General features: G+C 71.0%; 55 protein-coding genes and 1 tRNA gene (1 of these 56 only partly in view). 22 read left to right on the top strand and 34 right to left on the bottom strand.

Annotation, left to right across the window (positions count from 1 at the left end; all coding sequences use genetic code 11):
• The 6 genes from N865_RS10960 to metG form a co-directional block, all read right to left on the bottom strand.
• Positions 1-76, bottom strand: the 5' portion of a protein-coding gene (locus N865_RS10960; protein ID WP_034805461.1) for an ABC-F family ATP-binding cassette domain-containing protein. 1751 nt of this gene lie to the left of the window's left edge; only the first 76 of its 1827 coding nucleotides appear in the window; the start codon lies at positions 74-76; the stop codon falls past the left edge of the window.
• 58 nt (positions 77-134) lie between these two features.
• Positions 135-1082: a 4-(cytidine 5'-diphospho)-2-C-methyl-D-erythritol kinase gene (locus tag N865_RS10955; protein ID WP_034805458.1), complete on the bottom strand. Its 948-nt coding sequence runs from the start codon at positions 1080-1082 to the stop codon at positions 135-137.
• Complete coding sequence (gene rsmA, locus N865_RS10950; protein ID WP_084328145.1) at positions 1079-2026, bottom strand: 16S rRNA (adenine(1518)-N(6)/adenine(1519)-N(6))-dimethyltransferase RsmA; 948 nt, start codon at positions 2024-2026, stop codon at positions 1079-1081. Before rsmA ends, N865_RS10955 begins: the two co-directional genes overlap by 4 nt.
• A 174-nt stretch (positions 2027-2200) precedes the next feature.
• Positions 2201-3304, bottom strand: coding sequence for a resuscitation-promoting factor (locus tag N865_RS10945; RefSeq protein WP_051510462.1), 1104 nt, complete (start codon positions 3302-3304; stop codon positions 2201-2203).
• A 293-nt stretch (positions 3305-3597) separates the two neighbouring features.
• Entirely contained in the window at positions 3598-4452 is an 855-nt protein-coding gene (locus N865_RS10940) for a TatD family hydrolase (protein ID WP_034805452.1), read from the bottom strand.
• A complete protein-coding gene (metG, locus tag N865_RS10935; protein ID WP_245603728.1) occupies positions 4449-6419 on the bottom strand; it encodes a methionine--tRNA ligase in 1971 nt (656 codons plus the stop codon). The genes N865_RS10940 and metG overlap by 4 nt, the downstream gene beginning before the upstream one ends.
• A 91-nt stretch (positions 6420-6510) precedes the next feature.
• Here metG and N865_RS10930 point away from each other — a divergent pair, with 91 nt between their 5' ends.
• On the top strand, positions 6511-6942 hold the full coding sequence (locus N865_RS10930) for an SRPBCC family protein (protein WP_034805449.1): 432 nt from the start codon (positions 6511-6513) through the stop codon (positions 6940-6942).
• 108 nt (positions 6943-7050) lie between these two features.
• Here N865_RS10930 and N865_RS10925 read toward each other — a convergent pair whose 3' ends face one another.
• The 3 genes from N865_RS10925 to N865_RS10915 all read right to left on the bottom strand — a co-directional run bounded on the left by N865_RS10925 (position 7051) and on the right by N865_RS10915 (position 9441).
• Entirely contained in the window at positions 7051-7482 is a 432-nt protein-coding gene (locus tag N865_RS10925; RefSeq protein WP_034805447.1) for an OsmC family protein, read from the bottom strand.
• A gap of 118 nt (positions 7483-7600) precedes the next feature.
• Positions 7601-8431: a 16S rRNA (cytidine(1402)-2'-O)-methyltransferase gene (gene rsmI, locus N865_RS10920; RefSeq protein ID WP_034805444.1), complete on the bottom strand. Its 831-nt coding sequence runs from the start codon at positions 8429-8431 to the stop codon at positions 7601-7603.
• Complete coding sequence (locus tag N865_RS10915; protein ID WP_051510461.1) at positions 8428-9441, bottom strand: helix-turn-helix transcriptional regulator; 1014 nt, start codon at positions 9439-9441, stop codon at positions 8428-8430. The genes rsmI and N865_RS10915 overlap by 4 nt, the downstream gene beginning before the upstream one ends.
• A 61-nt stretch (positions 9442-9502) precedes the next feature.
• Here N865_RS10915 and N865_RS10910 point away from each other — a divergent pair, with 61 nt between their 5' ends.
• Both N865_RS10910 and N865_RS10905 read left to right on the top strand, forming a co-directional pair.
• The gene (locus tag N865_RS10910; protein WP_034805441.1) at positions 9503-10075 is read left to right on the top strand and encodes a DinB family protein; all 573 of its coding nucleotides are present in this window, start codon (positions 9503-9505) and stop codon (positions 10073-10075) included.
• 151 nt (positions 10076-10226) lie between these two features.
• Positions 10227-10859: a DinB family protein gene (locus tag N865_RS10905; protein WP_034805439.1), complete on the top strand. Its 633-nt coding sequence runs from the start codon at positions 10227-10229 to the stop codon at positions 10857-10859.
• Positions 10860-10946: 87 nt separating this feature from the next.
• Here the strand turns inward: N865_RS10905 and N865_RS10900 are convergent, their stop codons facing one another.
• The gene (locus N865_RS10900) at positions 10947-13253 is read right to left on the bottom strand and encodes an immune inhibitor A domain-containing protein (protein WP_051510460.1); all 2307 of its coding nucleotides are present in this window, start codon (positions 13251-13253) and stop codon (positions 10947-10949) included.
• A 92-nt stretch (positions 13254-13345) separates the two neighbouring features.
• Positions 13346-14092, bottom strand: coding sequence for a dienelactone hydrolase family protein (locus tag N865_RS10895; RefSeq protein ID WP_034805433.1), 747 nt, complete (start codon positions 14090-14092; stop codon positions 13346-13348).
• 97 nt (positions 14093-14189) lie between these two features.
• On the opposite strand from N865_RS10895, the gene N865_RS10890 reads away from it, so the two are divergent.
• The 3 genes from N865_RS10890 to N865_RS10880 all read left to right on the top strand — a co-directional run bounded on the left by N865_RS10890 (position 14190) and on the right by N865_RS10880 (position 16903).
• Positions 14190-15041, top strand: a complete 852-nt coding sequence (locus N865_RS10890) for a CPBP family intramembrane glutamic endopeptidase (RefSeq protein WP_084328143.1) — start codon at positions 14190-14192, stop codon at positions 15039-15041.
• Between the two features lie 95 nt (positions 15042-15136).
• Entirely contained in the window at positions 15137-16720 is a 1584-nt protein-coding gene (locus tag N865_RS10885; protein WP_034805430.1) for a dolichyl-phosphate-mannose--protein mannosyltransferase, read from the top strand.
• A 107-nt stretch (positions 16721-16827) separates the two neighbouring features.
• Positions 16828-16903: transfer RNA gene (locus N865_RS10880), tRNA-Ala, on the top strand.
• 264 nt (positions 16904-17167) lie between these two features.
• Here the strand turns inward: N865_RS10880 and N865_RS10875 are convergent.
• The 5 genes from N865_RS10875 to N865_RS10855 form a co-directional block, all read right to left on the bottom strand.
• Positions 17168-17533 (bottom strand): hypothetical protein, encoded by a 366-nt coding sequence (locus N865_RS10875; protein ID WP_034805428.1) that lies wholly within the window; start codon positions 17531-17533, stop codon positions 17168-17170.
• Positions 17530-18036 carry a DUF6232 family protein gene (locus tag N865_RS21775; RefSeq protein WP_157557658.1) on the bottom strand — a complete coding sequence of 169 codons (507 nt, stop codon included), beginning with the start codon at positions 18034-18036 and terminating at the stop codon, positions 17530-17532. The genes N865_RS10875 and N865_RS21775 overlap by 4 nt, the downstream gene beginning before the upstream one ends.
• Positions 18037-18327: 291 nt before the next feature.
• On the bottom strand, positions 18328-18957 hold the full coding sequence (locus N865_RS10865; protein ID WP_051510471.1) for a hypothetical protein: 630 nt from the start codon (positions 18955-18957) through the stop codon (positions 18328-18330).
• A 166-nt stretch (positions 18958-19123) separates the two neighbouring features.
• The gene (locus tag N865_RS10860) at positions 19124-21403 is read right to left on the bottom strand and encodes a lysylphosphatidylglycerol synthase transmembrane domain-containing protein (RefSeq protein WP_157557657.1); all 2280 of its coding nucleotides are present in this window, start codon (positions 21401-21403) and stop codon (positions 19124-19126) included.
• A gap of 308 nt (positions 21404-21711) precedes the next feature.
• Complete coding sequence (locus N865_RS10855) at positions 21712-22056, bottom strand: ArsR/SmtB family transcription factor (protein ID WP_034805542.1); 345 nt, start codon at positions 22054-22056, stop codon at positions 21712-21714.
• Between the two features lie 106 nt (positions 22057-22162).
• Here N865_RS10855 and N865_RS10850 point away from each other — a divergent pair, with 106 nt between their 5' ends.
• The 3 genes from N865_RS10850 (at position 22163) to N865_RS10840 (ending at position 23516) form a co-directional block, all read left to right on the top strand.
• Positions 22163-22603 carry an ArsI/CadI family heavy metal resistance metalloenzyme gene (locus N865_RS10850; protein WP_034805423.1) on the top strand — a complete coding sequence of 147 codons (441 nt, stop codon included), beginning with the start codon at positions 22163-22165 and terminating at the stop codon, positions 22601-22603.
• A 104-nt stretch (positions 22604-22707) separates the two neighbouring features.
• Positions 22708-23049, top strand: coding sequence for a DUF2200 domain-containing protein (locus tag N865_RS10845; protein ID WP_034805421.1), 342 nt, complete (start codon positions 22708-22710; stop codon positions 23047-23049).
• A gap of 62 nt (positions 23050-23111) precedes the next feature.
• On the top strand, positions 23112-23516 hold the full coding sequence (locus N865_RS10840; protein ID WP_169735736.1) for a nuclear transport factor 2 family protein: 405 nt from the start codon (positions 23112-23114) through the stop codon (positions 23514-23516).
• Positions 23517-23583: 67 nt separating this feature from the next.
• On the opposite strand, the gene N865_RS10835 is transcribed toward N865_RS10840, so the two are convergent.
• The 7 genes from N865_RS10835 to N865_RS10805 are packed head-to-tail and all read right to left on the bottom strand — an operon-like array spanning position 23584 to position 31281.
• Complete coding sequence (locus tag N865_RS10835) at positions 23584-24435, bottom strand: PaaX family transcriptional regulator (protein WP_051510458.1); 852 nt, start codon at positions 24433-24435, stop codon at positions 23584-23586.
• On the bottom strand, positions 24432-24962 hold the full coding sequence (locus N865_RS10830) for an acyl-CoA thioesterase (protein ID WP_211244892.1): 531 nt from the start codon (positions 24960-24962) through the stop codon (positions 24432-24434). Before N865_RS10830 ends, N865_RS10835 begins: the two co-directional genes overlap by 4 nt.
• The gene (locus N865_RS10825; RefSeq protein ID WP_034805410.1) at positions 24959-27334 is read right to left on the bottom strand and encodes a bifunctional salicylyl-CoA 5-hydroxylase/oxidoreductase; all 2376 of its coding nucleotides are present in this window, start codon (positions 27332-27334) and stop codon (positions 24959-24961) included. Before N865_RS10825 ends, N865_RS10830 begins: the two co-directional genes overlap by 4 nt.
• Positions 27331-28995, bottom strand: coding sequence for an AMP-binding protein (locus N865_RS10820; protein ID WP_034805408.1), 1665 nt, complete (start codon positions 28993-28995; stop codon positions 27331-27333). Before N865_RS10820 ends, N865_RS10825 begins: the two co-directional genes overlap by 4 nt.
• The gene (locus tag N865_RS10815) at positions 28992-29912 is read right to left on the bottom strand and encodes an acyl-CoA thioesterase (RefSeq protein WP_084328141.1); all 921 of its coding nucleotides are present in this window, start codon (positions 29910-29912) and stop codon (positions 28992-28994) included. The genes N865_RS10820 and N865_RS10815 overlap by 4 nt, the downstream gene beginning before the upstream one ends.
• The gene (locus N865_RS10810) at positions 29909-30394 is read right to left on the bottom strand and encodes a cupin domain-containing protein (protein WP_034805405.1); all 486 of its coding nucleotides are present in this window, start codon (positions 30392-30394) and stop codon (positions 29909-29911) included. The genes N865_RS10815 and N865_RS10810 overlap by 4 nt, the downstream gene beginning before the upstream one ends.
• Before the next feature lie 50 nt (positions 30395-30444).
• On the bottom strand, positions 30445-31281 hold the full coding sequence (locus tag N865_RS10805; RefSeq protein WP_034805403.1) for a fumarylacetoacetate hydrolase family protein: 837 nt from the start codon (positions 31279-31281) through the stop codon (positions 30445-30447).
• 174 nt (positions 31282-31455) lie between these two features.
• On the opposite strand from N865_RS10805, the gene N865_RS10800 reads away from it, so the two are divergent.
• The 4 genes from N865_RS10800 to N865_RS10785 are packed head-to-tail and all read left to right on the top strand — an operon-like array spanning position 31456 to position 34147.
• A complete protein-coding gene (locus N865_RS10800; protein ID WP_034805400.1) occupies positions 31456-31887 on the top strand; it encodes a RidA family protein in 432 nt (143 codons plus the stop codon).
• Between the two features lie 47 nt (positions 31888-31934).
• Positions 31935-32540, top strand: a complete 606-nt coding sequence (locus N865_RS10795; protein WP_034805534.1) for a helix-turn-helix domain-containing protein — start codon at positions 31935-31937, stop codon at positions 32538-32540.
• Entirely contained in the window at positions 32533-33273 is a 741-nt protein-coding gene (locus tag N865_RS10790) for a B3/B4 domain-containing protein (RefSeq protein ID WP_051510457.1), read from the top strand. Before N865_RS10795 ends, N865_RS10790 begins: the two co-directional genes overlap by 8 nt.
• A gap of 31 nt (positions 33274-33304) precedes the next feature.
• Positions 33305-34147, top strand: a complete 843-nt coding sequence (locus N865_RS10785; protein ID WP_051510469.1) for an EamA family transporter — start codon at positions 33305-33307, stop codon at positions 34145-34147.
• A gap of 8 nt (positions 34148-34155) precedes the next feature.
• Here the strand turns inward: N865_RS10785 and N865_RS10780 are convergent, their stop codons facing one another.
• A complete protein-coding gene (locus N865_RS10780) occupies positions 34156-34719 on the bottom strand; it encodes a hypothetical protein (protein WP_034805395.1) in 564 nt (187 codons plus the stop codon).
• Positions 34720-34795: 76 nt separating this feature from the next.
• On the opposite strand from N865_RS10780, the gene N865_RS10775 reads away from it, so the two are divergent.
• The gene (locus N865_RS10775) at positions 34796-35527 is read left to right on the top strand and encodes a class I SAM-dependent DNA methyltransferase (RefSeq protein ID WP_034805528.1); all 732 of its coding nucleotides are present in this window, start codon (positions 34796-34798) and stop codon (positions 35525-35527) included.
• Between the two features lie 14 nt (positions 35528-35541).
• Here N865_RS10775 and N865_RS10770 read toward each other — a convergent pair whose 3' ends face one another.
• Positions 35542-36027 carry a MarR family winged helix-turn-helix transcriptional regulator gene (locus N865_RS10770; RefSeq protein WP_169735735.1) on the bottom strand — a complete coding sequence of 162 codons (486 nt, stop codon included), beginning with the start codon at positions 36025-36027 and terminating at the stop codon, positions 35542-35544.
• Between the two features lie 6 nt (positions 36028-36033).
• Here N865_RS10770 and N865_RS10765 point away from each other — a divergent pair, with 6 nt between their 5' ends.
• Positions 36034-37140, top strand: coding sequence for a serine hydrolase domain-containing protein (locus N865_RS10765; protein ID WP_084328140.1), 1107 nt, complete (start codon positions 36034-36036; stop codon positions 37138-37140).
• Positions 37141-37149: 9 nt separating this feature from the next.
• Here the strand turns inward: N865_RS10765 and N865_RS10760 are convergent, their stop codons facing one another.
• On the bottom strand, positions 37150-37638 hold the full coding sequence (locus N865_RS10760; RefSeq protein ID WP_034805393.1) for a DUF1269 domain-containing protein: 489 nt from the start codon (positions 37636-37638) through the stop codon (positions 37150-37152).
• Positions 37639-37854: 216 nt separating this feature from the next.
• On the opposite strand from N865_RS10760, the gene pta reads away from it, so the two are divergent.
• Together pta and N865_RS10750 are read left to right on the top strand one after the other, a co-directional pair.
• Complete coding sequence (gene pta, locus N865_RS10755) at positions 37855-39981, top strand: phosphate acetyltransferase (protein ID WP_051510455.1); 2127 nt, start codon at positions 37855-37857, stop codon at positions 39979-39981.
• Positions 39978-41162: an acetate kinase gene (locus tag N865_RS10750; protein ID WP_034805391.1), complete on the top strand. Its 1185-nt coding sequence runs from the start codon at positions 39978-39980 to the stop codon at positions 41160-41162. The genes pta and N865_RS10750 overlap by 4 nt, the downstream gene beginning before the upstream one ends.
• Positions 41163-41189: 27 nt before the next feature.
• On the opposite strand, the gene N865_RS10745 is transcribed toward N865_RS10750, so the two are convergent.
• Positions 41190-42044: an SDR family oxidoreductase gene (locus tag N865_RS10745; protein ID WP_034805388.1), complete on the bottom strand. Its 855-nt coding sequence runs from the start codon at positions 42042-42044 to the stop codon at positions 41190-41192.
• A gap of 153 nt (positions 42045-42197) precedes the next feature.
• Here N865_RS10745 and N865_RS10740 point away from each other — a divergent pair, with 153 nt between their 5' ends.
• Positions 42198-43328, top strand: coding sequence for an AI-2E family transporter (locus N865_RS10740; protein WP_034805515.1), 1131 nt, complete (start codon positions 42198-42200; stop codon positions 43326-43328).
• A 73-nt stretch (positions 43329-43401) separates the two neighbouring features.
• Here N865_RS10740 and N865_RS10735 read toward each other — a convergent pair whose 3' ends face one another.
• The 6 genes from N865_RS10735 to N865_RS10710 all read right to left on the bottom strand — a co-directional run bounded on the left by N865_RS10735 (position 43402) and on the right by N865_RS10710 (position 48887).
• Positions 43402-44394 (bottom strand): hypothetical protein, encoded by a 993-nt coding sequence (locus N865_RS10735; RefSeq protein ID WP_034805384.1) that lies wholly within the window; start codon positions 44392-44394, stop codon positions 43402-43404.
• Positions 44395-44464: 70 nt separating this feature from the next.
• A complete protein-coding gene (locus N865_RS10730) occupies positions 44465-45103 on the bottom strand; it encodes a GNAT family N-acetyltransferase (protein WP_051510454.1) in 639 nt (212 codons plus the stop codon).
• Positions 45104-45175: 72 nt separating this feature from the next.
• Positions 45176-45688 carry a MogA/MoaB family molybdenum cofactor biosynthesis protein gene (locus N865_RS10725; protein WP_034805382.1) on the bottom strand — a complete coding sequence of 171 codons (513 nt, stop codon included), beginning with the start codon at positions 45686-45688 and terminating at the stop codon, positions 45176-45178.
• On the bottom strand, positions 45681-46106 hold the full coding sequence (moaC, locus tag N865_RS10720) for a cyclic pyranopterin monophosphate synthase MoaC (protein ID WP_051510468.1): 426 nt from the start codon (positions 46104-46106) through the stop codon (positions 45681-45683). The genes N865_RS10725 and moaC overlap by 8 nt, the downstream gene beginning before the upstream one ends.
• 164 nt (positions 46107-46270) lie before the next feature.
• Positions 46271-47494 (bottom strand): molybdopterin molybdotransferase MoeA, encoded by a 1224-nt coding sequence (locus tag N865_RS10715; RefSeq protein ID WP_034805511.1) that lies wholly within the window; start codon positions 47492-47494, stop codon positions 46271-46273.
• A gap of 1 nt (position 47495) precedes the next feature.
• Complete coding sequence (locus tag N865_RS10710; RefSeq protein WP_034805509.1) at positions 47496-48887, bottom strand: UTP--glucose-1-phosphate uridylyltransferase; 1392 nt, start codon at positions 48885-48887, stop codon at positions 47496-47498.
• 59 nt (positions 48888-48946) lie between these two features.
• On the opposite strand from N865_RS10710, the gene N865_RS10705 reads away from it, so the two are divergent.
• Positions 48947-49588, top strand: coding sequence for a 5-formyltetrahydrofolate cyclo-ligase (locus N865_RS10705; protein WP_051510453.1), 642 nt, complete (start codon positions 48947-48949; stop codon positions 49586-49588).
• Here the strand turns inward: N865_RS10705 and N865_RS10700 are convergent.
• A complete protein-coding gene (locus N865_RS10700; protein WP_034805379.1) occupies positions 49563-52178 on the bottom strand; it encodes a penicillin acylase family protein in 2616 nt (871 codons plus the stop codon). The genes N865_RS10705 and N865_RS10700 overlap by 26 nt on opposite strands.
• Positions 52179-52385: 207 nt before the next feature.
• Here N865_RS10700 and N865_RS10695 point away from each other — a divergent pair, with 207 nt between their 5' ends.
• The 3 genes from N865_RS10695 to N865_RS10685 all read left to right on the top strand — a co-directional run bounded on the left by N865_RS10695 (position 52386) and on the right by N865_RS10685 (position 55236).
• Positions 52386-53906 (top strand): potassium/proton antiporter, encoded by a 1521-nt coding sequence (locus tag N865_RS10695; protein ID WP_211244891.1) that lies wholly within the window; start codon positions 52386-52388, stop codon positions 53904-53906.
• A 43-nt stretch (positions 53907-53949) separates the two neighbouring features.
• A complete protein-coding gene (locus N865_RS22275) occupies positions 53950-54303 on the top strand; it encodes an FmdB family zinc ribbon protein (protein ID WP_034805378.1) in 354 nt (117 codons plus the stop codon).
• A gap of 72 nt (positions 54304-54375) precedes the next feature.
• Entirely contained in the window at positions 54376-55236 is an 861-nt protein-coding gene (locus tag N865_RS10685; RefSeq protein ID WP_034805377.1) for an S-methyl-5'-thioadenosine phosphorylase, read from the top strand.
• Positions 55237-55374 lie beyond the last annotated feature (138 nt).

Raw genomic sequence — 55374 nt, 5'->3', positions numbered from 1 at the left:
CGACGGAGACGTCGTCGAGGACGTGGGTCGTGCCGAACACGAGCGAGACGAGCTCGAGGGAGATGAGGTTGGCCATGCGTGCTTTCTTGCAGGAGTCGTACGGGTTCGGCCGGTCAGGCCCGGTCGGAGGTGGTTCAGTCGCCCCGCGGGCTCGTGATGACATGGGCGCCGTGGACGGGGCCCTTCGCGCGCCGGAGGTCGCGGCAGAGGTCCGCGGCCGCGAGCGACACGGACAGGTCGAGCGAGGCCTCGTGGCTCTCGGTGAGGAAGGCGACCGTGGGGCCGGACCCCGACACGACCCCGCCGAGAGCCCCGAACTCGACGCCCGCGTCGCGCAGCTCACGCAGGTCCGGGCGCAGCGAGAAGGCTGCCGGCTCGAGGTCGTTGTGGAGGGCCCGCCCGAGCTCGCGGGCATCGCCCCGGCGCAGCGCCCCCATCATCTCGGCGCTGACGCGGGGCTCGGGCACGGACGCGTCGCCGCCCTCGGCCTCCCGCAGGCGGTCGCACTCGGCGTACACGGCCGGCGTCGACAGGCCCTGGTCGCTGACCGCGAAGACCCAGTGGAACGTGCCGCGGGCGAGGACCGGCGCGAGCTGCTCACCGCGGCCGGAGCCCATCGCGTTGCCCCCGGCGAGCGGGAACGGCACGTCGCTGCCCAGCTGGGCCGCGAGGTCGGAGAGCTCGTCGCGGTCGAGGCCGAGCCCCCAGAGCTCGTCACACGCGAGGAGGGCGGCGGCCGCGTCGGCGGAGCCACCGGCCATGCCACCGGCCACTGGGATGTCCTTGTCGATCCGGATCGAGAGCGTCTCGTCGATGCCGTAGCGCTGGGCGAGGAGCTGGGCCGCGCGGACGACGAGGTTGTCGGGTCCGGTCGGGATGAGGTCGGCATACGTCCCCGCGGCCACGACCTGCCAGTCGTCCCAGCGGGCGACCGAGACCTCGTCGTGGAGGGACACGGCCTGGAAGACGGTGGCGAGGTCGTGGTAGCCGTCGGCCCGCCGCGGACCCACCCGCAGCTCGAGGTTGACCTTGGCGGGAGCGCGCACGGTCACGGTCCCGGGCAGGGTCGGGGCGACAGTCATGGACTCACCCTATTGAGTGCCTCGGCGATGCGCGCGAACGCCGTGATGTCCAGCTGCTCGCCCCGGGTCTTCGGGTCGACCCCGGCCGCGCGGAGGGCGGCCTCGGACCGGTCCACCGAGCCGGCCCACGATGCGAGCGCGCCGCGCAGGGCCTTGCGCCGCTGGAGGAAGGCAGCGTCGATGCAGCGGAACACCTCCTCGCGGGTCGCCGTCGTCTCCGGCGGGTCCCGGCGCACGAGGGAGACCAGGCCCGAGTCGACGTTGGGGGCGGGCCAGAAGACGTTGCGACCGACCCTTCCGGCGAGCTCGACGTCGGCGTACCAGGCCGCCTTGAGGCTCGGCACGCCGTAGATCTTGCTCCCGGGCCTCGCCGCGAGCCGCTCGGCGACCTCGAGCTGGACCATGACCAGGACGCGCCGGATCGACGGAAAGTGCTGCAGGAAGCTCAGCACGACGGGGACGGAGATGTTGTAGGGCAGGTTGGCGACGAGGGCCGTCGGTTTCGGTCCGGGCAGGCTCGTCACCGTCAGCGCGTCGGCTGCGACGAGGCGCAGCTTGTCCGCGTTGCCGGGCTGCAGCGCGCGCACCGTGTCCTCGAGGGCGCCGGCGAGCCGCGGGTCGACCTCGACCGCCGTCACGCGCCGGACCACGGGCAGCAGGGCGAGCGTCAGGGACCCGAGGCCCGGGCCGACCTCGACGACCGTGTCGTCGGGCCCGACCCCGGCGACGCGGACGATCTTGCGGACCGTGTTGGCATCGACGACGAAGTTCTGGCCCCACTGCTTCGTCGGACGCACCTCGAGCCGCTCGGCGAGCGCACGGATCTGCGCCGGTCCGAGGAGGGCCGCGTCGTCGACGATCGCCCCGGCGGCAGCGTCCGCCCCGGCACCCTTGTCGGGACCCCCGTCGGGCGTCGCGGTGGACCCGGGCTCTGCGGAACTCATGGATTCACCCTAGGGCCAGCCCAGCGGCATACGTGACCGTTGCGAGGTTCGTGGCGCGGGTGGCGGACCCTGGGGTCGCCGCCGAGCCCCGGCCTTCGACGCACCGGAGCCCCCGACCTCGTGGGTCGGGGGCCCCGGCAGGGAGCCGTGTGCGTGCACACGTCGAGGGGGGCGTCAGCCCTTGCAGCCCCACTGGGCGAGGCCGTTGTCCGCGTAGACGCGGTTGGCCACGGTGATCTGCTGCTCGCGGCTCGCGAGGTCAGCGCGCGAGGCGAACTGGCCACCGCCGTACGCGAGCCACGTGGACGCCGAGAACTGCAGGCCACCGTAGTAGCCGTTGCCGGTGTTGATGTGCCAGTTGCCGCCCGACTCGCACGAGGCGACGCGGTCCCACATCGCCGCGTTGGCGAGGTTGAGGGAGCCACCCGAGGCGGTCGAGGTGCTCGACGTGGTGGACGTCGTCGCCGGGCGGGCCTTCGTCCCCACGAGGACGACCTGGGTCACCGGCGCCTTCGTCACCGTCGAGGCGACATCTGTCGTCGAGACGACCTTGCCGTCCACGACGGTGGTGCGGACCGTGACGGCGCGGACGCCGGCGACGCCTGCCGTCTTGATCTTGGTCTGGCCCTTGTAGAGCGTGGAGGTCTCGGTGCGCACCGTCGGGAACGGGATGGCGCGCGTGACCTTTGCGTCCTTCGTCGCGACGCGCTGGACGACGATCCGGGTGCCGGCCGTGAGGGGCGCCGTCGCGGCGGGCGAGACCTTGTCGCTCGCCCCGACCTGGACACGCAGCTGCGTCAGGGCCTCGCCCACGGTCGCGGCGGTGAGGGTCTTGGTGGTCGTCTTGCCGTCGGCGACGACCGTGACGCTCTTGGGGGTCACGATCGAGAGCGACAGGCCCTGACGGCCGATCGTCTGGGAGCGGGAGACGGAGATGCGGTCGCCGTCGCCTCGCAGGCCGAGGGCGAGCAGGGCGCCGTCGACCGTGGTCTCGGTGGTGCGGATCTGGCGGACCTTGCCATCGATGGTGACGGTCAGGGTGCGGGCGTACTTGACGGTGACCGTCTCGCCGTCGCTCAGTGCGTCGTCGACGGCCGGGATGACGACGTCGCCGCTGTGCACCGAGATCCCCTGGCTGTCGAGGAGGTCCCCGACCGTGCTCCCGAAGACGTGGGCGTCGGACGCCTTTCCGTCGACGGACAGGTGAACGGACTTGTCGAGCTGGGCTGCCGTGACGCCACCCGCGGTGAGGACGAGGGCCGCGCCGGCCACGGACATGACCTTGAGGTTGCGAGTAATCAAAACTCTCCGAACGTCGAACCATCCGGGTGCAACGCGCTCTCGGTCCGCTCCGTCCGGGCCCTGGAAGGGTCCCGTCAGGGGCGGCGATGCGGGGCAGCAACCGGCCAACGGTCAACCACAGTGACCGATCGGCCTCGGATAGGTCAAATTTCGGTAACGGCGACCGTCTCAGCGCGCGGACTCGCGCTGGGCCTGCTATGCGCTCTTTGTCCCGTTCGCCCGGAGGGGGCCGCTCGGCGTCCCCGGGACCACCCGACCACGAGTTCGCCTCACTCCCAAGGGCCGTAGACCCGCTCGGAGTTGTCGGAGACAGCGCGGCACAGGGACGGAACGTCGACGTTGAGGACCCCCGCCATGGCGCGGATCGTCAACGGGACGAGGAAGGAGGCGTTCGTCGCCCCGCGGTGCGGACTCGGTGTCAGGTAGGGAGCGTCGGTCTCGACGAGAAGGCGGTCGAGCGGCGTCGCCGTGAGGGCGTCGCGCAGCCCGCGAGCGTTCTTGAACGTCACCGTCCCCGCGAAGCTGAGGTAGTACCCGCGCTCGGCGCACTCCCGCGCCATCGCGAGGTCAGCGGAGAAGCAGTGCAGGACGGTGTGCTCGGGCGCCCCCTCCTCCTCGAGAATGCGCAGGACGTCCTCGTGCGCGTCGCGGTCGTGGATCTGCAGGGCCTTGCCGAGGCGCTTGGCCAGGTCGATGTGCCAGCGGAACCCGTCCTGCTGCACGGCGACACCCTCGGGACCCGTCCGGAAGTAGTCGAGCCCCGTCTCGCCGATGGCACGGATCCGCTCGTGTGCGGCCGACCGCTCGACCTCGGCATACGCCTCGTCCAGCCGACCGGCGGCTGCGAGCCGAGGAACCTCGTTGGGGTGCAGGGCGATCGCGCCCACGACTTCGGTATGCCGCTCGATGGCGTCCATCGTGAAGCGCACCCCGGCGAGGTCGCACCCGACCTGGACGAGACGCGTCACCCCGACCGAGCGGGCGCGGGCGATCGCCTCGGCGACGTCGAGCGGCGCGTCCCCCTCACGGGTGATGTCGAGGTGGACATGGTTGTCGACGACGTCGATGGGCAGCGGGTCGGGAGCGACCTCGGGCAGCCCGCGGTGCCCCGACCCGGAGCTCATGCCGTCGTGCCCGCGTCGTCGCCCGCGTCACCCGTCGCCTGCGCCGTCCCCTCGTCGACCCCGTTGCCCTCGCCGCTCTGAGTGACCTCCGGGCGACCCTCGTGCTTCGGCTTGCCCATCTTCGGTGCCGCGAGCGGGTCCGTGTGGTGGCGGGTTCTGCCGGGGGCGGCGTCACCGAGGCGCGCGCGCTCGTCGGCGATGACCTGCTCGGGGTCGAGCTTGGTGAAGACCCCGGTCGGCTTGGCGATCGGCGTGCCGACGAGGACCGGACGCGACTCCCACCGCGGTGTCATGGAGTAGTCGCCGGTGATCACCGGGTAGGACCGCGACCCGTCGTCGAGGTCGGCGACGACATCGAGGCGCGGCATCGGCATGAAGACGCCCTCGCCGCCGAGGACGGCGTGGACCCGGTTGGCGGCGTGCGGCAGGAACGGCGCGATCAGCGTGTTGATGTCGGACACGGCCTGGACGAGCGTGTGGAGCACCGTCGCGAGGCGCTCCCGCTCGTCGTCGCCCTTGAGCTTGAACGGCTCGGTCTTCGAGACGTAGGCGTTGGCCTCGCCGACGATTCGCATGACCTCGGCGAGCGCCGCCTTCTGACGATGCCGTTCGAGGAAGCCGCCCACGGCCTCGAACCCGGCCGAGACGGTAGCGAGGAGCTCCTCGTCGACGGGCTCGACGGCATACGACGGGGGGATCTCGCCGAAGTTCTTGGCGATCATGGCCGCCGTCCGGTTGACGAGGTTGCCCCAGCCGGCGACGAGCTCGCTGTTGTTGCGCTGGACGAACTCGGCCCAGCTGAAGTCGGCGTCCTGGTTCTCGGGGCCGGCCGCGCAGATGAAGTAGCGGATGGGGTCGGGGCCGTAGCGGGCGACGATGTCCTTGACGTAGATGACGTGCTTGCGGCTCGTCGAGAACTGCTTGCCCTCGAGCGTCATGAACTCCGAGGCGACGACCTCGGTCGGCAGGTTGAGCACACCGTAGGGACCGGGCTCGCCGCCCTTGTCGCCGCGGCCGGCGTAGCCGAGCAGCTCGGCCGGCCAGATCTGGCTGTGGAAGGTGATGTTGTCCTTGCCCTGGAAGTAGTAGGACACGGCCTCGGGCTCGTTCCACCACTCCCGCCAGCGCTCGGGGTCACCCTGGCGACGCGCCCACTCGATCGAGGCGGAGAGGTAGCCGATGACGGCATCGAACCAGACGTAGAGGCGCTTGGTCGGGTTGTCCTCCCAGCCCTCGAGCGGGATCGGGATCCCCCAGTCGATGTCGCGGGTCATCGCGCGCGGCCGGACGTCCTTGAGGAGGTTCTTGCTGAACTTGATGACGTTGGGGCGCCACGTGCCCGACGCCTCGCGCTCGTCGAGCCACACGCCGAGCGCGTCGGCGAGGGCCGGCAGGTCGAGGAAGAAGTGCTGCGTCTCGATGAACTCGGGGGTCTCGCCGTTGATCTTGCTGCGGGGGTTGATGAGCTCGTCGGCGTCGAGCTGGTTGCCGCAGTTGTCGCACTGGTCGCCGCGGGCCTCGGGGAACCCGCAGATCGGGCAGGTGCCCTCGATGTAGCGGTCGGGCAGCGTGCGGCCGGTCGACGGGCTGATCGCGCCCTTGGTCGTCTGCTCGATCATGTAGCCGTTGGCGTGGACCTGGCGGAACATCTCCTGCACGACGGCGTAGTGGTTGCGCGTCGTCGTGCGCGTGAAGAGGTCGTAGGAGAGGCCGAGGTCGGTCAGGTCGCGCGCGATGACCTCGTTGTACTTGTCGACGAGCTCCTGCGGGGTGAGGCCCTCCTCCTCGGCGAGGACGAGGATCGGCGTGCCGTGCTCGTCGGTGCCGGAGACCATGAGCACGTCGTGTCCGGCCATCCGCATGTACCGACTGAAGACGTCGGAGGGCACACCGAACCCGGCCACATGGCCGATGTGGCGCGGGCCGTTGGTGTACGGCCAGGCGACAGCAGACAGGACTTTGCTCATGCGCTGAATCCTAGGGTCCGCCCGGAGCAGGCCGCGCCTGGGTTCTCGGCGCTGCGGCAGGCAGAGCGCCTCGGGTGGGTACGACTTCCTCATGACAGATCACGTGGCACGAGCAGAGGTCATGGTCGACGCGGCGCCGGACACGGTCTGGGGCGCGCTGACCGAGCCGGATCAGGTGAGGTCGTGGATGGTCGGCACCGAGCTGTCGACGGACTGGCGGGTGGGCAGCCCCATCACGTGGCGCGGCGAGATGAACGGCAGCCCCTACGAGGACAAGGGGGAGGTGCTCGAGAACGACGAGCCGAGACACCTCTCGTTCTCGCACTACAGCCCGCTCATGGGCCAGGAGGACCGGCCGGAGAACTACCACACGGTGACGTACGACCTGGCGCCTACGGCCGATGGCGAGCGCACGACCGTCACTCTCACCCAGGACGGCAACGAGTCGGCGGAGCAGGCAAGGCAGTTCAGCGAGAACTGGCAGTCCATGCTCGACGCCCTCAAGCGGACCGTCGAAGCCTGAGCGCTCAGGCCGCCCAACGGCGTCCACACTGAAGCCGAGCGCGGCGGGCGCCCGAGGGCACCCGCCGCGCTGGGCTCTGGACAGTCAGACGGTCACACGCTCACTGGATCATTCCGCGAGGTGCGCCTCGAGGGTGATCGGGACGGCCGCGAGCGCCTGGCTGACGGGGCAGCCGGCCTTGGCCCCCTCGGCGGCGGCCTGGAACTGCTCGGCGCTGAGGCCCGGGACGGCTCCGGTCACCTTGAGGGCGATCCCGGTGATGCCCGTGCCCGGCTTGAAGTCGACGGCTGCCGTCGTGTCGAGCGTCGTCGCCGGCGTCCCGGCCTGGGCGAGGGCGTGCGAGAGGGCCATCGAGAAGCACGTCGAGTGGGCCGCCGCGATGAGCTCCTCGGGGCTCGTGCGACCACCCGACTTCTCCTCGGAGCGTGAGGCCCACGTGACGTCGTAGGTGCCGATGCCGGACGAGTCGAAGGTGACCGTGCCGGCGCCCTCCATGAGGGAGCCTTCCCAGTGGGCGGTTGCGTTGCGAACGATTGCCATGTGCACTCCTGGTCTGCGTCGTGCCGTCCTCGTGGTCGCCGGACGGTCGGTCGCGTCCAGCCTTTCGCGACGAGGCCGTCGGGGCAAGGGCCGACCGGCGGGGCATCGGAGCCGCTGGTCAGGCCTCGGCGATCGCCGTGTCGTAGAGAGCCTTCTTGGACAGCCCGGTCTGTGCGGCGACCTCGGCGCAGACGTCCTTGAGCCGCTCCCCCGCAGCCACCCGCGCCCGTATGCCGCTGACCGCCTCCTCGAGGGACGCGACCTTGCGCTCGGCGCCCGCGACGACGATGGTGATCTCCCCCTTGACCCCGTCGGCGGCCCAGTCGGCGAGCTCGGCGAGGGTCCCGCGGCGGACCTCCTCGTACGTCTTGGTCAGCTCGCGGCACACGGCTGCCCTGCGGTCCGCGCCGAACGCGTCGCGCATGGCCGCGAGCGTCTCGGCGAGGCGGTGCGGGGCCTCGAAGAAGACGATGGTGCGGCGTTCGTCTGCGACCTCGGCGAGCACCCTGGCCCGCTCCCCCGCCTTGCGCGGGAGGAACCCGTCGAAACAGAACCGGTCGACGGGCAGCCCCGACACGGCGAGCGCCATGAGCACCGCGCTCGGTCCGGGGACGCACGTGACGCGGACCCCGGACTCGACCGCGGCGGCGACGAGGCGGTATCCGGGGTCGGAGACGGACGGCATACCGGCGTCGGTGACGACGACGACCCGGTCGCCGGCGACGAGCCGCTCGACGAGCTCGGGGGTGCGGCTCGCCTCGTTGTGCTCGTGGTAGCTGAGGATGCGGCCGGTCGGGGCGACGCCGAGGTCGGTCAGCAGGCGCTTGAGCCGGCGCGTGTCCTCGGCCGCGACGACGTCGGCGGTCGCGAGCTCCTCGCCGAGGCGCGGGGCGGCGTCGCGCGGGTCGCCGATCGGGGTCGCGGCGAGGACGAGGGTGCCGGTGGTCATGTCCCCATCCTTGCAGCGTGGGTGCGACGGTCCGTCGACGACAGGCCCGCGGCCGCGCGGGCGAGACGCTCGGCCTGCCGGAGCATCGCCTCGCGGAGCTCGGGCGGGTCGAGCAGCTCGAGCTCCCACGGGAGCGCGCCGATGTGCATCGCCATCGCATCGAGGTCGTTGCCGCCCGCCTCGAAGATGCAGTGGTCGGGACCGTCCGCGGTGACAGTCCCGACCGAGCTCGGGATCCGCTGGACGACAACGGACCTCGGCGCGGCGATGCGGACGCGGGCGACGTGGTCGTAGGCCGACTGGCTGATCGCGCGGCGCACGAACTCGGCGGCGTCGGGGGCCTCGCGCTGGCGGAACCGCCAGCCTCGCCCGCGTGCGCGCTCGATCCGGTCGAGCCGGAAGGTGCGCCAGTCGTCGCGGTCGCGGTCGAACGCGACGAGGTACCAGCGCCGACCGGTCGCGACGAGGCGGTACGGCTCGACCCGGCGTTCGCTGGGACCGCGCGGTCCGGCATACCCGAAGGCGACCTGCTCGGTCGCACGGCACGCACGGGCGAGCAGGAGCAGGGTGCGCGCGTCGACGATGGGACCGCTCGAGTCCAGGGTGACCGTCGCCTCGTGGATCGCCTCGACCTGGGCGCGAAGTCGTCCGGGGAGGACCTGGTCGAGCTTGGCGAGGGTCCGCACGGCCGCCTCGCCGAGCCCCTCGACCGTGCCGCCCGCGGCGAGGCGCAGGCACACGGCGACGGCAACGGCCTCGTCGTCGTCGAGCAGGAGCGGCGGTAGGCGCCTTCCCGCGCCGAGCTGGTATCCCCCGCCGGCGCCGTGCTCGGCGTTGAGGGGGTAGCCGAGGTCACGGAGCCGCTCGACGTCGCGCCGGACGCTGCGCGTCGTGACGCCGAGCCGCTCGGCGAGCTCGGTGCCGCTCCAGACGGGCCGTGACTGGAGCAGGTCGAGCAGGCGCAGCACCCGGGCCGTTGTCCCGCCGGCGCTCTCGGATGACTCGCTCATGGCTCGAGTCTCGCAGGCTCTGCGGACAAGATCTGTCCTATTTCCCCAGCAAGGTGGAGTCATGACGACGACAACGGCGATCGACCTCAACCACCTGCTGCTCGACCAGATCGAGTTCCACTGGACCAACCAGCTGCGGCCGCGCCTCGCCGGGCTCACCGACGACGAGTACCTCTGGGAGCCGGTCCCCGGCGCGTGGAGCCTGCACCCGCGCGGGCAGGGGCGGACCGAGATCCAGGGCGGGTCAGGCGCGCTCACCATCGACTTCGCCTACCCCGAGCCGGTCCCCGCGCCGGTGACGACCATCGCCTGGCGCCTGGCCCACATCATCGTCGGCGTCCTCGGCGCGCGGGTCCACGGCCACTTCGGCGGCCCGGAGGCCGACTACGTCACTTTCGACTACGCCGCGACCGCAGAGGGGGCGCTCGCCCAGCTCGACGAGGCGTATGCCGCGTGGCTGGCCGGCGTGCGCGGCTGGGGTGACGCCGAGCTGGCGCAGCCGTGCGGCCCGAGCGAGGGACCGTGGGCGTCGCACCCGCGGGCCGAGCTCGTGCTCCACATCAACCGCGAGCTGATCCACCACGGCGCCGAGATCGCGCTCCTGCGCGACCTGTGGGCGCACCGCGCCGACTGACCGGCCCTATCGACGCACCCTCCACGCGGTGTCCTCCCGAAGCCATCGCCTCGGGGCCCGCACAGCACAGCGTTCCCAGCACGGCACGACAACCCGCACGACACGACATCCCAGCACGGCATGACCCTCCGAACCGACCACAGGAGCAGAGATGGCAGCACACGTCCCACCCGTCCGCGACGAGCGTGAGAACCTCATCGCCTACATCGAACAGCAGCGCGACGCGTTCGCCACCGTGGCCTTCGGGCTGACCGAGGAGCAGATCCGGCTCGCGCCCACGGCCGGAACCCTGACGATCGGCGGCCTGATCAAGCACGTCACGACGTGCGAGCGCGGCTGGGTCGACCGCATCGCTGCGGCGCCAAACCCGCCACCCCCGCCGAAGGAGTCGTTCGAGGAGCGGGTCGCGGCCTACGGCCAGGATTTCGTCGTGACCGACGACGACACGCTCGAGTCGCTCCTCGCCGCGCTCGCTGCGGAGGGCGTGCGAACGCGTGAGGTGCTCGGAAGCGCCGACCTCGACGCCCCGGTGCCGGTCCCCCGCGACGCCCCGTGGTTCCCGAGGGACGTCGACGCGTGGTCCGTGCGCTGGGTCGCCGGGCACCTCGTCGAGGAGCTCGCCCGGCACGCGGGGCACGCCGACATCGTCCGCGAGTCCATCGACGGCGCCACGATGTACGCGCTCCTCGCGGCACGGGAGGGCTGGCCCGAGACGCCGTGGCTGAGGCCCTGGCGTCCGGCGGGTCACGCCGAGCCGGCCGGAACCGCCGCGAGCGGCGCCTGACGACGGGACGGTGTCCCACCCTCCGCGAGGAGGGGTGGGACACCGTCACCGACCGGCCGACCGCCAGGGGTCGGCCCACCTGCTCACCTACTGGTTGACGGTCACCTGCATGAAGTCCCCGAGCGTCGACGTGCTGACGACGCGGATCTTCGTGCCGGTGTTCGGGACCTGGACGCTGGCCCAGCCCAGGTGGCCGATCGACGGGTTCGGCGCGACCCAGTAGCTCTTCGAGTCGTCGAAGACCGGGTTGGCCGGCAGGTTGCCGTAGCACTGCTCGACGCTGTTGGCGTGCAGGCAGATCCGGTCCGTCTTCTCGAGACCGAAGGTCGAGTCGTAGGACTGGATCCGCGGGCGCCAGACCTTGCCGTTGTCAGGTCGGGTCAGCAGGGCCGGGTGGGCATCCACCGGGAGGTAGAGGCCACCACAACGACCGGCGGCACAGTAGTCGCCGACGTTGTTGTCCGCGAAGGACGTGTCGTAGTACCAGACGAGCAGGCCGTCCTGGTACGGGAACCGCTCCGCCCAGTTCTGCAGGTTGGGGTTGTCGAGGAACCCGAAGTTGTACGGGCTCGTCTTCAGCCCCGCGTCGTAGCCGCGGTAGTTTCGGAACTCGGCGAAGTAGGCGTTGAAGTACGACTTGCTGACGGTCCCCGTGGTCGAGGAGAAGCCGGTGAAGGTCCAGCCCGCGTCGGACTCGGCACCGTCCGTCGGCTGGCCGGTGACGGCGATCTCGTCGACCGAGAACCCGGCCTCGGCGACCGCGCCGTCGGTCCAGTACCGGAAGCCGAGCGTCACGGTCTGCCCGGCATACGCGGAGAGGTCGGCCGTGAGGTCGACCCAGGCGCCGCCACTGCTGCCCGTGATGCCGTTGCCGAAGTTCTGGCCGTTGGGGTTCGTCGCGGTCGAGAGGCTGGTCGGGACGGCGGTGCCGTTGACCGTGAGGTAGGCGTAGTCCCAGTCCTGCTCGATGGCGTAGCGGACCTTCGCCGAGAGGCTCACCGAACCGGCCGGCAGGGTCACCGACCTGGTCATGGCGTTTTCGAGGTCGTTGCCCGAGCCCGAGTAGTAGAACCGGTCACCGGCATACGGGGAGCCGATGACGGTGTCGACCTTCTTGTCGGGCAGGAGGGCGACGAGCTGCTGGGCCTGCTTCGTGTTGGCCGAGGCCGGGCCGAGCTTGACCGCGGCCTTCTGGCCGTAGCCGACGACCTGGTAGTTGGACCAGCCGAGGAAGATCTTCTCGTAGGCGGACATGGGGATCGGCTTCGTGCCAATGCCGTCCTCCGGCTTGCCGGAGTTGCCGTAGGAGCCCGACGAGTAGAGCGTCCAGAAGCCGGTGGAGTTCTCGGCGCCGCCGGTGTTGCCCGACGTGTCGTAGAGGTCGGGCAGGCCGAGGTCGTGGCCGTACTCGTGCGAGAAGACGCCGACGCCGCCGTTCTCGGGCTCGACGGTGTAGTCGCCGATCCAGAGGTTCGTGCCGCCGATCTTGATCCCGCCGAGCTTGTTGAACGCGGGGCCGGTGGCGCCGATGTTGTTGTAGAAGGCGTACCAGCGGTGCGACCAGATCGCGTCGGTGCCCTGGGCGCCGCCGCCGGTCTCCTCGCCCTCACCGGCGTGCACCGACTGGAAGTGGTCGATGTAGCCGTCGGGCTCGTTGAAGTTGCCGTCACCGTCGTAGTCGTAGCGGTCCCAGACGTCGAACTTCGCGACGTCCGCCTCGATCTCGGCCGCCGTCTTGCCCGCGGCGAGCTGGGCGTTGTACCAGGCATTGACCGAGTCACGGACGAAGAGCCACGTGCGGGCACAGACGATGCCGCCGCAGTAGTTCGAGCCGTAGTAGGCCTCGTTGAACGGCACGTTGACCCAGTCGGTCACCTCGCCGTTGACGGTGTAGCGGTTGGACGACTGCTCCTTGTAGAAGTTGCGCATCGAGACCGCGCCTGGCGCGTCGGAGAACAGCAGGTTCTCGAAGTACGGCTTCGAGAAGTCCGGCGCCCAGATCGTCGTGTTGTCGACCTTCCGGTCAGGTTGCGGGATCTGGTTGCGCTGCGGACCCGGGGTGCCGCCGTATGTCGTGCTGATCGAGTTGCCGAACTGGCCGAGGACGGTCCAGATGGAGTCCTCGCCCTCGCGGGCGAGCTCGACGTACTGGCCCTTGCCGACCTTGGCGACCTTGACGTCGGCCTTGATCTTGCCCTGCAGCTGCTGCTTCTTGCCCTCGGCGCGAAGCGCGGCCTGCTTCTTCCCGAGCGGGTGCTCGAGATCGTCCTTGCCTGTGGTGACCTGGTCCTTGCCTGCGGCTGCCGTGTCGGCCGTGGCCGTGGTCAGACCCGCGCTGAGCGGAAGGACGAGTGCCACCGAGCCGGCCACCAGGGCCAAACCCAACTTCCTCATGAATGCTCCCTCACACGATGAAGCCCCCGAGCCAACGGACGGTGTCCGCCGTCACACATTAAGGGCGCGCGGAGACTTCTTCCAGGGAAACCTCAGGAATCCATGCTACGAGCAGCGAGTCTTTCGGTGAGGAAGCCGACGACCCGCTCCACGGCGTCGGGGTGTCTGTGGTCGGTCAGGGTGGAGTGCCCATGCCCCTCGAGCTCGACGCGGATGAAGGCGTCGCCCAGTGCCTTGCTCAGCGTGTCGAACCGGGTCCCGGTCACCCAGTCGTGGCGGTAGCGGACGCCGAGCACGGGGCACCCCTCCCTCGCGCGCCTCGCGACCACCGCGAGGTCGTCCGGCGTGAGGTTGACGTCGGCGGCGCGCCGCGGGCCGAGCGGGATGGGTGCCGCGGGCTGGGCGACGACGGGTGCGATGACGACCGGGTCGAGCATCATCGCGAGGGCGAAGCCGCCCGTGACGCACATCCCGACCGCGCCTACCCCAGGTCCGCCGACGTGGGCGTGGAGCTCCCGCGCCAGGCTGCGCAGCCACTCGGCGAGCGGGGCCGTGCGACCGGTCCCGAGCATCGTGAACTCCCGCGTGACGCACAGCCGCGGGATGACGCGGGCGCCCTCCCACGTTCGCGGGGGCGCGTGCGAGCTCCCGAAGAGGTGCGGCATGACGACCGTGAAGCCGTGGCCGACGAGCTCATCACCGAAGGCGATGACCTCGGGCGTCAGGCCCGGGCTCTCGTGCATGACGACGACGCCGGGACCGGAGCCGCGACGATACGTCGGATAGGTCAACCCGTCCGCCGAGTGCGTTCCCGCCTCCCACTCTGCGAGGAGGCTCACGCGGACACGTCCCTGGTCATGAACCGACCCTAGGGGTCCGGGGGCCGTCGCGCCCGAGGCGCCGCGGAAAGTGGGGGCGCGAAAGTACAGTGGCGCCATGTCGCCCATCCCGGAGAGCCCACCACGCCGGTGGTATGCCGCTGGGCTCGCCCCGTCGGACCGTGACCCGATTGCGGTGGCGGGCGAGACGCACCGGCGCGGCCTGCGGACCGAGACGCTTCTCGTGCTCGGCGTCAGCCTCGGCGCATCCGCGGTGTGGGCGGTCCTCAGCATCATCGAGAAGCTGACCCGGCCCATTCCGCTCTCGAAGCAGACGACGGCGATGAACCAGTCGGCGACGCCCGACCGCCCGTGGCTCGACCTCGCTTACCAGCTCGCCGGCATCGCCCTGCCGCTCGTGGCGGTCCTCCTTGCCCTCTACCTGCTCAACCGGATCCACCGGCCGAGCGTCGAGCTGCGCGCGGCGCGGTTCATCGGGTTCGACCGGAGCGAGCCCGGCCGCGACGCGCTGCGCGGGCTCGGGCTCGCCGCCCTCATCGGCATCCCGGGCCTCGCCTTCTACTTCCTCGCCAAGGCGATCGGCATCAACACCCAGGTGTCGGCGGCCAACCTGACCGCCGTCTGGTGGTCCGGGCCCGTCCTCGTCCTGGCGGCGATCGAGAACGCCCTGCTCGAAGAGGTCATCATGGTCGGCTACCTCTTCACGCGCTGGCGCCAGATCGGGTGGTCCTGGCCGCTCGTCATGGGCGTGTCGGCGGTGATCCGCGGCAGCTACCACCTCTACCAGGGGTTCGGGGGGTTCGCAGGCAACATCGTCATGGGTCTCGTGCTCGGCCTCGTCTTCATCCGGACCCGCCGGGTGATGCCGCTCGTCGTCTGCCATGCGGTCCTCGACACCGTCGCCTTCGTCGGCTACTCGGTGCTGCGGGCCCGCGGCGTCAGCATCTGACCCGGCCCAGCGGCATACGGGCGGGTCGTGCATCTCGCAACTCAGGGGACGAACACGGACACGACCACCCAGTTCCGCTGCATACGATGTCGCCCATGAACTCGGCCCCGCAGGTGCGCGCTCGCCTGCTCGGGGACCCGAGGGAGGACTTCCGGGCGACCCGTCGCGGGGCCTGGCTGGGGTGGGTCGGCCCGCTCTTCTTCACTGCCGTCGGCGGCTTCATGCGCTTCTGGCACGTGGGGGCGCCGCACCAGCTCGTGTTCGACGAGACGTACTACGTCAAGCAGGGCTGGTCGATGGTCCTCTACTGGTTCGAGATGAAGGTCGACCCGGTCCTCGAGAACGCTAAGCAGGTCGACCAGCACTTCACGGCCAACGACCCGTTCGTGTGGGGCACCGAGGGCGACTTCGTCGTCCACCCGCCCGTCGGGAAGTGGCTCATCGGGTGGGGCGAGACTCCGTTCGGGATCCTCAACTCGTTCGGGTGGCGCTTCGCCGTCGCGCTCGCGGGGACGATCTCGATCTTCATGCTCGGACGGGTCGCGCGCCGGCTCTTCCGCTCCGACCTCATGGGGACCGTCGCCGCGGCCCTACTCGCCTTCGAGGGGCACCACTTCGTCCACTCGCGCACGGGCCTGCTCGACATCTTCGTCATGTTCTTCGGGCTCGCCGCGTTCGGCGCCCTGCTCATCGACCGCGACAAGGCCCGCGAGGTCATGGTCCGGGCGGTCGCCGGGCGCTCCCGCGCCGACCTCTCGTGGTTCGGTCCCTGGCTCGGCTGGCGGCCCTGGCGGTGGGTCGCCGGGATCATGCTCGGCCTCTCCGCCGGCGTGAAGTGGTCGGGCCTCTACTTCCTCGTCTTCTTCGGCCTGCTCACCGTCTTCTGGGACATCGGCGCGCGGCGGGCCGCGGGCGTGCGCGGCTGGGCGGCCGGCGGGCTCCTCAAGGACGGCCCGTATGCCGCCCTGCAGGTCATCGGGGCGGCCTTCGTCACCTATGTGGCGAGCTGGACGGGCTGGATCCTGACGAAGGGCGGGTCGTTCCGCACCTGGGCGGAGACGAACCCGTCGAAGGACTACGGGTGGCTCCCCGACTGGTGGCGCTCGCTGTGGGCCTACCACCAGCAGATGTACGCCTCGACCCAGTCGATCAACTCGCCGCACCCCTACCAGACGAGCCCGTGGTCGTGGCTCATCCAGGGGCGGCCCACCTCCTTCTTCTACGAGGGGCCGAAGAAGGGCGCCGACGGCTGCCTGGTCGACCAGTGCAGCAAGGCGATCACCTCGATCGGCACGGTGTCGATCTGGTGGGGCGCGACCCTCGCGATCTTCGTCCTGCTCTTCATGTGGGCGCTGCGGCGCGACTGGCGGGCCGGCGCGATCCTCTGCGGCCTGTTCGCCGGCTACCTGCCGTGGTTCTTCCTCGCGAACCGGACGATCTACTCGTTCTACGAGGTGGCTTTCGTGCCGTGGGTCGTGCTCGCCTGCGTCTACGCCCTCGGCATGATCCTCGGGGGGCGGGACGTCTCGCCGACCCGCCGCCGCGTGGGCCTTGCAGTGATCGGTGGCTTCGTTCTGCTGACGATGGCACTGTTCGCGTTCTTCCATCCGATCTACGTCGCCGACGTCATCCCGCTGCAGGAGTGGCAGCGCCGAATGTGGTTCCCCAGCTGGGTCTGACGGGCCTCGCTCACGGGGCTCCTCGAGGTGCCGTCGGTGGGTGCGCAGGTCCCCCTCGCCCCGGTTTTCACCTCGGGCTGGGGTGGTGTTAGAGTCCTGCTGCACAAGGGGCTGTGGCGCAGTTGGTAGCGCGTCTCGTTCGCAATGAGAAGGTCAGGGGTTCGAATCCCCTCAGCTCCACCAACGTGCAGAAGGACCGGACACGCTTTTCGTCCGGTCCTTCTGCACGTTCCGGATGTGTATGGGGGGATTCGGGAGGAGGAGCGAGGAACGAGCGACGACGGCTCCCCTCAGCTCCACCGACGCTAGTGAGGACCAGGCACGCTTTTCGTCCGGTCCTTCTTCACGTTGGTGGATGTGTACGGGGGGATTCGGGAGGCGGAGGGTCACCTTCGGCGCTATGTCCGAGTGCCCGGCCGCGGCAACCCGACGCAGCCGGCAGTCGTGTCACGAGCTGAGCGCCGACATGAGAGCCTTCACCGCCAGGACGACTGGGGCGCCGACACCTCCGACGAGTGACGCCACCCCCGCAATGGCGTTCAGCGCGCTCCGTGCAATGGAGCGGTCCGAGCCTGCCGCCTTCACGGTCGCGACGTTCTGGTCGACGATCGCCTGGTCCTCCCGCGACAACAGGCCTCGCAGTTGCGCGACGGCGATCTCAAGGTCGCGTACGGCAGCCGCCGGCAGGACCGCGGACTGGGTCGTGGCATCCCGGATCGTCACCTTGTTCCGACCGCCCCTCTGGCCGATGGTCGCGCCGGCGCCAATGGTCGCGCCTGCAAAGTTGAACGTGGTGTCGTCGTCGGTACTCATATGGTCACCTTGTTTCGTCCGCCGCTCTGGCCGATGTTGGCGCCCGCGCCGATGGTTGCCCCCGCGAAGCTGAAGGTCGTGAGGTGCTGCTCGAACTTCTGCTTCGGGTTCTGGATCGCGGCCACCACGTCGTTGACGAGGCCGTCGATCTTGCGCCGGTCCGGGTTGACCACGGCCGCCTGCGCGCTCCCTGATGTGTCGAGGAGCATGGCCCAATGCTTGCGGGCGAAGAGCACAGGCAAGAGGAACAGGGTCCGCAGACACAGGAGGCCCAGGACGACATAGCCGACGAGCCGTGTCATCTCGCTGTGACTTATCCCGTCGAGGCGCACGTCGTCCTTGACGACATACGCCGCAGCGGCCAGTGCGGCGATGAGCATGCAGTGCACGAGCCACCTCATGACGGCACTGCCCTTGCGCCAGTGGATCTCCACGGTCTCAGCGCGTGCGATGTTGCGCAGCGGGTACGCCGCCTTCCCGATCCACAGAATGCCGTCGTCCACCCTGACGACGATGTCCTTTCCCGTTCCGACCACTCGAACCGCCTCCTCCCGTGAGGCTTGAGGACTGGTACGTGGAGGCAGAGCCGCGCGAGAGGTGCTGTGATACGACGGTTCACCGTGGCGTCGGCCGCCCTTCGGGAACCGGTGATGACGCGGAAATCCTCGACGGCTCCCGTGGACCGGCCGTAGTCGTCCCGCCCTCAACTCCCGATCGTTCGCCTGACAGCATGGCCTCACCCGCTGGCGTCACGGCACGAGAATCGTGGCCGCACGCCACGCCAGGTTGGACACCTAGCACGGTCTCAAGCCCAGCGACCCTTGTTCCGCGCGTGCTTTGATCCCGGTGAGCATTCCGGTCTCCATGTAGTGGTGCAGAAGGTCACCGACGAAGAAGTCCAGCGCCCGGGCGGCGAGGTCGACGCCGGGGACACGCAGGAACGCAAGCCGGACGAGCCGGGGCACTGGTCCGGCATCCGGTCTGATGGCATGCGCCGCCGGGGAAAGGAAGCCCATGCCGCGGTAACGGGTGATCAGCCGCGTCCTGCCTCCGGGCAGCGGCCGCAGCACGAAGGTCTCCTGTGCGACCAAGTACTCGTGCGGTTTGACCTCCGAGACGGGCGCGAACGCACCGGCGCCCATCGGCACGGTGTCTCCGACCTTCAGCGACGCCACCTCCGGGTGGATCCGGGTCGCCGAATGGCGCCCTTCGATGTAGCGAGCGCGGAACATCAGCCGCTCCAGCCAGTCATGGCTGTAGAACCCGCCGCGGCCGATGCCCATCTGCATCAGCCAGGGCCAAACCTGCTCAGGGGGCGCCTCGATCGTGATCGCCCGCGTGCTCTGCACTCGTGGGTTCGGGGTGTGCTCGTCCCCGGGTAGCGTCTCGCTCGCCTCGACGCTGGTCGCGCCCCACAGCAGCATCCTGGGTCTCCAAAGAAGGTAGGCCCCGATCTCCGCGGCGAGCGCACCCCCTGCCAACCAGTACACCTGTCGGCGACTCATCGAGAGCACCTCACTTCGGGAACAGGTCCAACCTTCCACCTGATTGTCCGCGCGGCTGCTCTGGTCGCTAGGGCCGAAGGTCCGGTCAGAGGTAGTCGTTCTTGCGCAGCCAGAAGATGGCCGGGTAGCCCCAGACCGGCGGCAGGTATGCCGTGATGAGTCGGTAGGCGAAGGTGGCGGGCACGGCCTGCTCCTGCGGGACGCCAGCGGCCATGAGTCCGGTGATGATCGCGCCCTCCATGACGCCCATGCCACCGGGAATGGGCGCGAGCCCGCCGAGTAGCGACGCGGCGGTGTTGACCAGGATCAGCACCCAGACGGAGACGGAGGCTCCGTATGCGTGCAGGCACAGACCGAGGCTCCACGCGAAGAGGATCTGGCTGCACAGGTTCGCACCGAACAGCCGCTGCAGCTTGTTGGGCCGGCTCGCGATGTCGCGCAGGTTGTCGCGCACGACCTCGTACTGTGGCTTGGCCTTGTCGACCACCTGCCGACGGAACCGGGGACGCAGCGCCAACAGCCCGGCGACGACTCCGGCGAGCACGAGGGCGCCGAGCAGCACCCAGAGCAGCGTGCCGTTCCCACCGCTGGTGCCCGCAGTGCCGCCCGAGCTGGCCTGGAGGTTCTCGAGGGAGAACGAGCCCCATGCGAAAAGCGCCGCGATCAGCGAGAGCACGATCTGCACGGCAAAGCCTGCCAGGCTGCACAGCACCCCGGAGCTGACCGCGACGGAGGCGCCGAGGCCCTCCTTTTGGAAGTAGCGCACCGAGGCCGCGGTGATCGCCACCGTGCCACCGACGAGCCCGAAGAAGCCGTCAGCCAGCCGGAGCAGGACCAGCGGTCGGATGCGCAACATCGCGGCGACGGCACCGCTCATCGCGATGGCCTGGGTGAAGTTGGGAGTGACCCCGACGATGAAGGCCCCCACGATCCAGCCCCAGCTCGCCGACAGGACCGTCTGCCAGAGGTCCTCGAAACCCGAGAACTGCCCGATGAGCAGCCAGAGGCCCAGCAAGGTGCCGGCCGCCATGAGCACGCTGCTGGCCTTGATCCGGCGAACCTCGGCAAGCTCGGCCGACTCGATGTCGAGGGCGCTGGTCAGCCGCTGACGGAGGTCCTTGAGCAGAGAGGACTTGCGCCCCGGCCGAGCGCCCGAGGGCAACGCGGCCGGCTGGACCATCGACAGGACCTCTCCGAGCTGCTCGTCGTCCAGGACTCGGCGACACGACGCGACGGCACGGTCGGCACCGACAACCTGTGCGCTCACCACGAGGCAGGCGGCCCGGTCGGCCGCCAGATCGCGAGCGGTCGAGACGACCGAGCCGCCCGGCAGGTTGCGCAACGTCCACGAGACGCCGTCGGTGGCCACCGAGTCGGCCGTGATCGCGCCGTGGGAGACGCCCGCCAGTCCGAATCTGACCAGGAGCCGCCACAGGTCGTCGAGCAAAGGGTCGTCGACCTCGTCTCCGACGAGATCGACAAGCGTCCGACCTGGGTCGAGGGTGGTCACGACGACGGCGTCTTCGGCGCTCCCGGCCAGCCCGGCAGCCACGATGGTCGCGGAGGATGCACCCACCTCGCTTGCCCGCATCGTGACGGCGAGGTGATGCTCGAGGTTCTGCAAACGGGTGAGCGGCACCGGCATCCGTGAGCTGCGGTACCAGAGGAACCGCAACAACCGCGACAGCACCTGCGCATCGACCGTGCTGCGCTGGTAAACCCAGATCTCCACGCTCCCCGAGTCGGACTGTGCGTGAAACCGTTCAGCCATGCCGTTGCGTGGCGACCGGGCATGCTTCGCGCCCGTGACCGCCACCCCCAGCTCGCGCGCGAGGGCCGCAGCCTCGTCGGGGGTGACGGTCGGGATGTCACGGCCGACGACCAACCGCCAGGCGCAGCCTGTCGCGTAGCCGATCGCCGCGGTCACGATGAGCGACGGGACGGGAATCGTCGTGAAGAGCAGCAGGTACACGGCGGCCGTCAGCTCGCCGAGGGCGAGAGCCCGGTGCAGCGGCCCCAGGCCGGCCGGCCAGAGAGCGGCGGTCGCCGCGATCCCCGTCATCCATCCGATGGCGGCCATCGTGTCCGCGTCTGACGCCGTTCCGATGACGACCAGTGCCGCAGCCACGGCCCCGAGCCCGGCGGACAGCCCCAGAAGCCAGCGCCCCTGCCGAATGGCCAGAACCACCAGGGCGACCCCCGTACCGGTGAGCGTCAACAGCAGCGTCGCAGCGAGCAGGGTCCCGACCCATACCCCCGACAGCGACCAACCCGAGCCGCCGAGGTCCCCGATCGCCCACCATGTCAGGGCCGCGCCCAACAGCGCTACGACACAGCGGACGCCGTCGAGGGGCGAGCGGAACACACCACGAGAAGGGGCGCCGCTTCGCAGAACTGCGCCCGCCCACCGGTCGAGCACACGCGGCCGACCCGGTTGGCCATCCGCCGACACTGCCATCGCGCCCATGCTCGACACCGCCTTTCCCAAGGATTATGGCGATGGGACCACCCACGCGGCAGGCGACTCGCCCACTCCGGCCGCAACGCGCTTCGACGCGCCGGTCACAGCGCCGCCGAACTCAGACGGCGCTCCCCCGTCGCGCTCCGAGGTAGAGGACGGCTGCGACGAGGACTGCGGTCCCAACGACGGCAGCGCGACCTGTTGCCACGGGCTCACGTGGTGGTGTCGGAGATGAGCGCGGCCAGTGACGACATGGCCGATGGGCTCGATCGGTAGTAGACCCAGACGCCACGCTTCTCGCGCTCGAGCAGGCCCGCCCCGTGCAGCACCTTGAGGTGGTGGCTGATCGTCGGCTGCGAGAGCTCGAACGCGTCGTTGAGGTCGCACACGCAGGCTTCGCCACCCTCGTGGGAGGCGACCAGTGAGAGTAGCCGAAGGCGCACGGGGTCGGCCAGGGCCTTGAGCATCGGCACGATCCGCTCTGCCGCCTCCTGGCTCAGGGGCTCTCGGTTCAACGGGAGACAGCACGCGACGGCCTCGACGGGGGTGAGGGCCATGATCGAAGAGTTCGACACACGTCGATATTGACAGGTGTCGATGGCTATGGCAACGTCGGCCTGAGAAGACTTCGACAACCATCGATATATTCCGAAGGAGACTCTCATGAGCCGCGTCCAGCTCGCCCTCAACGTCGACGACCTCGACCAGTCGATCGCGTTCTACTCCGTCCTGTTCGGCACCGAGCCGGCCAAGGTGCGTCCGGGCTACGCCAACTTCGCCGTGGCCGAGCCGCCCCTCAAGCTCGTGCTCATCGAGAACCCGGGCCACGGCGGCACCATCAACCACCTCGGTGTCGAGGTCGCAGACGTCGACTCCGTCGACGCGGAGCAGACACGACTGGCCACGCATGGGATGGCCACCATCGATGAGCGAGGCACGACGTGCTGCTACGCCAAGCAGGACAAGTTCTGGGTCCAGGGCGCGCCCGACGCCGAACGGTGGGAGGTCTACACCGTCCTCGCGGACAGCCCCACCTTCCGTGCCGAGCCCACCAACGAGACCAGCGCATGCTGCATCGCGAATGCGACCCAGACGCAGCCGTGACCCTCGGCGCCGCGCCCAGCTCCTGCTGCTGACGCTGCGAGCGAGCGTCGTGCCACGGTCCCGCCTCATCCCTGAGGGGGCACGCTCGGTCTACGCTGCCGAGGATGAGCCGAATCTTCACGACCAGTTTCGCCTCGGTGTATCCCCACTACGTGACCAAGGTGGAGAAGAAGGGCCGTACGAAGGACGAGCTGGATGCGGTCATCGAATGGCTTACCGGCTTCGACGAGTCGGCGTTGGCCGCCCACCTCGACGCCGGGACGACCTTCGAGGACTTCTTCGACGAGGCACACCTCAACCCGCGCGCGTCATTGATCACCGGCGTGGTGTGCGGCGTGCGCGTCGAGGAGGTCGAGGACCCGCTGATGCAGAAGATCCGCTACCTCGACAAGCTCGTCGACGAGCTCGCCAAGGGCAAGTCGCTGGAGAAGGTCCTGCGCACGTGACACCTGACGGAGTCGAGGCGTTGGAGCGCCGCGGTATCGAGATTTACGGCACGATGCTCGCCATGACCGAGACGACCGGCACGTTCGACGCGAAGGATATGACCGAGGCACTCCAGGAGGGCGTCAGGCGCCGTGATCGGCACTACCTCGACGCCGTCGTGAGCGATCGGATGATCTGGGTGATGCCGCTCGCGGACAACGAGCGATCCAAGCAGGAGTGGATCGAGGCGAGCTGCTCGGTCACCTGGAACTGGTTCGAGGTCGACACCCGGCGCGTTCTCGAGATCGGCGACGACGGCCGTCTCGTCGAGTCGTGGATCAGGCAGTCCCGGGAGCCCGTTGACGGCGAGGAGGCCACCAGTCCCGTCACGGCGACCGGAGTCGTCGTGGACGTCTGGGCGCGTGAGAACGGCACATGGCGGCTCGTCGCGCGGCACCCCCAGCGCGCGGACTCCGTGACGTCCTGAGCGCTCGACGGTGGGCGGTCCCTCGGCCGCGGGCGGGCCAGGCCTCGAGGGAGCCGCGGAATGGCCGTCAGGCGTCGGCGGGCCAGTGCGTCGCGGCATACGCCAGCGCGCGCTCGCCGAGCGTCTCGACGAGCCGCTCGAACAGCTCCCCCGCGGCGGGCGCGGACCAGTCCGGGGGAAGGACCTCCGGTGGGAGCCCGGGATCGCGGAAGGGCAGACGGCGCCACTCGTCGATGAGCCCGAGGTAGGCGACGAACGCCTGCGCGCCGTCGAGGCACTGGCCGCCGTCCAGCGCCGCGCGGACGCCGGAGTGGCGCGCGATGAACTCCCGATACCTGGCGTCGATGTCCTCGAGGTCCCAGCTCTGCGCGAGCAGCCGCATGAGGTCCTGGCCACCGGCGTAGTCCCCGACGAAGAGCGCGCACCGCTGCGTCAGACCCAGCTCGTCGATCGCCTGCACCGCGGCGTCTCGCATCCGCGCGGGCGCGATCCAGACGCCCGCCCCGGCGTTGCCGAAGCCGAGCGACGTCAGGTGCGATCTCAGCTGGTGGCGCTTGGTGCGGGCTGACTCGGGCACGGAGAAGGTGAAGATGCACCACCCGTCACTAAGATCGGCGGGCTGCCTTGCGTGCCAGACGATCTCGTCGCCGGCGCTCAACGCCTTCAGCGCGGTCTGCGTCAGGGCATATCCCCGTATGCCGTCCCGAGCCTCCGACTCCAGCCACCCTCGGCGGGTGAGCCGGAACACCGCCGTCCGGACGCTGGGGGCGTCGAGGCCGAGCTGCGTGACGAGGTCGACGGCGCCGCCGATCGGCATCCAGCTGCCCATCGGGCGCACGATCGCACCGAGGAAGCTGACCACGACCGTGCGCGACCGCTGCGCCGGCGCGGCGGGCCCCTCGTCGTGGTGGTCGCTCATCCGGGTGATTGTGCCGGATCGGGGCCGGGCTCCTCGGACGCGTCCGTCAGCGCCGCCACCCAGGCGGCCGGCCAGGGAGCGCTGCGGAGGTCAGCGTCGGGCTGTCCCGTGACGTGCACGGTGACGTAGCGGCCGTGGGCCGCGCGCACCCGTGGTCTTCCCCCGAACGGATCCCCCCAGATCTCGAAGTGGAAGGTCATCGAGCGCTCTCCGAGCTCGGCGAGCTCGACGACAGCGGTGATGTCCTGGCCGAAGCGCAGGGGAGCGTCGAAGCTGGCCTCGTAGCGCACTCTCGGGGCCACCGGGAAGTAGCCGTCGATCCCTCGGTCGGCGAACAGTGCTGCCTCCGCCGCCTCGACGAACCGCGCGACCGTCGTGTTGTGATAGATCCCGGAGGCATCGGTGTCGATCCACTGGACCTTGGTGCGGAGGACCCCCGTCGCCACGGCAGAAGGACCCGCCACCGGCTCGCCGGGGGTGCTGCCGACGGCCGGCCCGTCGGGAGCGGACCGGCCGCCGATGCTCACACCGCCACCTGGTCGCGGTGCGGCTGCCAGCGCACGTGCACCCGGTCGGCCGCCCCTTCGCGGAGCAGCGACAGCCGGGGCGGGATCTTCTCGGTGCGCGACGTCGGCGGCCGCCGTCTGCCGGCTCGCCACTGGACGGGCCAGTCGGCGGCGGCTCCGAGGTACTCCTGCTCCGCCGCCGCGTGGAGGGTCCAGTTCGGGTCGTAGAGGTGGGTCCGGCCGAGCGCACACAGGTCTGCACGCCCCGCGAGCAGGATCGAGTTCACGTCGTCGTACGACGAGATGGCGCCGACTGCGATCACCGCCACGTCCGCCTCGGCCGCGACCTCGTGCCTGATCCGGTCGGCGAACGGCGTCTGGTACGAGCGTCCGAACGCCGGCTGCTCGTCCTTGGTCACCTGTCCGGTCGAGACGTCGATGGCGGCCGCGCCGTGGGCGATGAACGCGCGGGCGATCCCGACGGCGTCGTCGGCGGTGTTGCCGTCCGGCACCCAGTCGGTCGCCGAGATGCGAACCGTCACTGGGATGGTCGCCGGGACGACCTCGCGGACGGCGTCGAAGACCTCGAGCGGGAAGCGGAGCCGGTTCTCCAGGCTGCCGCCGAGCTCGTCCGTGCGCTGGTTGGACACGGGCGACAGGAAGGAGGACAGGAGGTAACCGTGCGCCGCGTGGATCTCCACGAGGTCGAAGCCGGCCTCGACGCCCCGGCGCGCCGCCCCGACGAAGTCGGCGACGACCTGGTCGAGGTCGGCCCGGGTGGCCTCGGCGGGCAGGTGGGAGCCCTCGCCGTACGGCAGGGCCGACGGGCCGATGACATCCCAGTTGCCTGACTCCAGGGGCTCGTCCATGCCCTCCCACATGAGCTTCGTCGAGCCCTTGCGCCCCGAGTGGCCCAGCTGGAGGCCGATCTTGGCGGTGGTCTGGCCGTGCACGAAGTCGACGACCCGCGTCCAGGCCTCCCGCTGCTCGTCGTTCCACAGTCCCGGGCAGCCGAGCGTGATCCTCCCCTCCGGCGACACGCACGTCATCTCGGTCATGACGAGGCCCGCTCCGCCCAGCGCCTTCGAGCCGAGGTGCACGAGGTGGAACTCCCCGGGGACACCGTCGACCGCGCAGTACATGTCCATCGGCGACACGATGATCCGGTTCTTCAGCTCCAGGGGCCCGATCCGTGCGGGCTGGAACATCGCCGGAGTGACTTGAGTCGAGCCCTGCTGGCGCGCGAACTCCGCCTCCATCCGCGCCGCGAACTCCTCGTCGCGCTCCTTGAGGTTCTCGAAGGTGATCCGGCGCGACCGCGTCAGGAGGTTGAAGACGAACTGCGAAGGGTCCTGACCGGCATACATCCCGATGTTCTCGAACCACTCGAGGGACGCCTGCGCGGCGCGCTGCGTGGACTCGACGACGGGACGGCGCTCCGTCTCGTATGCCGTGAGGGCGGCCTCGACGCTGCCGTGCTCGTGGAGGCACGCCGCGAGCGCCAGCGCGTCCTCCATGGCGAGCTTGGTGCCCGAGCCGATCGAGAAGTGCGCCGTGTGGGCGGCGTCACCGAGCAGCACGACGTTGCCGCTGTGCCAGCGCTCGTTGCGCACGGTGTGGAAGCTCAGCCACTTGGAGTTGTTGGTCAGGACCTGGTGCCCCTTGAGCTCGTCGCGGAAGATCTCCCTGACTCGCTCGACGGCATACTCGTCCGAGACCCCCGGTGGGAAGGCGTCATGCTCCGTCGTGTCGAAACCGGCACGACGCCAGACGTCCTCGTGCATCTCGACGATGAAGGTCGAGCCCTGGTCCGAGTAGGGGTAGCCGTGGATCTGCATCGTCCCCCACTCCGTGTTGCGGACGATGAACTGGAACGCCTCGAAGACCAGGTCGGTGCCGAACCAGATGTACTTGTTGTGCCGGCGGTCGAGCGTCGGCCGGAAGACGTCGGCGCACGCGGTGCGGATCACCGAGTTCAGGCCGTCGGCCGCGATGACGAGGTCGTACCCGTTGCGCAGCTCCTCGACGTCCGGCGCCACCGTGCGGTAGTGGACGGTGACCCCGAGCTGGGCCGCGCGCTGCTGGAGGATCTGGAGGAGCTCCTTGCGGCTCATCGCCGCGAACCCCTGTCCGCCGATGGTGAACTCGTGGCCGTCGACGTCGACGTCGATGTCGGTCCAGCGAGCGAACCGGCGCTCCATGCGGCTGTAGATCTCGGTGTCTGCGCTCTCGATCCCCCCGAGGGTCTCGTCGGAGAACACGACGCCGAAGCCGAACGTGTCGTCCGGTGCGTTGCGCTCCCACACGGTCACGTCGTGGGACGGGTCGAGCTGCTTCATCAGCGCGGCGAAGTACAGGCCGCCCGGGCCTCCGCCCGCGATCGCGATCCTCATGAGCGGGCCGCCTCGTACTCGGCCTGGACCTGTCGTCGCAGCTGGTAGTGCTGGAGCTTGCCGCTCGTGTTCCGCGGGAGGGACTCGGTGAACCGGACGTCCCGGGGGTACTTGTAGGGGGCGATCTGCTGCTTGACGAAGTCCTGGATGTCCTTGGCCTTGGCGGCGTCTCCGGTGACGCCGTCCTTGAGCACGACGAAGGCGCAGACCACGGTCCCTCGCTCCGCGTCGGGGCGCGCGACGACGGCGCACTCCGCGACGTCGGGGTGACGGTCGATCGCCGCCTCGACCTCGGGCGCGGCGATGTTGTATCCGGACGACACGATCATGTTGTCCGTGCGGGCCCGGTAGTAGAAGTAGCCGTCCTCGTCGCGGACGAACGTGTCTCCGGTGACGTTCCAGCCGCCGACCACGTAGTCGAGCTGGCGCTCGTCGTCGAGGTAGCGGCAGCCGACGGGCCCGATCACGGCGAGACGGCCCTCGACGCCCGGAGGCACCTCGGCGCCGTCGTCGTCGAGGATGGTGGCGCGGTAGCCGGGCACCGCCTTACCGGTCGCGCCTGGCCGGATGTCCGCGCCGGCGGCGGAGATGAAGATGTGCAGCAGCTCGGTGGCGCCGATCCCGTCGATGACGGCGAGGCCGATCTCGTCCCGCAGCTGGCGCCACGTCTGCTCGGAGATGTGCTCCCCCGCGCTCACGGCGGAGCGGAGCCCGGCCAGCTGCCCGGCCTTTCCGACCGCGATGATCCGCTTGTATGCCGTCGGGGCCGTCGCGAGGACCGTCACGCCGTGCTCGGCGACGAGGTCGGCGAGCCCGTCCGGGGTGACCTGCTCGGCGAGCAGCGAGCTGGCGCCCGCGAGGAGGGGGAAGACGACGAGCATCCCGAGCCCGAACGTGAAGGCGAAGGGGGCGGAGCAGGCGACGACGTCGTCGGGCTGGAGCCGAAGGACGTTGCGGCCGAAGGTGTTGTCGATCGAGAGGATGTCGCGGTGGAAGTGCGTCGTGATCTTGGGGACGCCCGTGCTCCCCGAGGTGGGGCCGAAGAGCGCGACGTCGTCGGCGGCGGTCTCCACGTTGGTGAACTCCCCCGACTTGCCCGATGCGAGGGTCACGAGGTCGTCCGCGTCACCGGAACCGATCGACACGACACGCAGGTCCGGAGCGGACGTCTCGCGCACCTCCACCACGTCGGCGAGCGACCGGTGGTCGACGAGCGCGACGCTCGGGCGGCACTTGGCGACGACCGGGGCCAGCTCGCCGGCGCGGAGCGCGGCGAACGTCGCGGTGACGATCCCGCCGGCCTTGAGGATGCCGAGCCAGGCGGCGACGGTCCAGGGCGCGTTGGGCGCCCGCAGGAGCACCCGGTTGCCCGGGACCACGCCGAGGTCCTCGACGAGGACCTGGGCCACCTGGTTCGCCCGACGCAACAGGTCGCCGTAGGTCCACGTTGTCCCGTCGGGCGTGCGCAGCGCCGCGCGGTCGGCACCGAGCCGCGCCACCTGGTCGTCGATGAGGGCGGTCGCCGCGTTGAGACGGTCGGGGTACTGCAGCTCCTCGGTGGTGAACTCGAGGACCGGCCACCGGTCCGCGGGCGGCAGGTGGTCGCGCGCGAAGGTGTCGAGGTGGGCCGACGGGGTCAGTGCGGGTGCAACGGCGCTCATGACTGCCCTCCTTGGGCGAGGCGGATCATGCCCTCCTGGGCGACGGTGGCGAGGTGGGTGCCGTCGGATCCGAAGAGCCGGCCGGTGGCCAGGCCGCGGCCGTTCTCGGCGGCCTGCGCCTCCTGCGTGTAGAGGATCCAGCCGTCGACCGGTCCGGTCCGGTGGAACCACATCGCGTGGTCGAGGCTCGCCGTGACCAGGCCCGGGTCGGCCCACGCATGGCCCAGGACCCGGAGCAACGGCTCGAGGATCGTGTAGTCGCAGACGTAGGCGAGCGCCGCCTGGTCGCGCCCGGCGTCGCTGAGGCCGTCGACGGGGCGGAGCGCGTCGAACGGCCTCAGCCACACGGCCTGGTGAGCCTGCCGGTGCCCTTCGACGGTCAGGTACACCGGCCCCGGCACGTGGCGCATGTCGAAGCTGCGCCCCCCGCTCCAGTACGCCTTCGACGTGTCGGTCATCGTGCCGCCGGAACGCCCCTCGAGGTATGCCGCACTGCTCGGCAGGTCGTCAGGGCGCGGTAGCGCGTCAGGGAGCGGGACGGCATACGACCCTCCGGGCTCGCCGGCGGCGAAGTTCGCGAGGCACACGTAGACGGGTTTGCCGTTCTGGAAGCCGCGGACGTGCCGAGTGCTGTAGCCCCGGCCGTCGCGGAGCAGCTCGACCTCGTAGCGGACCTCCGCGCCGATGTCGATCGGCCGCAGGAAGTAGGAGTGCATCGAGTGCAGGCTCTTGCCATCGGTGACCGAGCGGATCGCGGCGACGGCAGCCTGCGCGACGGGGTCGCCTCCGTACGCCTTCGGCCACGGGCACTCCTGGGTCGTCGCCGAGAAGGCCAGGTCGTAGTGCTGCGCCTCGACCGGCGTGAGCGTCGCGGCAGCGGCGAACAGGGCCGGGGTGGGCATGGTCGCGACGGTCATGGACGGTCCACCCAGTCGCGCAGGTCGGTGTCGGCCACCTGCGGCAGGTTGACGACGATGTTCTCGGGCGTGCGCGCGGTCATCCACGTCAACGGCCGGTTGCGGTCGATGTTGCACTCGACGTGCGGCAGGAACGGCGGGACGAAGACCCAGTCGCCCTCCTCCATGTCGATGTAGTCCTCGAACAGCTCGCCGAAGTAGATCCGGGCCCGCCCGGACAGGACGTAGCCGCCTGTCTCCGCCTCACCGTGGTGGTGCGGGACCGACCGGTAGCCGGCCTCGTTGCTGACCTTGCCGAACCACAGCCTCGTCGCCGGCGTGTGCTGGATGCTGACGCCGGAGATGCGCGTCGCGCCGGCGGACTGCCCCGTGTCACCGGGCTCCTGGCCGGCGCGTGTGACGACGGGAACGACGAGACCGCTCGGCGCGGCATACATCGAGTTGTCGCCGACGAGGACGTACTTGCTGAGGTCCGGTTCCATGAGGGCTCCTCGCTGGGGTCGTGATGGGGTTCGGTGTGCTTGAGGTCGGTTCAGGCGGGGGTGGGGCTGTCGGCCGCGAAGCGGATCGTGGTGCGCAGCAGGCCGATCCCGGCCACCTCCGTCTCGACGACGTCGCCGTCCTCGAGGAAGCGTTGCGGATCCCTGGCGACGCCGACCCCGCCGGGCGTGCCGGTGAGGACCACGTCGCCCGGGCGCAGCGTGGTGAAGGTCGAGATGTAGGCAAGCGTCGTCGCAGCGTCGAAGACGAGGGTCGCGGTGGAGTCGCGCTGAACCTCCTCGCCGTTGATGCGACAGGTAATGTCGAGACCCGCAGCCGGGTCGACCTCGTCGGGCGTCACTACGACCGGGCCGACCGGGGTCGTGCGGTCCCAGGCCTTGCCCTGGAACCACTGGAGCGTGCGGTACTGCCAGTCGCGGACGCTCACGTCGTTGGCGACGGTGTACCCGGCGATCGCGCCGCGAGCGGTGTCGATGTCGGCTCCGCGCAGGGGCGCACCGACGACCACGGCGAGCTCTGCCTCCCAGTCGACCTGCAGGCCGGGCGGCAGGACGACGTCGTCGGAAGGCCCCGAGAGGGTGTCGGCGAACTTCGCGAAGAGCGTCGGGAACCGAGGCAGCTCACGTCCGGTCTCGAGGATGTGGTCGGCGTAGTTGAGGCCGCAGCAGATCACCTTCGTCGGCGAGGGCAGCGGGAGGACGGGGTGATGGTCCTCGAGCGCGGGGCCGGCCTGCCCTGCCGCCTGGGCGAGCGGCATACGCGCGAGCAGGGAGGACAGGTCCGTCGCGGGAAGAGCGCGCCAGCGGTCTCCGTCGAGGACTGCGGCCGTGGTCGAGCCCGAGGCGTCAGCGAGGGTGGCAAAGCGCATCCTGGCTCCTTCCGGACGACGTGCGCTCCTTCGCGCGATATTCGTCGATCGTAACGATCGTTGAGGGAGTGTCAATAGATTGCTACGGTGGGCGACGACAGCCCGCCGCCCTCCCGACCTGCCGTCCCGACCTGCCGTCCCGACCTGCCGTTCCCACTCGCTCGAGGAGCCTCGATGACCGCCGACCTGACGCCCGTCGCCGTCAACCCCGCGTCCCTGCCCGCCCCTCGCGGGTACTCGCACGGGACGCTGAGCGGCAACACGCTCTACCTCGGTGGGCAGACGGCCCTCGACGGGCAGATGAGGATCGTCCCGGGCGGCATCGTCGAGCAGTTCCGCCAGGCGTTCTCCAACGTGCTGGCGACGCTGTCGGAGGCCGGCGGCATCCCGTCCGACCTCGTCAGCATCACGATCTACCTCACCGACATCCCCGACTACCAGGCCCACGGCACGGAGATCGGCGAGGTCTGGCGTGAGCTCGCGGGACCGGTCTATCCCGCGATGGCCGGCATCGGCACGACGGCCCTGTGGCAGCCCGAGGCCATGATCGAGATCCTCGGCGTCGCCGTCATCCCCGACGAGCGGCTGGTTCGCCCGGGCGCCTGAGCGGCCGACGTGTCACTAGTGCACCGGCAGTGCACTATGCTGCACTCATGGATCAGGAGACAGCCGACCTCGCAGCGGCGATCGGAGCTCGGGTCCGGCAGGAGCGTCAGGCGCGGCGATGGACGCTCGACCAGCTGGCAGAGACGGCCGGGGTCAGTCGCCGGATGGTGGTCAACGTGGAGCAGGGGGCCGCGAACCCGAGCGTCGGAACGCTGCTGAGGATCAGCGACGCGCTCGGCGTGGGTCTCCCGTCACTCGTCGAGCGACCCCAGCCCAGGCCGGTCAGGGTCACCCGGCACGGTGCAGGTGCCGTCCTGTGGAGCGGCGAGCACGGCGGGCGCGGAGTGCTCGTCGCCGGAACCGAGCCGCCCGACGTGGTCGAGCTCTGGGACTGGACCCTGGGCGTCGGCGACGCGCACCTGAGCGAGGCCCACACGGCGGGGACGAAAGAGCTCATCCAGGTCCAGCAGGGCAGCGTCACCGTCGAGGTGGCAGACCAGTCGGTGACCCTCACCGAGGGCGATGCGATCACCTTCGCGGGCGACCTGCCCCACTCGTACGCCAATCAGGGGACGCAGCCGGCGAGGTTCTCCCTGGCTGTCTTCGAGCCGGGCGTGGGGACCGGTCCCCGGTCGGAGGTGCACGGTGGCTGAGGGCCGACCACTGGACGACGTCCTCGCCGGAGCCTCGGTCGACCGCGACGTGTTCCTGCTGCGGCCCGACTACCGAGCCATGCTGGTGGCGGTCGACGGGCTCACCCCGGGCCGGGGCGACGAGGCGAGCGACACGCTGTTGCGGGCGGCGGAGGCCGCTGCTCGCGTGGCGCTGGACGGCACAGCCGTCGAGGAGGTCCCGCACGTGGCCGCGTGGCGAGAGGCGTACCGGGCGTTCGGCGCGAAACCCCAACGGACCCGCAACAGCCTCGAGGCCCTCCTCCGGCGTGCCGGGGACGGGCTGCCGCGCTTGAACCCGCTCACCGACATCTACAACGCGGTGTCGGTGCTGCACCAGGTCCCGGTCGGCGGGGAGGACCTGGCCCGCTACACCGGTTACCCGCGCCTGGTCCGGGCCACCGGCGCCGAACCCTTCGACACGGCCGCAGCTGGCGCCCCCGTGGTCGAGCACCCGGATGCCGGCGAGGTCGTGTGGTGCGACGACGCGGGCGTGACGTGCCGCCGATGGAACTGGCGCCAGGCCCGACGCACGCAGCTGAGAGAGGACACCACTTCGGCGCTGTTCATCATCGACGCACTCGACCCGATGACCACCGAAGCACTCCAGGCCGCCACCGACGACCTGGTCACCCACCTGAGCCTGCTCGGACCCGAGGTCCGGGTCGCCCGTCGCCTCCTCGCCGCCGACGCGATCGCGTCAGGGGGACACTGACGTGCCACCGTGGGGACTGGCCCTGGCGGCGATGCTGTCGGTGCAGCTCGGCTCTGCCCTGTCGGTGCCGGTGATCGACACCGTGGGACCCGCTGGGACGGCGTGGCTCCGACTCAGCATGGGTACAGTCGTCTTCATGGCACTGTCCCGTCCCCCGCTGCGTTCGGTCAGGCGTGCTGACCTGCCGACGCTGCTCGGCCTGGGCGTCACGACCGGCCTCGTCACCATCGCGTTCCTCGCCGCCATCGAGCGGATCCCCCTGGGCACGGCCGTGGCCGTCGAGTTCCTCGGCCCGCTCACCGTCGCGGCCGTGCGCAGCCACAGCAGGCGGGCGCTCGTCTGGCCGGCTCTCGCCCTGCTCGGCGTGGTCCTGCTCACCGAGCCCTGGCACGGCGACGTCAACCCCGCGGGCCTCGCCTTCGCCGGCGTCGCCGCCGTCGGGTGGGCCACGTACATCCTGCTCACCCAACGGATCGGCGACCGGTTCTCCGGCATCGGCGGCCTCTCGATGACGGTGCCCGTCGCTGCTCTCACCGCGGCCGTCGTCGGAATCCCGCAGAGCACCGGGCACCTCAGCCCGTCAGTGCTCGCGGCCGCCGCCGGCCTGGCCGTCCTCCTCCCGGTCCTCCCGTTCGCCCTCGAGCTGCTCGCGCTGCGTCGCCTGACGACGAGCGCATTCGGGACGCTCATGGCTCTCGAACCCGCCATCGGCGTGCTCCTCGGGCTGCTCGTCCTGAACCAGCGGCCCGCACCGCTCCAGGTGGGGGGCATCCTCCTCGTCGTGCTCGCCGGCGCAGGTGCCCAACGCGGCGGGGGGCGCCGTCCCGACGCCGCGAGCGCCAGGGTCCACTCCGAGCCCGACCTCGTCGGCTGACCTTCGGCTCAGGGGATCTCGATGCGCATCACGCAGTTCTTCAGGCCCTTGGGCCGGACGTAGCTGAATCCGGTCCGCTCGAAGAGCGTCCGAGTGCCGTTGTAGAGGACCGAGACCGTCTTGCCCTCGGTGTCGTGCGGGTACCCCTCCACCACTCCCCCGCCGGCCTGTGCGATCAGGTCGAGAGCCCCACGGAGGGCGAGCGCCATCATCCCCTGACGTCGGTACTTCTTGTCCACGAACATGCAGGTGATCCGGTAGTCGGGCAGCCGGTCGAGCTCGGCGTCGTACTGCTTGCGGTGGTAGATGTTCGGCAGCTCCTCGGGGCTGCCGTACTCGCACCAGGCCACGGCCTCGTCCGCGTCGAACACCAGCGCAGCGTGGGCACGGCCCTCGTGGACCAACCGCTCCTTGAGGGCGCGGTTACCCTCCGCGGTGAACGTCTTCTCCGCACTGAAGGTGTGGAACCACGTGCACCAACAGCCGCCGAAGACCCCGTTGTGCCGCTCGACGAGACGGGCGAACGCATCCCAGGTGTCGGGATCGAGTGGCTTGACCGTGTACTCGCTCATGAACCCGCTCCGTTCCGTCGGTCGACACCCACTAAACCAGTGGCCGCCGACGTCGCTCCAGTACGAGGCTGCCGTCATGACGAGCAGCGACTACTGGGATGCCGAGACTGCCGAGCGCTACGACGAGAGCTCGGCCTTCATGTTCGCGCCGGAGGTGCTCGACCCCGCGGTCGACGTCCTGGCCGATCTCGCCGGCGACGGACCTGCTCTCGAGCTGGCGATCGGGACCGGACGGGTGGCCATCCCCCTGACGGAGCGCGGCGTCCCGGTCAGCGGCATAGAGCTCTCGCAGCCGATGGTCGACCAGCTCCACCGGAAGCGGGCCGACATCCCCGTCGTCGTGGGCGACATGGCAACGAGCAGTGTGCCGGGGAGGTTCTCCCTCGTCTACGTCGTCTGGAACAGCATCGGCAACCTGCGCACCCAGGCCGAGCAGGTCGCCTGCTTCCGCAACGCGGCCCGCCACCTTTCACCTGGTGGGCGGTTCGTCGTCGAGCTGTGGGTCCCGGGAATCCGACGCTTCACGCCCGGCCAGGCCGCGGTCCCCTTCCACGTCGGGCGCCACCACGTCGGCTTCGACACCTACGACCTCACCACCCAGCAGGGCACGTCGCACCACTACCGGCGCCACCCGGACGGCAGCGTGACCTACGGCGCCAGCAACTTCCGCTACATCTGGCCCGCCGAGTGCGACCTCATGGCGCAGCTCGCAGGGATGGACCTCGAGCGCCGCACCGCCGACTGGCAGGGCAGCCCGTTCACCAACGACAGCGAGAGTCACGTCTCGGTCTGGCGCAAGCCCGCCTGACCTCCCACGTCTGGTCACGCCCCAGCACGTATGCCGTCCACGACCGTCCGCAGTCTCAGCAGGACCTCGAGGGCGTCCTCGGCCCGGGAGCCGAGCCTCTCTGCAACCTCCGTGCGGAGAGGCGCGAACAGTGCGCCGGCCGCGCGGTGCGCTCGACGCCCCTTGGGTGTCAGGCGGATCCGGTAGGACCGCCGGTCATCCGGGTTCGGCTCGCGGGTCACGTGCCCGCGGGCCTCGAACCGCTTGACGTAGCTCGACACCGTCGTGGCGGGGGCCGCCAGCCACCGGGCCAGCTCGGTCGGCGTGATGGTCGGTGCCGCGCTGAGCACCGAGTAGATCGCATACTCGTCCCCGGTCAGGCCCGAGGGCGCGAGGGCGCTGTCGAGCAGGTCCTCGGTGGACCGCGCCACGAGCCAGACGAGGAACAGCGCGTCCACCCCTTCGACCTGCACCTCGGCGGGCGAAAGCGCCTTGACAGATGTACTGCGAGATCGCACCATGTGGGAATGGTAATACGAAATCGCAGTGAACTGCAGGAGGTGCATGCCGGCCTGCTCGACGCTGTCACCAGCCTGAGGCGCCGCGCACACGTCCCCGGCCTGTCACTCGCCGTCGTCGACCGCGACCGGCTTGTCTTCGCCGGCGGCTTCGGTGCTGCCGACCTCGCCGGCGGCAGGCCCGCGACGCCGTCGACGGCATACCTCTGGTTCTCCTTGTCGAAGCTCGTCACGGCCACGGCCGCGCTCCGGCTCGCCGAGGAGGGGCGGCTCGATCTCGACGCACCGGTCGGCACGTACGTCGACCACCTGACTGCCCCGGGGCCGCGCCAGCCGACGGTCCGGCAGCTGCTCGACCACACCGCCGGGCTCGCGAACCCCCTCCCCATCCGGTGGGCCCATGCGGCCGGCGACGGCGCGCCCGACCCCGCAGCGCTGCTGCGACGGGTGATGTCCCGGAGGAGGGCCTACCGCTACCCCGTCGGCGAGTCCGCCCGCTACACGAACCTCGGCTACCTCGCGGCCGGGGAGGTCATCAGCACGGCCGCGGGCCGGCCGTTCGAGGAGTACGTCCGGCAGGCAGTCCTCGGACCGGCGGGCATGCACCGCACGGGCTTCGCCTATCGGCCCGACGCTAACGCGGCGACCGGCTACGTCCGTGCACCGAGGGCGGCCGACCCGGTCCTGCGTCGCCTCCTGCCCGCGGGGGTCGCCGGCCCGCGCCACGCCGGCCACCTCGCCCTCAACCGGTTCCACGTCGACGGCCCCGCCTACGGTGGCCTCGTCGGAGACGTCCTCGATGCCGGTCGCTTCCTCAGGCTGCACCTCGGCGACGGTGAGATCGACGGGACCCGCATCCTGCGGCCGGAGACGACGCGCGCGATGCGCGAGCTGAACCGCAAGGGCAAGCCGTTCGACCACGGCGTCGGCTGGTTCAGACGCCCCACCCGTGGGCGAGGCGACTGGGTCGAGCACCTCGGCACCGGCGCCGGGTTCTGGAACATCATGCGCCTCTACCCCGACCGGGGACTGGGCGTCGTGGTCATGACCAACAGCACGAGCGGCTTCGACGTGGAGCCCCTGTTCGAGCTCCTCGTCGAGGCCCCCTGGTCGTGACCCGTCCGCTCAACGGCCGCCGAACGTCTGGAGCAGGACGGTGCGCTCGGCATCGGTGAGGTTGGTCTCGATCAGCTTCTTCGGCATCGTCTTGAAACGGTCGCCCAGCCGGTCGAGGTCGCCCTCGTCGGTGACCATGAAGAGGGCCGAGCTGCCCTCCGTGACCTCCGTGCGGATGCGCTCGAGCTGCTCCTTCGTGATGCCCGTCCCCTCGGTCGCCTTGCTGATGGCGCCGATCGCGGCTCCGGCGACACCCCCGATGACGGGAACGAAGAACAACGCCCCGGCGACCATGCCCCACAGGGCACCCCAGCCGCCACCGCGCACGGTCGCGTCGTGGCTGTGCTTCGTCGTCGGCTTCGGATCGCCCTGGGGCCACGACACGACGGCATGGTCGAGGACCTTCACCAGCCCCTCCGACTCTGCCTGCTTGAGCAGGTGCGAGGCCTGCTCGGCGCCGGCCGGGTCCTCGAACTTCCACACGGTGAAGGCGGTCATCTGGCACTCCTCAGGTCGGGCCCCTGGCAGGGGCGCCCGCCCCGTGCCGGCCGCCTCCGAGGCTACTCCGGCACCCCGGCCCATTCCGTCGTTCGGGTGGGACGTCTGGCCCTGCCCCGCGGGGAGGTCGGCGGGGCACCCGCGGGCCCAGCGGCATACGTCCGCCGATCCGCACGCGCCGGGGCGGGGCCGGGACGGACACGATAGGTTCGACCCGTGAGCCGTAGCGTCTACGTCGCTTCACCGGAGGGCCTCACGGGCAAGTCCGCCGTCGCCCTCGGGCTGCTCGATGCGCTGATCCGCGAGGTGGGTTCCGTCGGAGTCTTCCGGCCGCTCACGACCCTCGAGGGGGCGGACCCCGACGGCGTCGACCACGTCCTCGACATGCTCGTCAGCCAGCCGGGCGTCGCCCAGACCTACGACGAGGCCCTGGGCGTCACGTACGCCGAGGCCCGGCGCGACCCCGACGAGGCGCTGCACGTCATCGTCGAGCGCTTCGGCCACCTGAGCAGCCGCTTTGACGTCGTCCTCGTCCTCGGCTCCGACTACACGGACGTCTCGACCGGGACCGAGCTGTCCTTCAACGCCCGCGTGGCCGCCAACCTCGGCTCCCCCGTCGTCCTCGTCGTGCACGGCCGCGACCGGACCCCCGAGCAGGTCCGCGTGGCCGCCGAGGGGGCGATCGCCGAGCTGCGCGCCAACCACGCCCACGCCGTCGCCGTCATCGCCAACCGCGTCGACCCCGAGCTCACCGAGCCGACCCGGGCCGCCCTCGAGGAGCTCGGGTTCGCCGTCACGGCAGCGCTGCCCGAGAGCCCGCTCCTGTCCGCCCCCAGCTTCCGGGCGCTCGTCGAGGCCGCGGAAGGCTCGCTCGTCCTCGGCAACGAGACGTGGCTCGACCGCGACAGTCTCGGGCTCCTCGTCGCCGCCATGAGCCTGCCCAACGTCCTCTCGCGCCTGCGCACCGACGTCACCGTCATCGCCCCGAGCGACCGCACCGACCTCATCCCCGGGCTCATGCTCGCGCACCAGTCGGGCACCTTCCCGACGCTCGCCGGCATCGTCCTGACGGGCGGCTACCAGATCCCCGACACGATCCGGCGCCTGTCGGCCGGCGTCCAGCAGGACCTGCCCATCGCCCTGACCGACCACGACACGTTCTGGACCGCAGAGCACCTCGCCCAGCTCCACGGCTCGATCCACAAGGACTCGACCAACAAGATCGAGACCGCACGGCGCCTCTTCGCCGAGCGGGTCGACCAGGCGGCCCTGCTCACAGCCATCGACGTCTCGGCCTCCGACGTGCGCACCCCGCTCATGTTCGAGTTCCAGCTCATGCAGCGGGCCCGCGCCGACCGGAAGCACATCGTCCTGCCAGAGAGCCAGGACGACCGCATCCTCGAGGCCGCCTCGATCCTGCTCCGCCGCGGCGTCGCCGACCTCACCCTCCTCGGCGAGGAGACGGTGGTCCGGGCGCGGGCCTCGGCGCTCGGACTCGACATCGACGACGCGACGGTCGTGTCGCCGAAGGACCCCGAGCTCGTCGAGCGCTTCGCGCAGGAGTACACCCGCCTGCGCGCCCACAAGGGGATGGAGCTCGGGCGGGCCCGCACGATCGTCCAGGACATCTCCTACTTCGGCACGATGATGGTCCACCTCGGCCTCGCCGACGGGATGGTGTCGGGCGCCGTGAACACGACCGCCCACACGATCCGCCCCGCCCTCGAGTTCATCAAGACCAGGGACGGCGTGCGGACCGTGTCGAGTGTCTTCCTCATGTGTCTCGAGGACCGGGTCCTCGTGTACGGCGACTGTGCCGTCATCCCCGACCCGACGACCGAGCAGCTCGCCGACATCGCCCTGTCGTCGGCCGAGACCGCCCGCCAGTTCGGCATCGACCCCCGCGTCGCGATGCTGTCCTACTCCACGGGCGACTCGGGCTCGGGCGCCGAGGTCGAGAAGGTGCGGGCCGCGACGGCTCTGGTCGCCGAGCGGGCGCCCGACCTGCTCCTCGAGGGACCGATCCAGTACGACGCCGCCGTCGACCCCACGGTCGGGCGCACCAAGCTGCCCGGCTCCGACGTCGCGGGCCGAGCCACGGTGTTCGTCTTCCCCGACCTCAACACCGGCAACAACACCTACAAGGCCGTCCAGCGCAGCGCCCACGCCGTCGCCATCGGCCCGGTCCTGCAGGGCCTGCGCCGTCCCGTCAACGACCTGTCGCGAGGAGCGCTCGTGGAGGACATCGTCAACACGGTGGCGATCACCGCCATCCAGGCCCAGTCGACCGTCGCCACGGCACCGACCGCGGCCGCCGCGGCGTCGACGACGGACGCCCGATGAGCGGGCACCTCGCGGGGACGGACGCCGGCCTGCCCGTCCTCGTCCTCAACGCCGGCTCGTCGTCGCTCAAGTACCAGCTGCTCGTCCCCGAGACCTCGCACGTCCAGGCGAGCGGCATCGTCGAACGCATCGGCGAGCCCGGGAGCGACGTCCCCGACCACCGGGCCGCGATCACCGTCATGTCCGAGCGGCTCCGCGAGGAGGGCATCGACGTCGACGCGCTGAAACCCCGGGCCGTGGGCCACCGGGTCGTCCACGGCGGCTCCACCTTCTCCGACCCAGTCGTCATCGACGACGACGTCGTGGCTCGGATCCGCGAGCTCGTGCCCCTCGCGCCGCTGCACAACCCCGGGGCCGTGACGGGGATCGAGGCCGCCCGGGCGCGCTTCGACGTGCCGCACGTCGCCGTCTTCGACACGGCCTTCTTCGCGACGCTCCCGGCCGAGGCGGCCACCTACGCGATCCCCCGCGACCTCGCCCGTCAGCACCGGATCCGGCGCTACGGCTTCCACGGCACCTCGCACCACTTCGTCTCCCGCGCCGCCGCCGAGCTCGTCGCGCGTCCCGTCGAGGAGCTCAACCAGGTCGTCCTGCACCTCGGTAACGGGTGCTCCGCCTCCGCCATCCGCGGCGGGCGGGCCGTCGAGACGTCGATGGGGATGACCCCGCTCGAGGGCCTCGTCATGGGAACGCGGTCAGGCGATGTCGATCCCGGCCTGCACGCCTTCCTCCACCGCGAGCTCGGGATGTCACTCGTCGAGATCGACCGGCTCCTCAACTCCGAGTCGGGCCTGCGGGGGCTCGCCGGCGTCAACGACTTCCGGGCCATCGAGGAACGCATCGAGCAGGGCGACGCCGACGCACAGCAGGCCTTCGACGTCTTCGTCCACCGGCTGCGCCACTACGTCGGGGCCTACATGGCCCAGCTCGGCCGCCTCGACGTGCTGTCCTTCACCGCCGGGATCGGCCAGCACAGCGCCCGCGTCCGCGCGGCGGTCGTCGGCGGCCTCGAGCACTTCGGCCTGTCGATCGACCCGCAGCGCAACGCGACCCGTTCGTCCGACGCACGAGTCATCTCGCCCGAGGGCTCGCCGGTGACGGTCGCGGTGGTCCCGACCAACGAGGAGCTCTCGATCGCACGCCAGGCCGCCGCCCTCTGCCGGGAGACCGAGCCCGCCTGAGCACGGCACCGCGGTGAGCGGCATACGTCAGTGGTGGCCTGCTTGCGACTCGAGGTACTCCCTCAGGGAGACGGGACGCCGGCCCGTGAGCCGTTCGACGTCGTCGCTGACGCCGTCCAGCTCTCCGGCCGCGATCGCGGTGTACGTGGAGACCCACGCGTCGACCTGCCAATCGGGGGCGCCGTATGCCGCTCGCGACGCATACGCCTCGGGGAGCGTCTCGTCGTGGAACGTCACATGCCGGCCCTGGACCTCGCCGATGGTTCTGGCCATCTCGGCCAGGGTGAGGGCCTCGGGTCCGGTGAGGTCGTAGGTCGCCCCGCGGTACTCGGCCGGGGAGAGGAGCACCGCGACGGCGGCCCGGGCGATGTCGTCGTGGGACACGACCGCCGCACGCCCCTCCCCCGCCGGGCCACGGATGACGCCGTCCTCGCCGACCATCTGGTCGATGAACTCGAGGTAGAGGTTGTCGCGGAGGAAGGTCCAGGCCATCCCGGAGGCCTTGACGTGCTCCTCCGTCGCCCAGTGGTCGCGGGCCAGCGTGAAGGTGGCATCGGGCGCGGCGCCGAAGAAGCTGACGTAGACGATGTGCCCGACGCCGGCGGCCGCCGCGGCGTCGACGAAGGCACGGTGCTCGTCGAGGCGGTCGGCGTTCTCGGCCGCCGACACCATGAAGAGCGTCGTCACCCCCGCGAGCGCCGCCTCGGCCGTCGACCGGTCCCGGTAGGCGCTCTGCACGGCGACGGCCCCGGGCAGGACCGGGGCGCGACCCGGGTCGCGGACGAGGAGCCGCTGGGCCACACCACGGGCCGCGAGGTCACTCGCGACGAGGCCACCGAGCCAGCCCGTCGACCCGGTCACGGCCAGCTGCAGATCCGCCATCCCCCGAGCCTAGGCGCATGAGTGCGCCCTTGTCGGATCGGTGCACCCTGCAGCCCGCACCGATCCGACGACCGCGCACCGATCTGTCACGGCCCGGCCACATCCAGAGCGGGGGTGCGGCGTGGACGGGGCCCGGCAGCATACGGTGTGGTCGTGACCGACAACCCGATGTCCCCCGCCGAACCGGGCCCCAGCGCCGTGCCCGAGGGCGTGCGTGTCGCGAGCGAGTGGTCCTGGCGGCTGCTCCTCATCGCGGGCGCCGTCTTCGCCCTCGCTCTCGGCCTGCGCTCGATCTCCGAGATCGTCGTGCCGATCGCCGTCGCCGTGCTCATGGCGGCGCTCCTCGCGCCGGTCGCGGGCCGTCTGCGGCGGCGGCTGCCGGCGGGTGCCGCGGCAGGGATCACCCTCGCGAGCACGATCATCATCGTCGGCGGGCTGCTCACCGTCGTCGGGACGCAGTTCAAGAGCGGCCTCGCGGACCTGACGAGCCAGGTCGCCGCCGGGCTCGGCCAGGTCCGCGACTGGGTCCGCGACACGTTCCACATCACCGACTCGCAGTTCAACCAGTACTTCGAGGACTTCAAGAACAAGGTCGGCAACTCCGGCAACCTCGGCGACACGGCCGCCTCGGTGGGGCTCACGGCGACGCACTTCGTCGCGGGCCTCTTCATCGCGCTCTTCGCCCTGTTCTTCTTCCTCTACGAGGGCCGCACGATCTGGGCGTGGATCGTGCGGCTCTTCCCGAGGGCGGCCCGCGACAAGGTCGACTCGTCGGGTCTCATCGCCTGGGACCAGCTCTCGGCCTTCGTCCGCGCGACGATGATCGTCGCCTTCGTCGACGCGGTCGGCATCTCGCTCGGGGCCGCGATCCTCAAGGTCCCCTTCGCCTTCGCCATCGGCGTGCTCGTCTTCCTCGGCGCGTTCATCCCGATCGTCGGCGCGCTGCTGTCGGGTGTCGTCGCCGTGCTCCTCGCGCTCGTCTCCCACGGCCCCGGGGTCGCGCTCATCATGCTCGCCGTCGTCATCGGCGTGCAGCAGCTCGAGTCGCACGTCCTCCAGCCGTTCCTGCTCGGCAAGGCCGTCGACGTCCACCCGCTCGCCGTCATCCTCGCCATCGCGGCGGGCTCGATCATCGCGGGGATCGTCGGCGCGCTCGTCGCGGTGCCGTTCGCGGCCGTCTCCAACGCCGTCGGCAAGCACCTGTTGTCGGGCGAGTCGGAGGCCGAGCTCGAGGGTGAGCTCGAGGAGAACGCCGAGGAGGGTGGGGAGCCGGCCCGCGTGTGAGGGCGTGCTCCCGACCCTCCGAAACCGACCCGCGGTCGAGTCGAGTGGTTCAGGCGGCGGGTCAGCAGGCGGGTCAGCCGGAGACGGCGCGCCGGGCGAACAGCGCCCGGTCGTCGAGCTCGTCGGCCTCGTCGGCGAACTCGGGCGTCTCGAAGACGTCGGCCGGGATCCCGCTCTCGGTGAGGCGCGGCTGGGCCTTCGCCTTCATCGCGTAGGTGGGGGTCGGCACGGGGACGGGGCTCCACGTGCCGTCGGCGTGCAGGCCGGGCGCATCGACCGCGGCCTGCTGCTCGAGCGCGACCTCCACGACGCCGGCCTGGACGTCGAACACGTCGTATGCCGTTGAGCCGGCCCGGGCGACCGCCCCCGCTGCCGCGGTGGCCGGGTGGGCGACCGAGCCCGGGACGAGATCGGGGTCGGCGAGGGAGGCCACGACCTCCTCGGGGCGGATGACCTGGGTGTCGTCGCTCGAGAGGACGGGGGCCTGCGCAGGACGGCGCACCCGCTCCTGGACGCGGCGGCGAGCCCGGCGCAGGCGGTCGGCCTGGACCTCGGTGCGCAGCCAGACGAGGACGGCCACGACGGTGAGCGCCGCGAACGGGACGGAGATCCAGCGGATGACCTGGGCGAGGGCCAGGCCGACCGAGACCGGCAGCCAGAGCAGCGACAGCAGGAGGAGGACGGCCCGGAGGCGGCGCTGGGCCATCGACACGACCGGGGCCGGCGTCGGGGTCGTCTCGACCTCATGGTGCACCGGGACGTCGGCAGCCCCGGGACGGCCCAGGAGCGGCGCGTGCCCGTGCGGGGGCCCGGCCGGCACGGATCGCCTCGCGTCGACGGTCGGTCGGACGACGCGGGCCGGTGCCACGGAGTGCGCGTGCCCGCGAGCGGGGGCTGGCTCCTCGGTCGGGGCTCCGGCGTGCGTCTCCAGGACGCGCATCCCGTCGGAGAAGCCGTCCATCGTCCGTGCGGCGGCGGCGTTGTCGCGGCGGCGCGCGAAGTGCTGGACGAGATAGGCAGCCCAGATCGCCACGATGACGACGAAGATCAGGCTGCTGGCAGGCACGTGACCCACGGTAGGGTGCGCCCTCGGTCAGGGCATGCATATTCCGCGCGTGTCGCGCAAGAGGCTGGTGTTACACCTGAGACAGACGTGACATGAGCGTCGAGCCCTCGAGCTCCTCCTGCGTGATGGCGAAGCTGCGGTGGTCGCGCCAGGCGCCGTCGATGTGGAGGAAACGCCTGCGGATCCCCTCCTCGCGCAGGCCGAGCCGCTCCACGAGGGCGAGCGACCGGGTGTTCTCGAGGCGGATGTTGACCTCGACCCGGTGCAGCCCGGCCGGCCCGAGGGCGTGGTCGATCGCCAGGGCGACCGCCCGCGTGGCGACTCCATGGCCGGTCATGGTCTCGGCGAGCCAGTATCCGATCGCCCCGGAGAGCTGTGCCGCCCGGACGATCCCGAAGACGTGGACCTGCCCGACGATCTGGCCTCCGACCTCGATGCACCACGGCAGGGCACGGTCGGCCCGCGCCTCCTGGTCGAGCTCGCGGACGAAGTTGCGGAAGGTGACCGGCGCTCTGGAGGCTTCCCCGGGAGGCAGGGTCGGCTCCCACGGCTGGACGTGGGCGGCGTTGTCGCGGCGCACCTGCTGCCATTCGCGCTCGTCGCTCTGGCGGAGCGGGCGCAGCACGATCGTCGGGGTTGCCGCCGTGTCGCGCAGGACGACCGGCCACGGGGCGCGGCCGTCACGCTCGGGCCGCCAGGGCATCCTCATGCGCTCGTCCTCATGCTCCCGCCCTCGCGCTCTCGTCCTCGCGGCGTCGGACTCGTGGTGTCCCCATGGACGTCAGTGGTCGCTTCCGGGGACCTGGTCGAGGGCGTGGCCGAGCACGGGTTCGAGGACGTCGAGCGCATCGGAGACCCCGCCGCTCGAGCCGGGCAGGTTGGCCACGAAGGTGTGCCCGGCCAGGCCGACGAGCCCGCGCGACAGCATGGCGGTCGGGACGCCCCTGGCGACGCCGGCGGCCCGGATCGCCTCGGCGACGCCGGGCACGAGCCGGTCGAGGAGCGGCGCGGTCTGCTCGGGGGTCACGTCGGTGGGGGTCAGTCCCGTGCCGCCGGTCGTGAGGACGAGCTCGGGCTCGCTCGCCAGGACGTCGCGCAGGGCGTAACCGAACGCGTCGCCGTCAGCGACGACGACGGGGTGCCCGACCTCGAACCCCCAAGCGCGCAGGCGCTCGACGATGACCGGCCCCGACCGGTCGGGGTAGACCCCGTCGGCGGCCCGGGTCGAGGCGGTGACGACGACGGCGCGGCGGCCGTGGCCGAAGGGTCGGCCGTGGGTCTGCTGCTCACTCATGCCAGTCCCCCGAGCGGCCGCCGGACTTCGCCGTGACCCTGACGTCGGTGATCCTCGCGTGCTTGTCGACGGCCTTGACCATGTCGACCAGGGCGAGCGCGGCGACCGTCACCGCGGTCAGGGCCTCCATCTCGATGCCGGTGCGGTCGGCGGTGCGGACCGTGGCGCTGATCTCGGCCCCGCTGTCGACGACGGCGAGCTCGACGCTCACGGCGTGGACGGCGATCGGGTGGGCGAGCGGGATGAGCTCGGGCGTGCGCTTGACCGCCTGGATGCCGGCGATCCGCGCGACGGCGAGCGCGTCGCCCTTGGGCACCGTGCCGGTGCGGAGCGCCTCGACGGCCGCGTGGCTGAGCAGGACCCGCCCCGCCGCGCTCGCCTCCCGGGCGGTGACGGCCTTTGCCGACACGTCGACCATGTGGGCGGTGCCGTCGGCCCGCACGTGGGTCAGTCCGGAGGTGTCGTCAGCCACGCGGCCATCATGTCACCGGTCGCCCGCGGGTATGCCGGATGGTCTCGACTCGACGTGAGTCCGCCCGGCGTGCCGGACCGCCCGACTCGGTCACGGACCGCCCGACTCGCTCAGTCGTCGAGGAGGATCGCGTCGACGACCTCGCCCGCACCGACCTCGGTCGTGTCCTCCGCGATGACGAGCAGCGCGTTGGCCCGGGACAGGTCGGCGACGAAGTGCGACCCCTGGCCGGCGACGGGCTCGGCGACGAGCGTGCCGTCGGCCCCGGTCGTCACGACCGCCCGGGCGAGCTGGCGTCGCCCGGCGACCGAACGCAGGCCGCTCGTCAGCACGGCGCGACGCGTCGGTCGGACGGGGTCGGCGTGACCCATGAGCCGGCGCAGCGCGGGTCGGACGAACACCTCGAAGGAGACGTAGGAGGAGACGGGGTTCCCGGGCAGCGCGAAGAGCGGGACCGCCCGGCCGCCCGGCCCGGCGAGGAAGCCGAACCCCTGGGGCTTGCCCGGCTGCATCGCCACCTGGACGAAGTCGACGCCCTCCGAGCGGAGCGCGCTCTTGACGACGTCGTAGGCGCCCATCGACACCCCGCCGCTCGTCACGACGGCGTCGGCGACCCCGACGACCTCGTCGACGACGGCGAGCAGCTCCTCGTCGGTGTCGCCCACAGCGGAGCGGATCTCGGCCGTCGCGCCGGCCCGGGTCGCTGCGGCCCACAGCATCGAGGAGTTGGAGTCGTGGATCTGACCCGGCCCGAGCGGCTGCCCGGGCTCGACGAGCTCGGCGCCCGTCGAGAGGACGACGACGTGCGGCCGCGGGACGACATCCACGGTCGCGTGACCGCTCGCGGCGAGCAGCGCGACGGTCCGCGGCCCGACGACGTCGCCCGCGCGCACGACGACCGAGCCGGCGGCGACGTCCTCCCCCCGGCGACGGACGAACCGGCCCACCGGCGCCTCGGCGCGGCACTCGACGCTCCCCGTCGCGGCTCCGTCGGTGTCCTCGACGGCGATGACCGCGTCGGCACCCTCCGGCATCGGTGCGCCCGTCATGATCCGGACGGCCTCGCCCTTGCCCACCGAGACCGTCGGCGCGTCACCGGCCGCGACCTCGCCGACGAGGCTCAGGGTCACCGGGCGGGCAGCCGCGCCTGCGAGCGAGACGGACTGGACGGCATACCCGTCCATCGACGAGTTGTCGAAGCCCGGCAGGTCGACGCGAGCCACGACGTCGCCCGCGACGACGAGCCCGAGCGACTCGGCGAGCGAGACGGTCTGCGATGCCGCAGGCGTCAGCGACGACAGGATCGCCGCGAGGTGCTCGTCGACGCTACGCACGTCAGCTGCCGAACGGGGGGCGGTCACCGAGGACGGCACCGTCGTGGATGTGGCGCAGGCCGTCGACGAGGACGTCACCGACGCAGACGACGTCCTTGCCGAAGACGGGGTCGCCGATGACGCGCAGGCTCGTGCACTCGATCATCGACGGCGCACCGTAGGGGAAGCGCTTCTCGAAGCCGGGGACGAAGCGGTAGGCCGAGTCGAGGTCGACGTAGGGCTCGGGGCCCGGCCGCGCCGCCACGACGTGGTAGCTCTCGTCGAGCGTGAAGAAGTCGGAGCGGATGACGAGCAGGTCATTCGTCGTCTTGACCGGGCGGAACCGGGTCCGGGGCACGAGGATCGCCTCGGACCCCTCGAAGACCTCGATGGCCGTGCCCATCGCCGACTCGAGCTGGATGACGACCGGTGAGTCCGGCTGCGCCGGGTCGACGGTCTTGCGGTTGATGATGATCGGCAGCCCGAGGACACCCTCGTGGGCCAGCATCCGCTCGCGCAGGACCTCGAGGTTGACCCAGACGTTGTTGGCGTTGAACGTGCTGTGCCGCGCGATGTCGCGGAAGTAGCTCTCCTCGCCGTCCGCCACCATGGCCGTGTCACGCAGGATGAGCCGCCCGTCGGACTTGCGCACCGCGAGGTGGCCGCCCTTGCGGTCGCTCTTGGTCCGCTCGCACACCTCCGCGACGAACGGCAGGTCGTGCTCGACCATCCACGCGGCGACGTCCGGGTCGCACGTCGCACCGAGGTTGTCGGAGTTGGACAGGAACGCGAAGCGGATGCCCTTGGCGAGGAGCGCGTCGAGCACCCCCGAGGTCATGAGCGAGACGAAGATGTCGCCGTGGCCGGGCGGGCACCACTCGAGCTCGGGGTCCTCGGGCCAGTCGACCGGCATGAGGTCGTCGGGGCGCAGCTTGGGCTCGGCGTTCTGGATGAAGTCGAGCGGGAGCCCGTCGACGCGCAGGGTCGGGTACTTGTCGAGGATCCGGAGCGACTCCTCCGAGGTCCGGAACGAGTTCATGAGGACGAGGGGCAGCTCGACGCCCCACCGCTCGCGCAGGTCGAGGACCTGCAGGGCGATGATGTCGAGGAAGGTCAGGCCGTCCTTGACCTCGAGTGCCGACTTGGCGCCGGACATGCCCATGCCGGTGCCGAGGCCGCCGTTGAGCTTGATGACTGCGGTCTGCGAGAGGGCGCCGCGGGCCTGCTCGTCGCTGACCTGGACCTCGCCCAGCGCCTGGATCTCGCCGAGCGGCTCGATCGTGCTCTCGGGGATCGTCCCCATGGCTCCGTGCTCGAGCTGGTCGTAGTAGTACGCGAAGACGCGGATGGCCTCGGGGCCGAGGCCGCGGCGGCGCATTCGTTCCACAGACGCGGCGAGACCCTCGTGACTCATGGTCATCACCCTACGATGAGCCTCATGACGGTCAGGCCACTCCGACGGAGACGCCGAGCATGACCAGCCCCACGAAGCGTGATGTACGTCACGCGGCGCGGGCCCTTCGCGCCCGCCTGGCTGCCGCGCTCGACGCCGAACCGGGCCGCCGGGAGGCCGCAGCCGAGGCGATCGCGGCGACGGTCCTCGGGTTCGTCCCCGACCGGGCGCGCGTCGCGGCCTACGTCTCCCTGCCCGACGAGCCGCCCACGGACCGCCTCGTCGAGGCGCTCCTCGAGGCGGGACACGAGGTCATCGTGCCCGTCGTCCTCGACGACTACTCCCTCGAGTGGACGTATGCCGCTCCCGGCGCCGTCGGCGACCGCGCGACGGTCACGCGCCGTCCCCGCGACACCCACGACGGGTCCGAGGCGGGCTGGCTGGGACTCGACGCCCTGTCGACCTGCGACCTCGTCGTCACGCCCGGCCTGTCGGTCGACCGGCACGGCACGCGGCTCGGCCAGGGCGGCGGGTGCTACGACCGTGCGCTGGTCCACCGCGACCCGGCGGCGCCCGTCATCACCCTGCTCCACGAGGGGGAGTCGAGCGAGGCCGACCTGCCGCGCGACGACTACGACCTCCCGGTCGACGGCTGGGTCACGACGACAGGTCGCCTCGTCAGGGTCACGCCACGGGTCACTGCCCCGGGCTCGTCGGGCTGAGGGACCCACTCGGGCCGGTCGGGGTGACCGGGTCGAGCGTGAGCTCGTCGGCCGAGGCCTCCTTGACCGCCTGATCCGTGAACGGCCACGGGAACGGCTCGTTGGCGACCCAGGCGTCGATCTGGTCGGTGTAGTGGGGGTCGTAGGCGTGCCCCGACTGACCGGTCGAGTTGACCCAGAGGGACCGGTCGAGGTCGGAGAGGTCGACGACCATCCGCATCGACGGGCCGGACGTGACGTCGTAGCCCGGGTCGGAGGCCTTCCACGAGTTGGCGTTGACGATGGCGTTGCCGCCGCCGAGCTCGATCCCGCCCCGGTCGAAGAGGCTGCGCACGACCTCGGGGACCGACGGGTCGCCCATGACCGGGTGCTTGAGGTCGAGCTGGTGCAGGCGCCCCCACCGCCACGTGGCGGGGACCTTGCCGAGCTTGCGGGCGAGGTCGAGACGGGCGTCGACGAGGGCGCGCTTGAGGATCTCGCCCGACCCCTCGGTCACGCCCGGCGTGGTCTTGTCGTCCCACCAGTCGTTCTTCGGGTCCTTGAGCAGCTGCTCGATGACGATCATCCAGCGACTTCCGCCGTCGGGCGCCATGTCCGGCGGCAGCTCGTCGAAGGTGTACTCGAGCAGGTGCTTCCACACGGCGTTGTAGTACGCCGCCGCGGCCGCGTCACGGCTCTTGTCGCCGGGCTGGCTGCCGTCCCAGTCGCGGAGCAGTCGCTGCGCCTGGGCCGTGAAGTCGTCGACCTGGACGGCGAGGAGGCGCTCGACGAGCGTCGGTGCGTACGTGTTGCGGACGTCACCCTGGATCTGCGACATGACCTGCGGCGACACCTTCGGGGTCGACGCGAGGAGCGTGCGGATGCGCTGGGCGCGGAAGCCGTAGTCCCACTCCGTCGTGAGGAACGGGGTCGGGCTCGCCGTCACGGCCTGGTTGGCCGTGACGATGTAGCCCTCGCTCGGGTCGTACGTGTGCGGCAGGTCGTCGAAGGGCACGTAGCCCTTCCAGTCCCACTGGCTGTCCCAGCCCGGCGCGGGCCAGAAGCCCGGCGGCTCGTCGGGCGTCGCGGAGCGCCGGATCGGGATGCGGCCCGGGGCCTGGTAGCCGATGTGGCCCTCGGTGTCGGCGTAGACGAGGTTCTGGGAGGGGACGGCGAAGAGCTCGGCCGCCGCCCGGAACTCCTTCCAGTTGCGGGCCCGGTCGAGGGCGAAGATCGCGTCGCCGGTCGTCGAGGGGGTGAGGGCCGTCCAGGCCAGCGACACGGCATACCGGTTGGTCTGCTGCGCCCCACGGACGACGACGCGGTCGCCCGCCTCGTCCACGCCTGGGACGGCGTCGGAGAGGATCGGGCCGTGGACGGTGCTCCGCACCGTGAACGTGACGTCCGACCCGCCGGCCACCTTGATCGTCTCGGTCCGCTTCCTGACGGGGACCTGCACGCCGTCGCGGAGGTAGGTGTCTCCCGTGACCTGCTCGAGGTAGAAGTCGGTCACGTCGGGGTTGAGGTTGGTGAACCCCCACGCGATCGAGTCGTTGTGCCCGATGACGACGCCGGGCAGCCCGGAGAAGGTGAACCCCGAGACCCGGAACGGGCAGTCGGCGCTGACAGTGCGGCACTGGAGGTTGACCTGGGTCCAGATGCCGGGGATCGACAGGGACAGGTGCGGGTCGTTGGCGAGGAGGGGCTTGCCCGTCGTCGTGCGCGACCCGGAGACGACCCACGAGTTGGAGCCGATGTCGCGTCCGGCGCCGAGCTCGCTCGGAACCGCGTCGACGGCCCGTGCCGCGGCATCGAGGGCCGCGGCGCCGTCAGCGGTGCGGAAGGCTGCCGGGACGGCGCTTGCCGCCTGCGAGGAGTCCGCTGATGCGGACGGCTTCCAGTCGTCGGCCGAGAGGATCGGCAGGTTCCGCTCATAGGGGTACGGCGGGTAGAGCAGCTTGATCTGCTTGATCGACGTCGTGCGCCGCGAGAGGCGCGCGCGGGCGAGCTCGTCGTTGTAGTCGCCGCGGAGGTCCCAGGCCATGGCCTTGAGCCAGGCGAGCGAGTCGACCGGCGTCCACGGCTCGACCCGGTAGTCGGGGTTGGTCCGGCTGAGGAAGGTGTACTCGAGCGACATCTTCTCGGGGGATCCGGCCCGGCTGATGTAGGCGTTGACGCCGTCGGCGTAGGCCTGGAGGTACTGGCGTGTCTCGGGGGCGAGCTTGGGCAGCTCGGCCTCGGCGACGCGCCGCCAGCCCATCGTGCGGATGACGCGGTCCTTGTCGATGCCGCTCGACCCGACGAGCTCGGAGAGCCGCCCTGCGGTGATGTGGCGGCGCAGGTCCATCTCGAAGAAGCGGTCCTGAGCAGTGACGAAGCCCTGCGCGCGGAAGAGGTCGGCCGCGTTGTCGGCGTAGATCGTCGGCACGCCGCGGTCGTCGCGGATGACCTGGACCGAGCTCGTCAGGCCCTCGATCTTCAGCTCGCCCGTCGTCTGCGGGAACGTCTGGCGGACCGTCGAGATGGCGAGGATCACGACGCCAACGAGCGCCATGAGGAGCACGACGACGACGAGCAGGACGGCACCACGAGCACGCTTCAACCGAGACACGCCCCGAGCCTAGGCCACGGGTCGAGCCGCCCGAAGCGGCCCGCCGAGCGACCCGCTCGACGAGCCCACCGGGTATGCCGCTGACCCGCGGTCCCAGCCCCGCGCGGGCCGCGCTGGGGCAGGGTGCGCGCCGCCCGGCATACGCGGGGGCGTATGGGCCCCCCGGGCGGGTGGTTGGATGGGGGCCACCGACCCGAGGAGCTGCCGGTGACCGCGCTCGTGTCCTTCACGTCGTCGGGCATGACGCTCGACGACCTCACGCGTGTGCTGCTCATCGGCTCGGTCGTCCTGCTCGTGTCCGTCGCCGCCGTCCGGCTCTCGGTCCGCTCGGGCCTCCCGTCGCTGCTCATCTACCTCGGCATCGGGCTCGCGCTCGGCAACGCGGGTGCGGGCATCCAGTTCGACTCGGCGTCGATCACCCGCGTGCTCGGCTATGCGGCGCTCGTGCTCATCCTCGCCGAGGGCGGTCTGACGACGAAGTGGTCGAACATCCGCGAGTCGGTCGCCCCGGCGGCGGTCCTCTCGACGGTCGGCGTCGTCGTCTCCGTGCTCGTCGTCGCGGTCGGGGCGCACACGCTCCTCCCCCTGTCGTGGACGATCTCGCTGCTCATGGGCGCGATCGTCACGTCCACCGACGCCGCGGCCGTCTTCGCCGTGCTGCGCAACGTGCCGCTGCCCAAGCGCCTCTCCGGCATGCTCGAGGCGGAGTCGGGCTTCAACGACGCCCCGGTCGTCATCCTCGTCGTCGCGTTCGCCGCGCAGGGGATTCCGGGCGGCGAGACGCAGGCCTGGTACATCCTGCTCGGGCACGCGGCGCTGGAGCTGGCCGGCGGGGCTGTCGTCGGGGTGGCCGTCGGCTGGCTCGGCGGCGAGCTGCTGCGCCGGGTGGCCGGCACCTCGTCCGCCCTCTTCTCCATCGGGGTCCTGGCCCTCACCGTCCTCGCGTATGCCGCCGGTGCGGCGCTCCACGTCTCCGGCTTCCTCGCCACCTACCTGTCCGCGCTCGTCCTCGGCAACCGCGGGCTGCCCAACCGGACCTCGTTCCAGAGCTTCGCGACTGCACTCGGGTGGCTCGCGCAGATCGGCCTCTTCGTCCTGCTCGGGCTCCTCGCCGACCCGACCCGGCTCGGCGAGCAGCTCACCTCCGCCATCGTCATCGGCCTCGTCCTCCTGCTCGCGGCCCGGCCGCTCTCGGTCGTCCTGTCGACGGTGTGGTTCCGGGTCTCGTGGCGCGACCAGGTCTTCCTGTCGTGGGCGGGCCTGCGCGGCGCCGTCCCCGTCGTCCTCGCGACCGTGCCGCTGACGATGGGCACGCCCGACACGGAGTGGATCTTCGACCTCGTCTTCGTCCTCGTCGTCGTCTTCACCATCGTCCAGGCCCCGACGCTCGGCTGGGTGGCCCGCCGGCTCGGCGTGACGGAGCAGGTCCACTCGGTCGACGTCGACCTCGAGAGCACCTCGCTCATCGAGATCGGCGCCGACGTCATCCAGGTCAGCGTGGGCCAGGACTCCCACCTCCACGGGGTGGCGGTCTTCGAGCTGAGGCTGCCGAGGGGGGCCAACGTGACCCTCGTGGTGCGCGAGGGTGAGGGGTTCGTGCCCCAGCCCCACACGACGTTCCGCCACGGTGACCGGCTCCTCGTCGTCACGACCTCGAAGGTCCGCGCGCGCACCGAGCAGCGCATCCGCGAGGTGAGCCGGGACGGGCGACTCGCCGGCTGGACGTAGAATCGGGCCCAGGTCCCATCCCCGAGAAGCCCGAGGTCAGCCCGTGCCCACCTACTCGTATGCCTGCACCTCCTGCGGTCACGCCTTCGACATCCGCCAGTCGTTCTCCGACGACGCCCTGACGGTGTGCCCGGAGTGCACCGAGAAGGCGCTGCGCAAGGTCATCCACCCGGTGGGCATCGCCTTCAAGGGGTCGGGCTTCTACAAGACCGACTCGCGCGCCTCCGGCGGCAAGGGCTCGTCGGCCACGGCTCCCGCATCGGCCGCGACGGGTTCGTCCGACTCGTCGGCGTCCTCCAGCTCGTCCGAGTCCACGTCGTCCACGTCGTCCTCCTCCTCTGCCACTTCGTCGTCGACCGCCGCGCCCGCGGCCGCCTCGTCGTCCACAGCCTCCTGAGCCGCACGGGGGTCGTCCCCAGCCTCGCCGTATGCCGTCGGGCGCGCTGAGCCGCGCCCCTAGGCTGCGGTCATGACCTCTCCGAGCACGGGACCCAGCAGCTCCGCCCCCGCCGCGCGCGCCGAGATCGGCGTGATCGGCGGCTCCGGCCTCTACGACTTCCTCGACGACTACGAGACCGTCGACCTCGACACCCCGTTCGGCCGCCCGAGCGACCCGCTCGTGATCGGCGAGGTCGAGGGCCGGTCCGTCGCCTTCGTGGCCCGCCACGGCAAGGGCCATCGGTTCCCCCCGCACCGGGTCAACTACCGCGCCAACGTCTGGGCGCTCCGGGCCGTCGGCGTGCGCCAGATCCTCTCGCCGTGCGCGGTCGGTTCGCTCCAGGTCGACAACGGGCCCGGCACGGTCGTCGTGCCCGACCAGGTCGTCGACCGCACCTGGGGGCGCGGCCACACGATCTTCGAGGGCGAGGGTCCGGTCGTGCACATCGGGTTCGCCGACCCCTTCTGCCCCAACGGCCGGCAGGTGGCCGTCGACGCGGCGCGCCTCGCCGGTCTCGACGCCGTCTCCGAGGGCACCCTCGTCGTCGTCAACGGCCCCCGCTTCTCGTCGCGGGCTGAGTCCCTCATGCACCAGCAGGCGGGCTGGTCGATCGTCGGGATGACGGCGATGCCCGAGGCCACTCTCGCCCGCGAGCTCGCCATGTGTTTCACGACGATCGCCATGGTGACCGACCTCGACGCGGGGGTCGAGGGGGGCGACGCGGTCAGCCACGAGGAGGTGCTGCGCGTCTTCGCGGCCAACGTCGAGCGGCTCAAGGGCCTGCTTCGCGACGCGATCGGACAGATGCCGGCCCACGAGGACGACGCCACGGCGACCTGCCCGTGCCGCCGCAGCCTCGACGGCATCGAGCTGCCCTTCCAGCTCCCCTGATGCTCGGCCGGCGGCGGGCTGTCGCGCCGGGCGGTTCGTGGGCCGGAGCGCAGCCCGGGTCGGGCGCCGCGCGACCGGGTCCCGCCGGGTCTGGTGCAACCGGCTCCAGGCGACGACGGGGTGGGCGACGTCGCGTCG

Origin of the sequence: Intrasporangium oryzae NRRL B-24470, from assembly GCF_000576595.1 — a bacterium.
Classification (GTDB): domain Bacteria; phylum Actinomycetota; class Actinomycetes; order Actinomycetales; family Dermatophilaceae; genus Intrasporangium_C; species Intrasporangium_C oryzae.
The sequence above is the reverse complement of the archived record's forward strand: the minus strand, read 5'-3'. Positions and strand labels throughout refer to the sequence as shown.

What these genes read in the sequence shown, in the direction of transcription:
- N865_RS10795 (WP_034805534.1), top strand. Translation starts at nt 31,935, where the DNA reads ATGGATCAGGAGACAGCCGACCTCGCAGCGGCGATCGGAGCTCGGGTC.
- N865_RS10850 (WP_034805423.1), top strand. Translation starts at nt 22,163, where the DNA reads ATGAGCCGCGTCCAGCTCGCCCTCAACGTCGACGACCTCGACCAGTCG.
- N865_RS10905 (WP_034805439.1), top strand. Translation starts at nt 10,227, where the DNA reads ATGGCAGCACACGTCCCACCCGTCCGCGACGAGCGTGAGAACCTCATC.
- N865_RS10730 (WP_051510454.1), bottom strand. Translation starts at nt 45,103, where the DNA reads ATGAGGATGCCCTGGCGGCCCGAGCGTGACGGCCGCGCCCCGTGGCCG.
- N865_RS10705 (WP_051510453.1), top strand. Translation starts at nt 48,947, where the DNA reads ATGACCAGCCCCACGAAGCGTGATGTACGTCACGCGGCGCGGGCCCTT.
- N865_RS10845 (WP_034805421.1), top strand. Translation starts at nt 22,708, where the DNA reads ATGAGCCGAATCTTCACGACCAGTTTCGCCTCGGTGTATCCCCACTAC.
- moaC (WP_051510468.1), bottom strand. Translation starts at nt 46,106, where the DNA reads ATGGTCGACGTGTCGGCAAAGGCCGTCACCGCCCGGGAGGCGAGCGCG.
- N865_RS10840 (WP_169735736.1), top strand. Translation starts at nt 23,112, where the DNA reads ATGACCGAGACGACCGGCACGTTCGACGCGAAGGATATGACCGAGGCA.
- N865_RS10820 (WP_034805408.1), bottom strand. Translation starts at nt 28,995, where the DNA reads ATGAGCGCCGTTGCACCCGCACTGACCCCGTCGGCCCACCTCGACACC.
- N865_RS10775 (WP_034805528.1), top strand. Translation starts at nt 34,796, where the DNA reads ATGACGAGCAGCGACTACTGGGATGCCGAGACTGCCGAGCGCTACGAC.
- N865_RS10940 (WP_034805452.1), bottom strand. Translation starts at nt 4,452, where the DNA reads ATGAGCTCCGGGTCGGGGCACCGCGGGCTGCCCGAGGTCGCTCCCGAC.
- N865_RS10765 (WP_084328140.1), top strand. Translation starts at nt 36,034, where the DNA reads ATGGTAATACGAAATCGCAGTGAACTGCAGGAGGTGCATGCCGGCCTG.
- N865_RS10835 (WP_051510458.1), bottom strand. Translation starts at nt 24,435, where the DNA reads ATGAGCGACCACCACGACGAGGGGCCCGCCGCGCCGGCGCAGCGGTCG.
- N865_RS10685 (WP_034805377.1), top strand. Translation starts at nt 54,376, where the DNA reads ATGACCTCTCCGAGCACGGGACCCAGCAGCTCCGCCCCCGCCGCGCGC.
- N865_RS10930 (WP_034805449.1), top strand. Translation starts at nt 6,511, where the DNA reads ATGACAGATCACGTGGCACGAGCAGAGGTCATGGTCGACGCGGCGCCG.
- N865_RS10745 (WP_034805388.1), bottom strand. Translation starts at nt 42,044, where the DNA reads ATGGCGGATCTGCAGCTGGCCGTGACCGGGTCGACGGGCTGGCTCGGT.
- N865_RS10945 (WP_051510462.1), bottom strand. Translation starts at nt 3,304, where the DNA reads ATGTCCGTGGCCGGCGCGGCCCTCGTCCTCACCGCGGGTGGCGTCACG.
- N865_RS10890 (WP_084328143.1), top strand. Translation starts at nt 14,190, where the DNA reads ATGTCGCCCATCCCGGAGAGCCCACCACGCCGGTGGTATGCCGCTGGG.
- N865_RS10780 (WP_034805395.1), bottom strand. Translation starts at nt 34,719, where the DNA reads ATGAGCGAGTACACGGTCAAGCCACTCGATCCCGACACCTGGGATGCG.
- N865_RS10885 (WP_034805430.1), top strand. Translation starts at nt 15,137, where the DNA reads ATGAACTCGGCCCCGCAGGTGCGCGCTCGCCTGCTCGGGGACCCGAGG.
- N865_RS10915 (WP_051510461.1), bottom strand. Translation starts at nt 9,441, where the DNA reads ATGAGCGAGTCATCCGAGAGCGCCGGCGGGACAACGGCCCGGGTGCTG.
- N865_RS10810 (WP_034805405.1), bottom strand. Translation starts at nt 30,394, where the DNA reads ATGGAACCGGACCTCAGCAAGTACGTCCTCGTCGGCGACAACTCGATG.
- N865_RS10865 (WP_051510471.1), bottom strand. Translation starts at nt 18,957, where the DNA reads ATGCTGCTGTGGGGCGCGACCAGCGTCGAGGCGAGCGAGACGCTACCC.
- N865_RS10750 (WP_034805391.1), top strand. Translation starts at nt 39,978, where the DNA reads ATGAGCGGGCACCTCGCGGGGACGGACGCCGGCCTGCCCGTCCTCGTC.
- rsmI (WP_034805444.1), bottom strand. Translation starts at nt 8,431, where the DNA reads ATGACCACCGGCACCCTCGTCCTCGCCGCGACCCCGATCGGCGACCCG.
- N865_RS10925 (WP_034805447.1), bottom strand. Translation starts at nt 7,482, where the DNA reads ATGGCAATCGTTCGCAACGCAACCGCCCACTGGGAAGGCTCCCTCATG.
- N865_RS10805 (WP_034805403.1), bottom strand. Translation starts at nt 31,281, where the DNA reads ATGCGCTTTGCCACCCTCGCTGACGCCTCGGGCTCGACCACGGCCGCA.
- N865_RS10785 (WP_051510469.1), top strand. Translation starts at nt 33,305, where the DNA reads ATGCTGTCGGTGCAGCTCGGCTCTGCCCTGTCGGTGCCGGTGATCGAC.
- N865_RS10725 (WP_034805382.1), bottom strand. Translation starts at nt 45,688, where the DNA reads ATGAGTGAGCAGCAGACCCACGGCCGACCCTTCGGCCACGGCCGCCGC.
- N865_RS10800 (WP_034805400.1), top strand. Translation starts at nt 31,456, where the DNA reads ATGACCGCCGACCTGACGCCCGTCGCCGTCAACCCCGCGTCCCTGCCC.
- N865_RS10910 (WP_034805441.1), top strand. Translation starts at nt 9,503, where the DNA reads ATGACGACGACAACGGCGATCGACCTCAACCACCTGCTGCTCGACCAG.
- rsmA (WP_084328145.1), bottom strand. Translation starts at nt 2,026, where the DNA reads ATGAGTTCCGCAGAGCCCGGGTCCACCGCGACGCCCGACGGGGGTCCC.
- N865_RS10875 (WP_034805428.1), bottom strand. Translation starts at nt 17,533, where the DNA reads ATGAGTACCGACGACGACACCACGTTCAACTTTGCAGGCGCGACCATT.
- N865_RS10855 (WP_034805542.1), bottom strand. Translation starts at nt 22,056, where the DNA reads ATGGCCCTCACCCCCGTCGAGGCCGTCGCGTGCTGTCTCCCGTTGAAC.
- N865_RS10900 (WP_051510460.1), bottom strand. Translation starts at nt 13,253, where the DNA reads ATGAGGAAGTTGGGTTTGGCCCTGGTGGCCGGCTCGGTGGCACTCGTC.
- N865_RS10825 (WP_034805410.1), bottom strand. Translation starts at nt 27,334, where the DNA reads ATGAGGATCGCGATCGCGGGCGGAGGCCCGGGCGGCCTGTACTTCGCC.
- N865_RS10770 (WP_169735735.1), bottom strand. Translation starts at nt 36,027, where the DNA reads ATGGTGCGATCTCGCAGTACATCTGTCAAGGCGCTTTCGCCCGCCGAG.
- N865_RS10760 (WP_034805393.1), bottom strand. Translation starts at nt 37,638, where the DNA reads ATGACCGCCTTCACCGTGTGGAAGTTCGAGGACCCGGCCGGCGCCGAG.
- N865_RS10815 (WP_084328141.1), bottom strand. Translation starts at nt 29,912, where the DNA reads ATGACCGTCGCGACCATGCCCACCCCGGCCCTGTTCGCCGCTGCCGCG.
- N865_RS10710 (WP_034805509.1), bottom strand. Translation starts at nt 48,887, where the DNA reads ATGAGTCACGAGGGTCTCGCCGCGTCTGTGGAACGAATGCGCCGCCGC.
- metG (WP_245603728.1), bottom strand. Translation starts at nt 6,419, where the DNA reads ATGAGCAAAGTCCTGTCTGCTGTCGCCTGGCCGTACACCAACGGCCCG.
- N865_RS10955 (WP_034805458.1), bottom strand. Translation starts at nt 1,082, where the DNA reads ATGACTGTCGCCCCGACCCTGCCCGGGACCGTGACCGTGCGCGCTCCC.